At 43.4% G+C, this 57,671-nt stretch carries 55 protein-coding genes (1 of these 55 running past the window's edge); 16 read left to right on the forward strand and 39 right to left on the reverse strand.

The genetic code is table 11. The features are described from left to right. Positions 1-759: 759 nt before the first annotated feature. The 11 genes from IJ23_RS05215 to IJ23_RS25555 all read right to left on the reverse strand — a co-directional run bounded on the left by IJ23_RS05215 (position 760) and on the right by IJ23_RS25555 (position 8,203). Positions 760-1,635 (reverse strand): hypothetical protein, encoded by an 876-nt coding sequence (locus tag IJ23_RS05215; protein WP_033905613.1) that lies wholly within the window; start codon positions 1,633-1,635, stop codon positions 760-762. A 148-nt stretch (positions 1,636-1,783) separates the two neighbouring features. Beyond that, the gene (locus IJ23_RS05220) at positions 1,784-2,062 is read right to left on the reverse strand and encodes a hypothetical protein (RefSeq protein WP_033905615.1); all 279 of its coding nucleotides are present in this window, start codon (positions 2,060-2,062) and stop codon (positions 1,784-1,786) included. 226 nt (positions 2,063-2,288) lie between these two features. After that, complete coding sequence (locus tag IJ23_RS05225) at positions 2,289-2,729, reverse strand: GNAT family N-acetyltransferase (protein ID WP_033905617.1); 441 nt, start codon at positions 2,727-2,729, stop codon at positions 2,289-2,291. Between the two features lie 150 nt (positions 2,730-2,879). Further along, positions 2,880-3,287, reverse strand: coding sequence for a hypothetical protein (locus IJ23_RS25545; protein ID WP_033905618.1), 408 nt, complete (start codon positions 3,285-3,287; stop codon positions 2,880-2,882). Positions 3,288-3,420: 133 nt separating this feature from the next. Beyond that, on the reverse strand, positions 3,421-3,855 hold the full coding sequence (locus IJ23_RS05235) for a hypothetical protein (protein WP_033905620.1): 435 nt from the start codon (positions 3,853-3,855) through the stop codon (positions 3,421-3,423). A 217-nt stretch (positions 3,856-4,072) separates the two neighbouring features. Beyond that, positions 4,073-4,405 (reverse strand): hypothetical protein, encoded by a 333-nt coding sequence (locus IJ23_RS05240; RefSeq protein WP_050550064.1) that lies wholly within the window; start codon positions 4,403-4,405, stop codon positions 4,073-4,075. Between the two features lie 213 nt (positions 4,406-4,618). Then, on the reverse strand, positions 4,619-4,963 hold the full coding sequence (locus tag IJ23_RS05245) for an immunity protein Imm33 domain-containing protein (RefSeq protein WP_033905622.1): 345 nt from the start codon (positions 4,961-4,963) through the stop codon (positions 4,619-4,621). A 71-nt stretch (positions 4,964-5,034) separates the two neighbouring features. After that, positions 5,035-5,670, reverse strand: a complete 636-nt coding sequence (locus IJ23_RS05250) for an HNH endonuclease (RefSeq protein WP_235213032.1) — start codon at positions 5,668-5,670, stop codon at positions 5,035-5,037. A 403-nt stretch (positions 5,671-6,073) separates the two neighbouring features. Then, positions 6,074-6,550, reverse strand: a complete 477-nt coding sequence (locus tag IJ23_RS05255; RefSeq protein ID WP_152560883.1) for a hypothetical protein — start codon at positions 6,548-6,550, stop codon at positions 6,074-6,076. 225 nt (positions 6,551-6,775) lie between these two features. After that, entirely contained in the window at positions 6,776-7,822 is a 1,047-nt protein-coding gene (locus IJ23_RS23730) for an HNH endonuclease (RefSeq protein ID WP_050550066.1), read from the reverse strand. Positions 7,823-7,957: 135 nt separating this feature from the next. After that, on the reverse strand, positions 7,958-8,203 hold the full coding sequence (locus IJ23_RS25555) for a hypothetical protein (protein WP_225478311.1): 246 nt from the start codon (positions 8,201-8,203) through the stop codon (positions 7,958-7,960). Positions 8,204-8,585: 382 nt separating this feature from the next. Between IJ23_RS25555 and IJ23_RS05270 the strand changes: the two genes are divergently transcribed. Then, complete coding sequence (locus IJ23_RS05270; RefSeq protein WP_017636093.1) at positions 8,586-9,548, forward strand: integron integrase; 963 nt, start codon at positions 8,586-8,588, stop codon at positions 9,546-9,548. A gap of 43 nt (positions 9,549-9,591) precedes the next feature. Here IJ23_RS05270 and IJ23_RS05275 read toward each other — a convergent pair whose 3' ends face one another. The 8 genes from IJ23_RS05275 to IJ23_RS05310 all read right to left on the reverse strand — a co-directional run bounded on the left by IJ23_RS05275 (position 9,592) and on the right by IJ23_RS05310 (position 17,480). After that, positions 9,592-10,065: a DUF2947 domain-containing protein gene (locus tag IJ23_RS05275; protein ID WP_033905624.1), complete on the reverse strand. Its 474-nt coding sequence runs from the start codon at positions 10,063-10,065 to the stop codon at positions 9,592-9,594. 13 nt (positions 10,066-10,078) lie between these two features. Next, the gene (locus IJ23_RS05280) at positions 10,079-10,666 is read right to left on the reverse strand and encodes an HD domain-containing protein (protein WP_005376917.1); all 588 of its coding nucleotides are present in this window, start codon (positions 10,664-10,666) and stop codon (positions 10,079-10,081) included. Between the two features lies 1 nt (position 10,667). After that, complete coding sequence (gene rimJ, locus IJ23_RS05285) at positions 10,668-11,252, reverse strand: ribosomal protein S5-alanine N-acetyltransferase (protein ID WP_005376916.1); 585 nt, start codon at positions 11,250-11,252, stop codon at positions 10,668-10,670. Between the two features lie 36 nt (positions 11,253-11,288). Then, positions 11,289-12,833, reverse strand: a complete 1,545-nt coding sequence (gene tyrR, locus IJ23_RS05290) for a transcriptional regulator TyrR (protein ID WP_017820442.1) — start codon at positions 12,831-12,833, stop codon at positions 11,289-11,291. Between the two features lie 100 nt (positions 12,834-12,933). After that, positions 12,934-13,974 carry a YcjF family protein gene (locus IJ23_RS05295; protein ID WP_005388274.1) on the reverse strand — a complete coding sequence of 347 codons (1,041 nt, stop codon included), beginning with the start codon at positions 13,972-13,974 and terminating at the stop codon, positions 12,934-12,936. Beyond that, positions 13,971-15,347: a YcjX family protein gene (locus IJ23_RS05300; RefSeq protein WP_033905625.1), complete on the reverse strand. Its 1,377-nt coding sequence runs from the start codon at positions 15,345-15,347 to the stop codon at positions 13,971-13,973. The genes IJ23_RS05295 and IJ23_RS05300 overlap by 4 nt, the downstream gene beginning before the upstream one ends. Before the next feature lie 255 nt (positions 15,348-15,602). Then, positions 15,603-15,788 (reverse strand): hypothetical protein, encoded by a 186-nt coding sequence (locus tag IJ23_RS05305; protein WP_005376906.1) that lies wholly within the window; start codon positions 15,786-15,788, stop codon positions 15,603-15,605. A gap of 174 nt (positions 15,789-15,962) precedes the next feature. Next, entirely contained in the window at positions 15,963-17,480 is a 1,518-nt protein-coding gene (locus IJ23_RS05310) for a fumarate hydratase (protein ID WP_005376905.1), read from the reverse strand. A 270-nt stretch (positions 17,481-17,750) separates the two neighbouring features. Between IJ23_RS05310 and pabB the strand changes: the two genes are divergently transcribed. Then, positions 17,751-19,115: an aminodeoxychorismate synthase component 1 gene (gene pabB / locus IJ23_RS05315; RefSeq protein WP_033905626.1), complete on the forward strand. Its 1,365-nt coding sequence runs from the start codon at positions 17,751-17,753 to the stop codon at positions 19,113-19,115. Positions 19,116-19,479: 364 nt separating this feature from the next. Here pabB and IJ23_RS05320 read toward each other — a convergent pair whose 3' ends face one another. Both IJ23_RS05320 and IJ23_RS05325 read right to left on the reverse strand, forming a co-directional pair. Next, positions 19,480-21,180: an ATP-binding protein gene (locus IJ23_RS05320; RefSeq protein WP_017820446.1), complete on the reverse strand. Its 1,701-nt coding sequence runs from the start codon at positions 21,178-21,180 to the stop codon at positions 19,480-19,482. 7 nt (positions 21,181-21,187) lie between these two features. Beyond that, complete coding sequence (locus IJ23_RS05325) at positions 21,188-21,727, reverse strand: heme NO-binding domain-containing protein (protein ID WP_005388282.1); 540 nt, start codon at positions 21,725-21,727, stop codon at positions 21,188-21,190. Positions 21,728-21,958: 231 nt separating this feature from the next. Between IJ23_RS05325 and IJ23_RS05330 the strand changes: the two genes are divergently transcribed. From IJ23_RS05330 to IJ23_RS05350, 5 genes are all read left to right on the forward strand, one after another. Beyond that, entirely contained in the window at positions 21,959-22,558 is a 600-nt protein-coding gene (locus tag IJ23_RS05330) for a CoA pyrophosphatase (RefSeq protein ID WP_005376901.1), read from the forward strand. A gap of 345 nt (positions 22,559-22,903) precedes the next feature. Then, positions 22,904-24,157, forward strand: a complete 1,254-nt coding sequence (locus IJ23_RS05335; protein ID WP_005388284.1) for an aromatic amino acid transport family protein — start codon at positions 22,904-22,906, stop codon at positions 24,155-24,157. Between the two features lie 97 nt (positions 24,158-24,254). Continuing rightward, the gene (locus IJ23_RS05340) at positions 24,255-25,616 is read left to right on the forward strand and encodes an L-serine ammonia-lyase (protein ID WP_005376899.1); all 1,362 of its coding nucleotides are present in this window, start codon (positions 24,255-24,257) and stop codon (positions 25,614-25,616) included. A gap of 211 nt (positions 25,617-25,827) precedes the next feature. Next, positions 25,828-27,543, forward strand: a complete 1,716-nt coding sequence (tpdA, locus tag IJ23_RS05345) for a cyclic di-GMP phosphodiesterase TpdA (protein ID WP_033905627.1) — start codon at positions 25,828-25,830, stop codon at positions 27,541-27,543. 94 nt (positions 27,544-27,637) lie between these two features. After that, positions 27,638-28,105 (forward strand): GNAT family N-acetyltransferase, encoded by a 468-nt coding sequence (locus IJ23_RS05350; RefSeq protein WP_033905628.1) that lies wholly within the window; start codon positions 27,638-27,640, stop codon positions 28,103-28,105. Between the two features lie 89 nt (positions 28,106-28,194). Here IJ23_RS05350 and queD read toward each other — a convergent pair whose 3' ends face one another. Beyond that, positions 28,195-28,557: a 6-carboxytetrahydropterin synthase QueD gene (gene queD, locus IJ23_RS05355; RefSeq protein WP_005376896.1), complete on the reverse strand. Its 363-nt coding sequence runs from the start codon at positions 28,555-28,557 to the stop codon at positions 28,195-28,197. A gap of 293 nt (positions 28,558-28,850) precedes the next feature. Between queD and IJ23_RS05360 the strand changes: the two genes are divergently transcribed. Next, positions 28,851-30,476: a methyl-accepting chemotaxis protein gene (locus IJ23_RS05360; RefSeq protein ID WP_033905630.1), complete on the forward strand. Its 1,626-nt coding sequence runs from the start codon at positions 28,851-28,853 to the stop codon at positions 30,474-30,476. Between the two features lie 189 nt (positions 30,477-30,665). Next, positions 30,666-32,066 (forward strand): asparagine--tRNA ligase, encoded by a 1,401-nt coding sequence (gene asnS / locus IJ23_RS05365; protein WP_033905631.1) that lies wholly within the window; start codon positions 30,666-30,668, stop codon positions 32,064-32,066. A 91-nt stretch (positions 32,067-32,157) separates the two neighbouring features. Here the strand turns inward: asnS and IJ23_RS05370 are convergent, their stop codons facing one another. Together IJ23_RS05370 and IJ23_RS05375 are read right to left on the reverse strand one after the other, a co-directional pair. Then, positions 32,158-32,382: a hypothetical protein gene (locus tag IJ23_RS05370; protein WP_033905633.1), complete on the reverse strand. Its 225-nt coding sequence runs from the start codon at positions 32,380-32,382 to the stop codon at positions 32,158-32,160. Between the two features lie 98 nt (positions 32,383-32,480). Further along, positions 32,481-33,872: an aminotransferase-like domain-containing protein gene (locus IJ23_RS05375; RefSeq protein ID WP_033905636.1), complete on the reverse strand. Its 1,392-nt coding sequence runs from the start codon at positions 33,870-33,872 to the stop codon at positions 32,481-32,483. 259 nt (positions 33,873-34,131) lie between these two features. Here IJ23_RS05375 and IJ23_RS05380 point away from each other — a divergent pair, with 259 nt between their 5' ends. The 3 genes from IJ23_RS05380 to IJ23_RS05390 all read left to right on the forward strand — a co-directional run bounded on the left by IJ23_RS05380 (position 34,132) and on the right by IJ23_RS05390 (position 36,431). Then, positions 34,132-34,362, forward strand: a complete 231-nt coding sequence (locus tag IJ23_RS05380) for a hypothetical protein (protein WP_033905637.1) — start codon at positions 34,132-34,134, stop codon at positions 34,360-34,362. A 246-nt stretch (positions 34,363-34,608) separates the two neighbouring features. Then, on the forward strand, positions 34,609-34,908 hold the full coding sequence (locus IJ23_RS05385; protein ID WP_005376885.1) for a hypothetical protein: 300 nt from the start codon (positions 34,609-34,611) through the stop codon (positions 34,906-34,908). Positions 34,909-35,240: 332 nt separating this feature from the next. Beyond that, positions 35,241-36,431: an amino acid aminotransferase gene (locus IJ23_RS05390; protein WP_005376884.1), complete on the forward strand. Its 1,191-nt coding sequence runs from the start codon at positions 35,241-35,243 to the stop codon at positions 36,429-36,431. Positions 36,432-36,524: 93 nt separating this feature from the next. Here the strand turns inward: IJ23_RS05390 and IJ23_RS05395 are convergent, their stop codons facing one another. Then, positions 36,525-37,166, reverse strand: a complete 642-nt coding sequence (locus tag IJ23_RS05395) for an outer membrane beta-barrel protein (protein ID WP_033905638.1) — start codon at positions 37,164-37,166, stop codon at positions 36,525-36,527. 314 nt (positions 37,167-37,480) lie between these two features. Here IJ23_RS05395 and IJ23_RS05400 point away from each other — a divergent pair, with 314 nt between their 5' ends. Together IJ23_RS05400 and IJ23_RS05405 are read left to right on the forward strand one after the other, a co-directional pair. Beyond that, positions 37,481-39,370 carry a DUF294 nucleotidyltransferase-like domain-containing protein gene (locus IJ23_RS05400; RefSeq protein ID WP_033905640.1) on the forward strand — a complete coding sequence of 630 codons (1,890 nt, stop codon included), beginning with the start codon at positions 37,481-37,483 and terminating at the stop codon, positions 39,368-39,370. Between the two features lie 8 nt (positions 39,371-39,378). Then, on the forward strand, positions 39,379-40,098 hold the full coding sequence (locus IJ23_RS05405; RefSeq protein WP_081107483.1) for a 3'-5' exonuclease: 720 nt from the start codon (positions 39,379-39,381) through the stop codon (positions 40,096-40,098). A 72-nt stretch (positions 40,099-40,170) separates the two neighbouring features. Here the strand turns inward: IJ23_RS05405 and IJ23_RS05410 are convergent, their stop codons facing one another. Further along, a complete protein-coding gene (locus tag IJ23_RS05410; protein WP_005376880.1) occupies positions 40,171-42,054 on the reverse strand; it encodes a methyl-accepting chemotaxis protein in 1,884 nt (627 codons plus the stop codon). A gap of 231 nt (positions 42,055-42,285) precedes the next feature. Continuing rightward, positions 42,286-43,857, reverse strand: coding sequence for a BCCT family transporter (locus IJ23_RS05415; RefSeq protein WP_005376879.1), 1,572 nt, complete (start codon positions 43,855-43,857; stop codon positions 42,286-42,288). Positions 43,858-44,244: 387 nt separating this feature from the next. Between IJ23_RS05415 and IJ23_RS05420 the strand changes: the two genes are divergently transcribed. Then, entirely contained in the window at positions 44,245-44,721 is a 477-nt protein-coding gene (locus IJ23_RS05420) for a MarR family winged helix-turn-helix transcriptional regulator (RefSeq protein WP_005376877.1), read from the forward strand. Positions 44,722-44,761: 40 nt separating this feature from the next. Here IJ23_RS05420 and IJ23_RS05425 read toward each other — a convergent pair whose 3' ends face one another. The 6 genes from IJ23_RS05425 to IJ23_RS05450 form a co-directional block, all read right to left on the reverse strand. Continuing rightward, complete coding sequence (locus IJ23_RS05425; RefSeq protein WP_005376875.1) at positions 44,762-45,400, reverse strand: response regulator; 639 nt, start codon at positions 45,398-45,400, stop codon at positions 44,762-44,764. Continuing rightward, positions 45,393-46,748 (reverse strand): cache domain-containing protein, encoded by a 1,356-nt coding sequence (locus IJ23_RS05430; protein WP_005386831.1) that lies wholly within the window; start codon positions 46,746-46,748, stop codon positions 45,393-45,395. The genes IJ23_RS05425 and IJ23_RS05430 overlap by 8 nt, the downstream gene beginning before the upstream one ends. 151 nt (positions 46,749-46,899) lie before the next feature. After that, the gene (locus IJ23_RS05435) at positions 46,900-48,186 is read right to left on the reverse strand and encodes a TRAP transporter large permease (protein ID WP_005376871.1); all 1,287 of its coding nucleotides are present in this window, start codon (positions 48,184-48,186) and stop codon (positions 46,900-46,902) included. A gap of 12 nt (positions 48,187-48,198) precedes the next feature. Further along, positions 48,199-48,738: a TRAP transporter small permease subunit gene (locus IJ23_RS05440; protein ID WP_005376869.1), complete on the reverse strand. Its 540-nt coding sequence runs from the start codon at positions 48,736-48,738 to the stop codon at positions 48,199-48,201. A 115-nt stretch (positions 48,739-48,853) separates the two neighbouring features. After that, the gene (locus IJ23_RS05445; protein ID WP_033905641.1) at positions 48,854-49,945 is read right to left on the reverse strand and encodes a TRAP transporter substrate-binding protein; all 1,092 of its coding nucleotides are present in this window, start codon (positions 49,943-49,945) and stop codon (positions 48,854-48,856) included. A 414-nt stretch (positions 49,946-50,359) separates the two neighbouring features. Continuing rightward, positions 50,360-50,764: a hypothetical protein gene (locus IJ23_RS05450; RefSeq protein WP_005376863.1), complete on the reverse strand. Its 405-nt coding sequence runs from the start codon at positions 50,762-50,764 to the stop codon at positions 50,360-50,362. Between the two features lie 273 nt (positions 50,765-51,037). Between IJ23_RS05450 and IJ23_RS05455 the strand changes: the two genes are divergently transcribed. Beyond that, positions 51,038-51,703, forward strand: coding sequence for a DUF2982 domain-containing protein (locus tag IJ23_RS05455; RefSeq protein ID WP_005386825.1), 666 nt, complete (start codon positions 51,038-51,040; stop codon positions 51,701-51,703). A gap of 18 nt (positions 51,704-51,721) precedes the next feature. Here IJ23_RS05455 and IJ23_RS05460 read toward each other — a convergent pair whose 3' ends face one another. The 6 genes from IJ23_RS05460 to IJ23_RS05485 form a co-directional block, all read right to left on the reverse strand. After that, entirely contained in the window at positions 51,722-52,378 is a 657-nt protein-coding gene (locus tag IJ23_RS05460; RefSeq protein ID WP_005376855.1) for an MBL fold metallo-hydrolase, read from the reverse strand. A gap of 129 nt (positions 52,379-52,507) precedes the next feature. Continuing rightward, positions 52,508-53,056, reverse strand: a complete 549-nt coding sequence (locus tag IJ23_RS05465) for a DUF882 domain-containing protein (protein ID WP_033905642.1) — start codon at positions 53,054-53,056, stop codon at positions 52,508-52,510. 166 nt (positions 53,057-53,222) lie between these two features. Beyond that, the gene (locus IJ23_RS05470) at positions 53,223-54,764 is read right to left on the reverse strand and encodes a L,D-transpeptidase family protein (protein ID WP_033905643.1); all 1,542 of its coding nucleotides are present in this window, start codon (positions 54,762-54,764) and stop codon (positions 53,223-53,225) included. A gap of 153 nt (positions 54,765-54,917) precedes the next feature. Next, a complete protein-coding gene (locus IJ23_RS05475; RefSeq protein WP_033905646.1) occupies positions 54,918-56,000 on the reverse strand; it encodes a DUF1513 domain-containing protein in 1,083 nt (360 codons plus the stop codon). After that, positions 55,981-57,018 carry an imelysin family protein gene (locus IJ23_RS05480; RefSeq protein WP_033905647.1) on the reverse strand — a complete coding sequence of 346 codons (1,038 nt, stop codon included), beginning with the start codon at positions 57,016-57,018 and terminating at the stop codon, positions 55,981-55,983. Before IJ23_RS05480 ends, IJ23_RS05475 begins: the two co-directional genes overlap by 20 nt. Before the next feature lie 10 nt (positions 57,019-57,028). Next, positions 57,029-57,671, reverse strand: the end of a protein-coding gene (locus tag IJ23_RS05485; RefSeq protein WP_033905648.1) for a di-heme oxidoreductase family protein. 740 nt of this gene lie beyond the right edge of the window; only the last 643 of its 1,383 coding nucleotides appear in the window; its start codon lies beyond the right edge, outside the window; the stop codon is at positions 57,029-57,031.

Below are 57,671 nucleotides of genomic sequence, written 5' to 3' on the forward strand. Positions count from 1 at the left end.
TTTCCTCTTGCAAACTAACGCCCTGCTAAGGGGTGAGCAACGCAATACAGAAGCCGCCGCATACCACCTTAATCACTAAAATCAACGCATAGTAAAAATGCCACGCGTTGCGAATCCCTCTTGAGCAGTTTGTTAGTTTGCAAACCCAAAGCATTGATTTTATGTCATTTTAAACTTTGCAAACAATAAGCTTTATGTGTTTTGATGCATTTAAATCAGGCGTAGTCTAAAAGCGGCAAGTCAATGAAACCACGTGGAACAAACAATGCCGCAGAAAACGAACTCACAACAACAAAAAGCACTTTTGGAAAACCAATCTCACAATGCGGACTTTCAACAAAGTCACTGAAACCACATGAATTTACCACACCAAAGAAAACGTCATTTCAGCGAGTAAATCTGCTTTAGTACCAACAAACTTAACGAGCAGAGTTTCAGCAAAAAAGTTCAACTAAGTTAACCCAAAAGTCACCGTACCAAAGAACAAATCAACCATTGAAACCATGTCACTTTTGGATTTTAACCACGTGAGTTAACACTGAAATTGAACGCCGATACGACGATTTCGACTTTGAACTTTTACCACTAGATCTTGCGATATTGCTGCGTTTTTCCTCTTGCAAACTAACGCCCTGTTAAGGGGTGAGCAACGCAACACCGAAGCCGCTGCAAACCATCTTAATCACTAAAATCAACGCATAGTGAAAATGCCATGCGTTGCGAATCCCTCTTGAACAGCTTGTTAAATTGCTAGCTTTGTCACACTGAATACTTCACTTTGAAGTGCTCTTTAATTCTATCTATAATGTCTACACTAAAAATGACTAACCCATGAAATAGTTCATCTATATTTTCGACCTTTAGACGCTTGTATATATCATATAATACAACAATATACATTTCCGCTAGAAATACTAAAAGAGGCACATTATCTTTTGATCTAATTGCAGAGCGCGACATTATATAATTCTCTTCATCTATAAAATCCGACCAAATATTTCTATTATGATGAATAAAATTAGAAAATAGACCATTCAGGTGTCCTGCACTTTCAAATAGTTTCTTCAATTCAGATATGCTAGATTGAGGTTTTAAATTGTCGACACTTTTATCGTCAGATTTACTACATTGATACGAGTAAGATATTTGCTCCAAAATTACTCTAAATAAGCATTTGGTCTCGTAATAAAAGCCATTTTTTATGAGAATCGCAGCTGACTGAAATGTTGAGGTCAAACGTCCCATTGTTATATAGCTAATGTGATTTGCTTTGTTTATTTTTACGTCTTGTATAACCCTCGAAAAATCTTTTGAAGCACCAACCACTAATGAAGTTATAAAGTCACTAATTAGGTACTCTTCTGAAACCTTGTAGTCTTCATCATTAAAGTCGAAATCTAAGCTCTCTAAAAAACACTCTACATCTAAATTTCCATCTTGATCCATTGCGTTAAACATCAAATGGATTACATGTTTAACGTTTTTATTTTCATTTGCTTGTAGAGCATAAAAATAGTTATTTGATTCAAATGCCATGAGAGTATGGATGTGATCATTATCACCGTTTTTTTTATATACAAGGTCTTCAAAATTGAGATTCTTTATGAGCTCTTCAATAAATACATTTTCGTTCATTCTTATCCTCTGTTGACTTTGACAAGTAACTTAACGCCCTGTTAAGGGGTGAGCAACGCAATACAGAAGCCGCCGCATACCACCTTAAACACCAAAACCAACGCATAGTGAAAATGCCACGCGTTGCGAATCCCTCTTGAACAGTTTGTTAGGCGACATTTCTACGTTTAACTTCTTTCTCATACGAAGATTCGTTGTATAGCCAAATAGCCCAAAATGCGAAAAACATCCCGATCGTGTAAATTGAGTAATTAAGAGCATTATCCGATAAGAAAATCGTAATGCTTGGCGCATCAGAAGATGGATAAAGGAAAATAACATTAAAAATCATGTACAAAATGGCTGTGACGAAAGTGGTTCTGAAAAGCCAATTTAAACACCCTTTCTTTCGCGATTTTTGCCAATTATCAAATGCTTTACCATTCATTAACCCGCTCCTTTTCCGTTAACTGAAGCTAGATGCACCTCAAGATACTATCACTACTCTATCGTTTGTCTCATGTCGCCTAACGCCCTGTTAAGGGGTGAGCAACGCAATACCAAAGCCGCCGCATACCACCTTAAACACTAAAACCAACGCATAGTAAAAATGCCACGCGTTGCGAATCCCTCTTGAACAGTTTGTTATGTGCGTGCTAATTGAGGTACTTTTGTCAATGTTGCTGCCCTGTCAAAACTACTCTGTAATCTTCGTAGTCCAATGAGCTGTAGAGCTTTTTAGCTGCAACATTATCATCACCGACCTCTAGTGTGATTTTGAGGTAATCATTATCACGACAATACTGTTCGATACCATTCAGTTGCGCTTTACCCACACCTTTACCACGAAAGTTGTCCGACACCATAAAATCATGGACATTCATCACTCTTTGCGCACGATAAGTTGAGAACGATTCAAAGCAAACCGCAAAACCGGCAGGCTTATTGTCGACAAAACTGATAAATCCGTGGAAATAAGGCAGCGCAAACAGCTGAGCAATAACAGAGGGATCTAGTTCAACCGAGAAGCCCGATAGGTACTCTCTGAACAAAGTCTCGTATATAACTTTATCCTCAACACTTTCTGTTTCGATACGTCTGATTGTGATTTCCATATTCATTTCCACCAAAGCACATAACGCCGCGTTAAGGGGTGCAGGCACGCAATACAAAAGCTACCGCATAGCACCTTAAACACAGAACCCAACGCATACTAAAAATACCACGCGTGCCAAATCCCTCTTAAACGCTTTGTTAGCTGTGTTTTACAACACGAGCTTTGCTCCCAACATACCAAGAGCTGCGATAGCTACCATCGTAAACCAAAGGTAAATCATAAAAGATAGGTATAACGAAAATAAACCTCTCACAGCTTTATCTAAGTTTGCACCTCCATCGTGCTGTAAGAAGTACGCTAGTTCTGCTGTAGGTATTGATCCAGCAAAGCTCTTAAATTTGACCTTTACCATCATCAAGCCCATTGAGACTGGAAGACTAGATACTAATAAAATGATTCCCACCGAAATCCAGACATTCTCAGGGGATTCATTACCTAAAACTACTGCTGCCCCGATCAACACTAAAAGCATTCCCAGAAAGCCCTTAAAAGATGACAACAATGAGTCTCTTGTTTTTATATACAGCCAGAATAGCGGCTTATCGAATTTTCTCATTTTTTCCTCAAACTGCTAACGCCCTGTTAAGGTGTGAGCAACGCAATACCGAAGCCGCCGCATGCCACCTTAACCACTAAAACCAACGCATGGTAAAAATGCCACGCGTTGCGAATCACTCTTAAACAGTTTGTTATGTGCGTACTGTTTGTAGCAATTGCTCTGATAGTTCAGAAAATTGTTCAATGAACCAAGTTGAACCATCATTCATATTGCACTCAAGCACATTTATAAGTGCTAACTCTCGGGAATTTAGGTCTTGCTTAGCTACGTTTTCAATTGGGTAATGCTCTATATGCCAACCCCGTTTTTGAGCATTTGCTAACACAAGGTGAACGTAACGGTATTTCAAATTACCTTGTGATTGAAGAGAGCCATCTCTTTTTAACACTGGTCGTCGAGACTTTCCTTCGAGAATTTTTGCCACATTAGACTTGTACTCATTCAGCCTCGCTTTCTTCGAGGCTTTGCCAATATAGCGAAACTCCTTTTGTTCAGCAGAGATCTTAATGAAATACAGATATGGTTGAGTGAGATCGATTTGCTTAGGGTTTGTCCAATCAAACATTAAATCAGTCCTTGATAGTTGATTATCACTGATACCAAGATTAACAGACATGGTTATCTAAAGTTTAAGACTTTTTCCAAAGCACATAACGCCCTGTTAAGGTGTGAGCAACGCAATACCGAAGCCACTGCATACCACCTTAAACACCAAACACAACGCATAGCAAAAATGCCACGCGTTGCGAATCACTCTTAAACAGATTGTTAGCTTTGTTGGTTTAGAAAATGTCTATATAAAATGGACCTGACGCATTAGCGGTGGAGAGCTCACTCCACTCCTTCACCAAACTGTTGAACATACGTTGTACGTAGTTATTATCACTAGCTGCTTTGGGACCAACATATTCATTTCCGCGCTGGCACGTTTCATAGCGCATAAACATAGAAGGTTGAGATTTTTCGAAGCCAATTGGAGTTAAATTTGATGGAATTGGCGTGACGAATACCTCCCCATTTTTGTCAACCCATAAACAATGGCTTGCCGCGCTGTCATCACAAGATCCGAGTAGTGATGAGAGTTCTGACGCTTGAGGATTATTATTAAGATTCATAATATTACCTTATTTTACTTTAAATAATTATGCATTTTAATACATAAGCAATACATCTCACAGTGATAGTAAGCAAACAAACTCACCTCATAAAGCTAACGCCCTGTTAAGGTGTGAGCAACGCAATACCGATGCTACCGCATACCACCTTAAACACTAAAACCAACGCATAGTAAAAATGCCACACGTTGCGAATCACTCTTAAACAGTTTGTTATGCGTTTCCTTCCAACAAGCTGCTGTCATACCAGATATCTTCGTAGCCATTGTTATCTATTAAGAAGCGATAGCCAGGAGGCAAACCTAGATAAGCTTGCACTTGAGGTAGGTATTTAACTATATGCTCAACATGTAGCGGGTCAAAGAAGTCTGCGTTTGAAGATAACTCTTCACCGCACCAGATATACCAACCATTAGTACCATTTTCGGGAGCGACTCTCATACCATTAATAGGAATCTGACTTAAGGTAGAGAGTGCAATTCCTAGTTTGCTACCGGCTTCCGGATGTTCCTTTGCTAAATCTTTAAACTGATTATCCAACTCTTCCTCCTGACGCATAACGCCGCGTTAAGGGGTGAACAACGCCACCACCTAGCCTAAACCATTGTGCCGTAAACACTAAAGCTGAATCAAACTGAAAATGCCAAGCGTTGAGAATCCCTCTTAAATGCTTTGTTAGCACTTTCTCTTGCTTGGTAGATAAACTCTCGATGGTACTTTAAGTACTCAGCTGTTTCTTTGCTCAAGCTGCGAAGTTTTAAACTGGGCTCAACATTCAATGCCGATAGCGCTGAAGAGTCTAGTGATTCGGAAATTAAAATTTTTCCATACACATCAAAACTAATCATGCCACTATCGAACAAGGTATCCAGATTTGGTGTCAACAATAAGCCATTGTAGGGATCTAAGCGTTCTTTATTTGAAGAGTCACGCCAAGGTTTTATATGTGAAGCTTTTAAAAGCCCAACTTGCTCACACCCAGTTACAGAGCATCTTTTCCAAAGATCGATTAGGCTTTTTCGATACTTACCCTGTCCCCTGCGACTACTAACTAAGCACTCAACTTCTGTTTCCGTAAGTTTATCAAGTTCACCACTTGCTTTAACGTCTGCTATTTCGTCTTCTGGGTTTCTCAAGTAGAGTGGCTTTACTTCTGACAAATGAATCATAAACGAGCGCATAGATTCTTTTGTTTGAAACCCAAATGGGATTCCAAATGGGATAGGCAGCTCCCCTCGGTTGAGTCTTTTAGGAAACTTACGCATGCTAGATTTGTGATTCAAAGAACCTGTAGTCTCTACTCCGTCGAGAAAAGCTAGTTCATTTTTGTAGAACTCTGCACGAGGATGGATCACTAGACCTGAAGGTTTGGCCCCAGCCTGTTTATTAACGTAAACGTATTGCTTTAGCAATGGTAAAAAAACTAAATCGCATATTTAACTTCATGCCTCTCAGTAGCTTTGAACTCACTCAATACTTCTTCTATTTCTTTTAATGTGATCATTTACCAACTCTCGAAAGTGCTAACGCCGCGTTAAGTAGTGAGCAACGCAAACCACCAGACTTAAGGCATTGTTCCGTAAACACTAAATTCAAAGCAAACCGAAAATGCCGAGCGTTGGGAATCTGCCTTAAACGCTTTGTTAGCACACATTTGTAAGGGGATAATTATTCCAATTTCTCGAATCTGCTATTTGCTAGTGCTGACAATTGAACGCTGTCGATTCTCAATGAGAACTTTTCTAACTTTGATGTGTCTAGTAATTGGCATCCCATACTAACTCTCAGCTTGCTATCCTTTGACAACAGCCCATCATCTACTTCCATGAGCTTGCCAAACACTTTCTCTTCTCTTGTTTGAGCAACAAAATTGTACTTTTCAGTTAACGCTTGAGAATAACCTCGATAAAGAGCGAGACACTTTTCACGTGTCAGGCTTGTTCTGTCTGCTAGTACCGAATAAACCAATTGTTCTTCCAGCAAGATCTGCAATCGAACTGTATCAAAGTGCGATTCTTCGTCTGTCGACTGATCGTATTTAATAACTCGAGTGGGATAAGAAAAATCCAGTTTTAGTTCGTTACTATCAACCGTAGATTCGACTAAGGCAAGTAAAGGAATACTATTGACTACATCTGCTTCCATTATCTCGCTTTCATCGCTACAGGATGCACAAAAGAGAACTAGAGAGGCTATTCCTGCATTTCGAAATTTCATCTAATGTCCTTGTTTCCACCGAGTGTGTGCTAACGCCCTGTTAAGGGGTGAGCAACGCAATACCGTTGCCGCCGCATACCACCTTAAACACTTAAACCAACGCATAGTGAAAATGCCACGCGTTGCGAATCCCTCTTAAACAGATTGTTAGAATTATTTTTCACATTTGCTTTGAAATAACGCATTATGATGTTCCATATAACTAGAAAACCTAGCGGCTTCGTCATGAGACATACAATCAATGTTTACGGTAAAACCTGCTAAATCCTTATAATACTTTGGAAGCTTACGCAGAATTGAGTGGGAAAACCTGATTTCAAACTCATTTTTTTTCTTATAAAACAGAGACATTAAATGTGAGTCAAATAGCTTGTCTAACGTAGCTTCCAACAATATGCCATTAGCACCATCGAGTCTTTCGGTAGAATCAGAACAGTCTTTCCATGCCTTTATATGGGAAGCGATTAGGACCTCTCGAACAGAGCTAAGAGTTACAGCACAAGCTTCATTTCCCCAAACGCGAATTACATTTTTTCGATATTTCCCTTGTCCAACTCGAGCTTTCATCAGAGTTTCTCGTTCAGTTTCTGAAACGTCAGAATTCATAATTTCAGTAACATCATCTAGTAACTGATCTTCTGAATCAAAACCAACAAATAGCTGCTTTGAACTGTGCTTATTCTCGTAAAGATTATAGCGAGTTAGTTCGTGGAAAGAATGAAAGTCATCTATAGATATAAACTTAACGTCTTGCGGCTTAAAACGAATGTTAAAACAATTTATTGGTGGTAGCGTCGTCAACGGACTCGTATTGCCTCCGACAACCTCGACATCTTTAACCATTGACTCTATCACAGAGCTTTGATGAAATTTATCGTAAGCCGCTTTAGCCTCTTTTTCAGTCAGGCACTCTACGCTAGCGATTTTTGCAATAGATATATTTTTTGCTTTGAACTTATCATAAACATATAGATGAATAGCGTATCTACACCCTGCATGCGCGTGATTCGTTGTATTTACCGGTTGAAGAAAAGCATACTTATAGCCATCCACTAAGGTTTCGAAGTCAAACAACCATTCTTCAAACCCAAATCCATTGTCAAACTCAAACAGCCCTTCAGTTTGACTTTTACCGCGTGTTCCAGATGGCTTTTTCCAATCATTATCATTCCAGCAAATCCTAGCTATCTTTTCTTCCACGAAATATCCTTTTAATTCTAACGCCCTGTTAAGGTGTGAGCAACGCAATACCGATGCCGCCGCATAACACCTTAATCACCTAAACCAACGCATAGTAAAAATGCCACGTGTTGCGAATCACTCTTAAACAGATTGTTATAACTCGATGCTAAAGTTGTTTTCCTCTGCGATATCCCATGCTTTCGCAAACTGCTCTGGTGTCGGAGGTATTACGTCAAACCAGTCATAATTGAATACCTTTTCTCTAGCTTTGTGTAAGTCCCCGATAGTTTCAAAGCCATCACCAGGCAAGCCTGTTTCGGCGTTAACAACCAAAACACTTAAAGGAGGCAGTTTGTTCTGAGCACAAAAGTGAAGAATATGACCTAATTGTCTATCCATTGTCCCCGCTCCCTTATATCCAAGAATATCAGCGACTTCACCGTAAGTAGTAATTTTGCGTTCGTAAGCGAACCCTATCAAAATTTGCCATATCTGAAGAGCTCGGTTTTCAAGGCTCGTATGATTAGAAAAGTATTTGACCATTTAGCTTTCTCCATAGAGTTATAACGCTTTCTATACGGCGATTTGCCGTTTTTCTGGCAGACTATCGCCTTCTTTCTTATCAAAAGCGCTATCAATCGTAGCACTTATATATATGAAACAAATAGAAAAACAGTATGAATATGTGTGGTAGCGCGCGCAATTAGGCGGCGCACAGCACGCTAATTTCAAAAGTGGTGATACATTAACGGATCTGTATAAATAAACAGGTTAATTTATCATGAAAAGTCAGTTTTTACTTAGTGTAAAAGAGCACATGCTTACTCGTCATTATGCGAATAAAACTATCGAAAGTTATCTATTTTGGATAAAACGCTTTATCACTTTTCACCAGCTTGCACACCCATCAACACTAGCAGAAGATGATGTCATTCAATTTCTGAGTTACTTAGCGGTAGAAGAAAAAGTTGCGGTAAAAACGCAAGCTTTGGCGCTGAACTCAATATCATTTTTATATCGTGATTATTTCAAAACCCCACTATCACTTGATATGAGATTTCAGAAATCCTTGACCGAAAAGAAACTTCCCGTTGTGTTAACCAGGGAGGAGATCCGAAGATTCGTTCAGCATATCGACCCGAGGTATAGACTCCATATTCAGCTGCTTTACGGCTCAGGGCTTCGAGTGATGGAATGTTTACGCTTACGAGTTCAAGACATCGATTATGATTATGGTGCAGTTCGCGTTTGGCAAGGAAAAGGAGGTAAAAATCGTACAGTCACATTAGCCAAAGAACTGCATGAACCACTTAAAGCTCAAGTTAATTTAGCAAGAAACTATTACTTTAAAGATAGACACATGCCTGGTTATGCGGGCGTATACATCTCTGAAGGTTTACGACGTAAATACCCAAAAGCGGAGCTAGATTTTAACTGGCACTTTTTGTTTCCATCAACAAAGTTAAGCGCAGATCGAGATACTGGTGAATTGAGAAGGCATCATATCAATGAAAGCGCAATACAAAGAGCAGTAAAGCGCGCGGCAAGCGACGCAAGCATTGAGAAAACTGTAACTTGCCACACACTAAGACACAGTTTTGCCACGCACTTATTGGAATCTGGCGCAGACATTAGAACTGTTCAGGAACAATTAGGGCATACTGATGTAAAAACCACGCAAATCTATACTCACGTTATCGAGCGCGGGGCTGGCGGTGTGTTGAGTCCATTATCCAGCCTTTAGAAAAACAAAGCCACCTCGAAAGGTGGCTTTGCTTTATAACTCGTTATTGACGAACACCGAGTTTCACATTGCCTTTTGAATCAAACCAAAGTGCTTGTGAACGGCGACGTCCTATTAGTATCGGACCATCGTCATAAAAGAGAAAGTTCTTCCAGTGCTTTTTAAAAATAGACCATTTCGTTTCGATGACATTGTACTTCTCGTAGCAAAAGTAAACGGTCACATCGTCTTGCCAATCGATATGTGCCTCAACTTCCGCTAGCATGTCAGGATCATCCGACTCCCAGGCAGCCATCCAATCCACAGTTTCAGACCAATTCGCCTCATTCATTGGCCAGTCTTGGGAACTAAGTCTATCCATATCAGGGCTTTGAGCACTGATATTTTCTTTCCAAAATTGTGCTGAACGGGCTTGGCTCATCGGCTTAATAAAAGCCAAATCTTCTTCTGGCATAGGCATCGACTGATGCGTAAAAATCCATTTTCTTTGGTATTCATCCAAAGGCAAATAAGACATTCAGTCTCCTTTATTACGATTTCAGCCAACCTTTCTCTGTGGCTTCTTCAATCAACTCTTTCGCTTTGTCCCATAAGGTAACAGAGCCAAATTCAATTCGTTTATTAATGGTAAGTGCTTGTTCGCGTGAGACACCATGTTCCTTCCAACTCTGACCATTATTATGGTAGTTCAAGAGCATTGGAATTAATCGATCGAGTGCTTTTGCATACTTAGCATCATCGGTCTGCGCGGCTTCAAATTCATGCCAAAGCGCCAATAGCTCTTGCTCCTGATCGCTGGGTAACATACCAAACAAGCGCTCTGCAGCTCTAATTTCTTTTTCTGCTTGCTCTTGAGACGCAGCAGTATCATAAACAAAGGTATCGCCCGCGTCGATCTCTACTACGTCATGTATCAATAACATTTTCATCACTCGGCAAATATCAACAGGTGCATTCGCATGCTCTTCCATCAATATTGCCATCAGTGCGACATGCCAACTATGCTCACCACTATTTTCGAGGCGCCCTTCAGCACTTTTAACTCGAGTTCGGCGCAAAATGCTTTTGAGTTTATCGAGCTCGATTACAAGTGCTAACTGCTTTTCCAATCGTTCCATACTATCGCCCTTCTGGCTGCCAATTCGGATTAATAAGCGACGTTAGAACGTGGTCTTGCCACTCACCATTAATCAAAAGGTAATCTTTTGCATACCCTTCTCGGTTGAAACCTACATGCTCTAGCACAGCTTCACTGCGTTTATTGTGAGGCATGTAGCCAGCTTGAATACGATGCAGTTTCTGAACGTTAAACATGTAGTCGCAAGCCATGGTTAATCCACGACGCATATAACCATGCCCTTGCGCTTTTTCAGCGAGAGAATATCCGACGTTACAAGAATAAAAAGGAAAACGACTCAAACTACTAAAGGATATCGTACCTAGCATTTCACCCGAAGAGGCTCTGACTAAAAGGCAATAATACCCCAATCCCATTCGATGCAGCTCATTGAGCTTGATAAGCTTTTGCAACCAACCGTTCACTGAGAAAAAAGCCTCTTCACGTTTCGGTTCAAACGGTTTCAGGTATTCTCGGTTGGCTTGAAAATATTCGGCAATCATATCTGCGTCACCGATTTCAGCGGTACGAAGAAGCAAGTCACCGTCCAACTTATGAACGGCGATAGATGAGCTGTTATCTTCCATTACAAATGATTAATTCCGTCTTTTCGTTCAATTCGATTAATTCTTACGTATACCGTAATCACGCAGTTTATTAGCGATTGAGGTATGCGATACATTCAAGCGCTTAGCAAGCTTGCGGCTTGATGGGAATGACTGATACAAACGTTCCAGAACTTGAGATTCATAATCACGCATGATCTCATCCAAAGAACCGTCGATGTTAAGCGTTGCACTACCAGCGCCGACTGACTGAGGCTGAGGTAAATTGAAGTGATCCGCGTTTAGTATATCACCATCCATTTCCGTGAGCGCTCGAAGAACCATGTTATCCAGCTGGCGCATGTTTCCTGGCCACTGATAATTTGCAAGGGCATCAACTAGACCATCATCAAACTCTGGCTTATCAATCCCAAGCTGTTGAGCATGTTTCGCCACAAACAACTCAAGCAATGGTGCAACGTCGTTTGAGCGCTTACGTAACGGAGGAATGCTGAGCGTAAGTACGTTGAGACGATAATACAAATCTTCACGGAACATTCCTGCTTCAGAAAGCTCGGCAAGGTTATGTTTTGTTGAAGCGATGATACGAACATCGACATGCATCTCATCTTCTGCACCGACACGACGGAAATTACCATCCTGTAGAAAACGTAACAGCTTGATTTGAAGGTGCGAACTCATTTCACCGATTTCATCAAGAAATACCGTGCCGCCATTTGCTTGCTCAAAGATGCCTTTGTGGCCTTGTTCATGATTGAATGAACCCGGCGCATGACCAAAAAGTTCGGTTTCTGCTACATCGTCAGGCATAGAAGCACAACTCAAAACTAGGAATGGCTTGCTCGCGCGGCTAGAACGGCTGTGGCAAGCTTTAGCAAGCATTTCTTTACCAGTCCCCGTTTCGCCCTCAATCAACAATGGTTGGTCAAGCACAGACAGCTTCTTAGCTTGGTTCATTAGTGCTTTATGACGGTTCGATATACCAACAAAGTGCTCAAAACCCAGAGGATTATGCAGCGGTAGTGCTTCTTCAATTCTGGCAACTTGCTGACTAGAGCGAATCGTCATTAGAGTACTCGCTAGAGTCGAGTTTTGCGCTTCGTCTCGGATATAAACGGGCATCAACTCTAGAACATAGTCCAAGCCATCAATCACAAGGTTTTCCCGCGTTCGACCATTAACACCTTCAGACCAACGAGAGAAACGAACACTTGGTAACAAAGCACCGATTTGAGTACCAATCACTTCTTGCTTGTGAAGGCCAAGCAATGAAAGTGCAGACATGTTTGCCATGTCTACGGCACCTTTAAGATCAATGGCAAAAACCGGATCGGGCAAGTTATCAACTAACGAGAGCAGCTCCGTATTGTGGCGCTCCATCGGCATAAACTGGATTTTACGTACGTCTTTCACCCCCGGAATACGGCGGATTTCAGCCATCAGCTCACTAAACGTATCAAAATCAATATCCGGGCAATTCAAATAGATAATACCGCTAATATCGATTTCGATACCACGCAAGTCGATGCTTTTAGACGCTAAAATATCGAGCAGTTCTCGGGTCAAGCCGAGTCGATCTTCACATAAGACTTCAAGACGCACTTAAAATATCCCAATTCACAACTGTCAGGAAAAGTTGACAGTAGTTTCTATCATGCTTGGAATGGCGTCAAGCAATCCTATCCATCAAAGTTGATATTCGTTACGGTTTCATCGTAATTGATGCAACTTTCGCCGCCACTGCCTTGCGTATGGTGCCCAACTTAACCTGACGGTCAGGATACCAGGGTAGTGGACGCAATAAGGTCATCGCTTTCAAGCCCAAACGTGCCGTTAGAATACCAACACCTAGTCCCTGCCCTGCACGAGCAGAAACTTTGCCAGCAAGATCCATCGACATCAAATCCATACTGGCATCAATAGCGAGCTCACTGGCTCCAGCCGCCGCCATATTGACAAATACCGCTCTTAGTAACTTGATGCGAGAGGCATAACCTAGCTCTACCCCATATACTTTGGAGAGGTTGTCGATCATTTTGAAATTTCGCCAAGCCACCAGCAACATATCAGCGGCAGCCAGAGGGCTCACGGCGACTAGGGCCGCACACTCGGTTGCGTGCTGTGATACGATTTTCGTTGCCAACTTGTCTTGTTGGCTCACCACCATCGAGTCATACATATCAAGAATTTCAGCGTCACTATGAGCAGGGTTAATACTGTTCTGCCAACGATCAAAGCCCGGATTCTCTGCCATCACACCACTTTGTTCTGCTACGGTTTCGCAAAAGGCTTTCCCTTTCCCAACGCTCTCACTATTAACAAGTGCTTCTGCTTCTTCTTGAACACTAAAATGATTTCGTAGTTTTCGCAGTTTCCAAAGCTCTTTACCCATAGCTCCTAAACCAAGCGAAGCGATCGCAGCAATAAACCCCGTCCAGCTTAAGGCTAGCCAATCAGAAGCCTGAATTGCGGTTATAACCGAGTCCACCGCTTGCCAGCCAACCAGACCAGCAAAAGTTGCAAATGCGCCAGTCGCGAGCCATTTTCTGCCCGATTTTGGACGAATGACATGCTCGAGTTGCAATTCCTGTTCGGTCTCCTGGTGCGCTTCTTTAACTTCAACAGGTACAAATGTTTCTTTTTCGCCGAATGTTTGCTGCGCCGTCAATTCCGGTTGATTCGATTGCTGCTCTTTTTCCATTACCTTTTCAGAGAAAACTTGTTTTTGCTTCAACTCACTCATTTCAATTTATCTCCAATCAGGTAATCCAATGCTTTGTCTAAGCGTATGTGCTTCACTGGCTCATCATTCGGTAAGGGCATCGGACGAAACGACGTAAAATCAAACCCGTTGTTTTGCCAATACGCTGCATTTGGTAGCTTTTTCGGCACCTCTCCGGGAAACATAGTCATCGGCTCACCACCCAATGTTGTTCCTTGTAACGCCGGGATGGTCTTATCTCCAGAGGAAATAAACCCCGTCGTGGTTGCTTGGATGGAAGCGATACTCATGCAGCTCATCTCAATATTCTCGTAGGCTGCCGTTTGCCATGCTGGATGCACCATTTGTTGGAGCAGAGACACCAAATTTGGGTGCTGATCGGGCGTGATATGATCCGCTTTTGTAGCAGCAAACAACACTTTGTCGATTTTTGGTGAGAACAAACGACGCAAAAAGCTACTACGACCATAGCGGAAGCTATGCATGATCTGTTCTAGCGCTTGGCGCATGTCGTAAAACGCTTCATCACCGGCATTGAGAGGCTGCAAACAATCCACCAGTACAATCTGGCGATCGAAGGTCGCAAAATGATGCTTATAAAACGCTTTCACGACTTTCTGTTGGTATTCCTGAAAACGGGCTTCTAACATCGCTAAGTTACTGCCCTTGGACGCTTTGCTTTCCGAATCAACACGACACGGAAAAAACTGTAGCACCGGCGCGCCTGCTAGCTCACCAGGTAATACAAAGCGGCCAGGCTGAACCCAATGAAGGCCAGCGTCTTTACAGGCATGAAGGTACTCGGTGTATGTGTGTGCAACTTTCTCAAGTAGTTTCTCATTCACTTCTGCAAAGAGATCCACTTTCTCCAGTTCAGAAAGCCAAGCTTTGGCTAAATCGCCACGCTGGCCTTTAAGTGCATCAAACTGAGTTTGCGACCACGTTGCAAAGTCCATGTCCAATAAAGGCAGGTCGAGCAACCACTCTCCTGGATAGTCGATAATATCAACATTTAAAATTGCGGTTTTACTCAACAGCTTTTTCGTAGTTTTATTTGGTTTGTACTTGAGCGCTAAGCGAATCTCACTCACATCACGTGTCGGTACTGGCCACTGAGGTGGAGTGGCATGAATTTGGCTCATCGCCTCATCGTAAGCAAAGCGTGGCACCATCATATTCGATTGAGGCTCACGCTTCGCCCCAATAAGGCGCTTATCTCTAGCCGCAGTCAAAAGAGGCAAATTGTCATGGGTTGCAGTATGAAGAAGCTGATTCACTAATGACGTGATGAATGCCGTCTTACCGGCACGAGAAAGTCCGGTGACAGCAATTCGAACATTAGAGTCCATACCTCTGTTGATAAAGTCATTAACTTCTTTCTTTATTCTCTTCATTACGCTTCTTTATCTTACTCCACTTTAAAACAACGTTGTCAGCGACTTCGAATTTCGATCTATGAATACTGTTCTATCCCGAATTCTATGAGTTTAACTTTATATACCTTAATAAAAGATGAACAAAACATCCGGCTTAATGCTGTGTTAAAAAAGAAAAGCCCCTGAGTGGTTCAGAGGCTTACTTAATCTACAGCATTAGTAACTCTATATGCGCTGATTACTATGTTAAACAGGAACCCGCTTTCTTTAAGCCTAGTCGTCTTCGATTAACTTATAGATAACAAATAGAGCGATTTCCAAAATCAACCACAACACACATGTGATGGTCACGTACTTTTCATCAAAGATGCTGATACCGTGAAGAATCAAGTCATAGCCAACAAAGCCACCTATCACTACAGCAAGAATAATTTGTAGAATCTGAATAAAACGAGGCATGCCGTCTCCTAATTATTGTTCGCATAACGTTTGATTGCTATGCCTAAAGGTTTATATCCTTAATTATATAGACAAAAAGTGCAGGTTTCGCTGCACTTTTGTCAATTGTTTGCTAGGTAAATCAGCACCTTGTCACATTCTCTCTACTGAGACGCAGCAAGATTGCCCTTTGCCTTATGCTTCCATCTCTTGAATTTTCACTTTCCAAGTGTCTGGACCAATTTGGTGCGCGTTAACACCATTTGAGTCGACGGCCACTGTTACTGGCATATCTTCAACTTCAAATTCGTAAATCGCTTCCATACCTAAATCTTCAAATGCGACAACGCGAGCTTTCTTGATTGCTTTCGCCACCAAGTACGCAGCGCCACCTACAGCCATTAGGTAAACCGCTTTGTGATTCTTGATAGATTCAACCGTTGCAGGGCCACGCTCAGCTTTACCGATCATGCCCATGATGCCGGTCTTTTCTAGCATCATGTCGGTGAATTTATCCATACGCGTTGATGTTGTTGGGCCAGCAGGACCAACGACTTCATCACCAACTGCATCGACAGGGCCTACGTAGTAAATGAACTTACCGTTTAGATCTACGCCTTCAGGTAGACCTTCACCGTTATCTAGCATGCCTTGAATACGTTTATGCGCAGCATCACGACCAGTCAGAATTTTACCTGATAGAAGAACCGTTTCGCCTGTCTTCCACTCTTGTACTTCTTCTTTAGTAATTGTGTCTAAGTTTACGCGACGCGTATTTTCGCCCGCTTCCCAAGTGATATCTGGCCAATCTTCTAGTTTAGGTGGTGTTAGCTCTGCTGGGCCGCTACCATCAAGCGTGAAGTGTACGTGACGAGTCGCCGCACAGTTCGGGATCAAACAAACAGGCTTAGAAGCCGCGTGCGTTGGCGCAGTTTTGATTTTAACGTCGACAACAGTCGTCAAACCGCCAAGACCTTGCGCACCGATACCAAGTTTGTTCACGCGATTGAAGATATCCAAACGAAGCTCTTCTTCTGCGTTTTGTGGGCCACGGTCAATAAGCTCTTGAATATCGATGTGTTCCATTAGAGATTCTTTTGCCAATACCGCTGCTTTTTCAGCCGTACCGCCGATACCAATGCCAAGCATGCCAGGAGGACACCAGCCCGCCCCCATTGTTGGTAGCGTTTTTTCTACCCACTCAGCAATATCGTCAGATGGGTTTAGCATCACCATCTTAGTTTTGTTTTCGCTACCGCCGCCCTTCGCAGCGATCTGAATTTCAACTTTATCGCCCGGAACCATGTTGATATGTACGACGGCAGGCGTGTTGTCTTTGGTATTAATACGTTTACCAGCAGGGTCCATAAGTACTGACGCACGCAACGGGTTATCAGGGTTCGTGTACGCTTGTCGAACACCTTCATCTACCATCTGCTGAACCGTCATGTCGGTCGAATCCCATTGCACGCCCATACCGATGTTGACGAAACACGTCACAATACCAGTATCCTGACAAATTGGACGGTGACCTTCTGCGGACATTCGGGAGTTAATTAGGATCTGAGCAATCGCGTCTTTCGCGGCTTGACTCTCTTCGCGGTGATAGGCTTTTTCAAGAGCTTGAACAAAGTCTAGCGGGTGGTAGTAAGAAATATACTGTAGCGCATCAGCGACACTGCTGATCACATCCTGCTTGCGTATTACCGTCATTACATGCCTCGTTATAGTTATGCTTCCATTATTGGCTTGGCTTCAATCGTGTTTGTTGAGCTTATTGCTCTTTTGAGCTTCGTTTTTTATAAACAATTGTCGAACGGCTGATATCGACACACGAAACGCTGAAGTTGCCTACTTGTAAACCATCTCAAAACCCTATGAATAGAGGGAGTTTGGCTATACAGAGGAATATGATACTCTTGCTGCCCATGACATGCCATGCAGTGAACGATCTCTTTGTCACAAATTACACAAATGAACAACATGGACAATCAATTCATTGATTTTAAAGCGCTGGAATACGCACCAGAGTTTGCTCTTCACCTTTTTTCTCGCATTCAACACCTACCTTGGGCGATGTTGCTGCGTTCTGCATCAAAAACGCATATCGATAGCCGCTTCGATGTATTGGTTGCCAACCCAATTGCAACGTTAGAAACCACTGCCGACAACACACAAGTTGAAACACCATCGAATGCCTATTCAACTCAAGATGACCCATTTGCGCTGCTTCATCAGTTGCAAGAACAGTGGCTTCCTCACGTAGAGTTAAATAAAGAATTGGATTTGCCTTTTGTCGGCGGTGCGCTCGGTTACTTCAGTTACGATTTAGGTCGCCGCGTAGAAACGATGCCAGAAGTGGCAGAAAAGGACCTCAACACGCCGGATATGGCGGTAGGTCTGTATGAATGGGCCGTTGTTGTTGACCACCAGCTAAAAAAAGCATGCTTAGTCGGTCAGAACATCGAGCAAGCTTGGCAATGGTTAAACGAGCAAAAAGCAGAACAAACCGTTGACTTCGCTTTGTCTGGTGATTGGCAGTCAAACATGACGAAAGAGAGCTACGCCACTCGCTTTGACCAGGTGCAAGAATACTTGTTGAGCGGTGACTGTTATCAGATCAATTTGGCGCAGCGCTTTAACGCACCGTATCAAGGCAGTGAGTGGCAAGCGTATCTGAAATTGGAGTCCGCAAACCAAGCGCCATTCTCAGCGTTTATCCGTATGCCTGAGTCTTCGATTTTGAGTATCTCTCCAGAGCGCTTTTTAGAGCTCAAAGATCGCGTCATTGAAACGAAACCAATCAAAGGTACTCGACCACGCAGCGAAGATCCAACGAAAGATAACGCTAATGCCTATGACTTGCAGACAGCGGAAAAAGATCAGGCAGAAAACCTGATGATTGTCGATTTGCTGCGTAATGATATTGGTCGAGTTGCATCACCGGGTAGCGTTCACGTTCCAAAGCTGTTCGATATTGAAAGCTTCCCTGCCGTGCATCATTTGGTGAGCACCATTCGTGCAAATTTGGATGAACAATACGCTCCTGCGGATTTGCTGCGAGCGTGTTTTCCAGGCGGTTCAATTACGGGCGCACCTAAAGTTCGCGCAATGCAGATCATTGAAGAACTGGAGCCGCATCGACGCAGCGCGTATTGCGGCAGTATTGGCTACATTTCACGCCATGGTCGTATGGACACCAGCATTACTATCCGAACTCTTGTAGCGGAACAAAACAAACTTTACGCTTGGGCTGGCGGCGGCGTCGTGGCAGATAGCGATTGCGCCTCTGAGTATCAAGAAACGTTGGACAAGCTTTCAAAGATTTTACCAGCGCTGCAATCGTAGATTTCAACCGTGGACAACGTCGCTTTAATGCTATTGACGAAAACAATCTAAAACGCCTCCAGAACGGTAATGCCGCTCATTTAACAGCGAGTGGCATATTTCTGTATCTCATCACCCTGCACAGCGACGAAGGAGCGTGATACAGGTTCTTCTATTCAAGCACTTTGTGGTCAAATTTGTTTCATTACCCGCTCGGCGTGCTGCTACTAGATTCTTAGTCTCGCCAAGGCTCGATAGAATGACCCAAAAAACATCGTTAAATGATCGGCATTATCCAGTGTGGTGCGTTTTTTTGTGTATTTTATTTGCATGTACTTTAGCTTTTAGCCGTTGGCCAACAAACATACTTTTTAAGAGGCAGCGTCTACTGCTCAAGCCACTTACACATAATCTGTTCAATATCGGTTGCGGTGTACGGCTTAGTGAGGATGTCGTCCATGCCTGAATCAATACACTTTTGACGCTCTTCGATGGTAGTGCCAGCGGTTAATGCAATAATAGGATGAGTAAAGCCACGCTCTCTCAGATACATCGTCGCCTCATAACCATCCATTTCAGGCATTCGGCAGTCCATGAATATCAGTTCGTAGTCTTTACTTTTCACCGCTTCTAATGCTTCTTTGCCGTTGGCTTTTAAATCAGGTGTAATGTCGAGTTTTTTCAGCATTTGAGTAACAATGACTTGATTCATTCTGATGTCATCAACCACTAATATTGAGCGTCCTGCTAAATCGCTTCGCTCTATGGTGACCAATTCCCCCTCTGCTGTGCCTTGTGCTTGCCCTTCCTCAAGAGGAATAGCAACTTTAAAAGTTGTCCCTTTGCGCTCTTCACTCTCAAAGCTAATTTGACCTTGCATCAAATCCACGAGGTTTTTACAAATCGCGAGACCTAAACCTGAGCCTTCAAAGCTGCGTTTCGCCGAGCGATCAACTTGGACAAATGGATCAAAGAGTGACGGCTGTGCTTTTATTGGGATGCCAATACCAGTGTCTTCAACCTCAAAATAAGCCGTGCCGTTAAGCCATTCCACCCGTAACACGACGCCACCCAAGTGAGTAAACTTAATCGCGTTTCCCACTAAGTTAACCAAAATTTGTGTAATGCGCTCTAAGTCACCGACTAAAAATTCTGGAATCCCCAGCTTTTTGTCGATAGAGAAATGGATGCGCTTTTCCGCAGCCTTAGCTGCAAATACACCCATGATGGCTTTTTCAAGCTCCTCCCAGGCAAAAACTTTATGTATGATTTCCATCATACCGGCATTCATCTTACTGAAATCAAGAAGATCATTAATGATAACTCTCAATAAGTCCCCTGATTGAGTCAGATTGCTCAAGTATTGACGCTGCTCTTCTTCTAATTGGGTTCGACTCAATAACTCCGCACTACCCAATACGCCATTGAGAGGAGTTCGCAGCTCATGGTTAATCATGGCGACAAACTCCTTCGTCGCTTTCTCTGATTCCTCAGCCCGCTTTCTCAGCTCGACCTCTCGCTCTAAACTTAAGTGTCGACCAATAACACCATGAACTAAGTCAGACACGAGCTCCATCTGTTTGGAAATAAAAGACTGATCGATTTGATCTTGCAACACAGAGAAAATCAACTCCCCAACCGTTTCCCCATCAATGATAACTGGCAAATGCAAATTCTCTCCCTGCCAATTAGGAGTGGTGAAAATCTCGTTGTTATGACGAAGCTGTATGTGACCAAAGTGATGACGACGCAATGAGCTCAGCTTTGTAGCGTCAAGAAACAAGTAAGCCGCAGAAATGATCGAGTTAGAAGTGAGCTGCTCAATAAAGCTCGCTATCATTGCTTCATCGAACGTGCTCGATAAAAAAGTACGACCGAACTTAATCAACGTCGCATCAATTTGCTCTTCAAACTCAAACTTACGAAGATCCTTTTTAGATTTCAGCTCCAGCTTTTTCAATGCAACACTGAGTTGCTGGTTGGATTCATATAACTCTAAGCTTTTCTGTTCCAACAGCTGCTCAGCTGCTTTTCTTGATGCAACTTCTCGTTTGAGTTTCCTTTCTAATGAGGAACTTCCCGTCATATCGTTCTTATTGAGCCTCTAACCAAAAACGTACTTTGCTGCCATCCTCTGACTGGTTTTGATGTTTGATATGAACTACCTCACCAAAATGCGCAGCACAGCCTTTTATCAATCCTAAGCATACGTGAGACATACATCTTGCGCTGTGGTAGTCAAATACCAATTGGGATTGGTTTTCACTAATGAAATCAAATTGCGGAGGGTTAGCATCAGGATAGAGCTTCTTAACTTCGACATGAATAAAGTCTTCAACATGGCGAACAAATTGAAACGTCGTTTCACACTGTTGCAAACTGGCGTGACTAGGAATGGAGCGAAGTAAATTCAAAAAGACGCACTCTCCAAACACTTCTTGCAGTTGCTCGGGGGGAACACCAGATACTTTACTGAGATTCACGATCAACTTAACCAAGTCTTTGTGATCGTAACTACCAACAGCGGTGTAAACACCTTCATCGTTAGAAAGATCGAGAACTTGGTCTAACACATCAAGGCCGAATTTCTCTTCTACTAACTCCATGAACTCGGTGAAAATAATCCCTTTCATTGGCCAATACTTGCCCTATAGTGACGTCCTAAAATAAAGAATGGTGTATAACCTTATAAGTTTCAAATTAATATGTTCAAGCAGAGTGAGACACACAACACAAAGAGGGAAAGTGCTGGCGAGTGCTTTAATGCGAATGTTTTATTTGGTAACCAGTAACGATAACGCCATACGCTTTGCCGTCTTTGAGTATAATAAATAATGGTTAGGCACGATAAATAAGGACTCAGTTTGGTTATCGACAAAACTCATTTACTACAGAACTTTCAATTTCGGCTTCCAACGGGCTACCACAAAGAGTCCCTTGCACGACTGAAATGGATGAAAGAAAAGTCCCTGAGAGATGCGGCAGTCTTAATCGGTTTTGTGGAACGCGATGACGGGTTACAAGTCATTCTGACTAAGCGTGCAGCCCACTTACGCCATCATCCGGGACAAATCAGCTTTCCCGGTGGCAAATATGAGCAGGAAGATATTCAGCTCGTGAATACAGCTTTAAGGGAAACCAAAGAAGAAGTTGGGATAGAAGATGAGCATATTCATGTGTTTGGTCAACTGCCTACACTACCAACGATTAGTCAATTTAATGTGACACCTTTTTTGGCTTTTGTTTCTCCGGAATATAAAACGCATATTGACCCAAATGAAGTAGAGTCAGTTTTTGAGGTTCCTGCCAACCATATTCTGAACCCCAAAAAATTGTATAGCACCAAATTTGACCTAAAAAGAAGCAGTCATCGTGTATTTGCTATCCCATATAGACAGCATTTCATCTGGGGCATGACGGCACAAATTATCGAATCAATGCAAAAACATATTATTTCACATTAAACAGTTGTTGATATCGGTGCTTTTATAGGCGCGATCATTATGCGCATCAATATTAATAAAACGTTGCTTCATAAACATTCATTCACATTAGATTAATTTTCCATTTTCACCGCAAACGCTTGCGGTGAAATAAATTTATACAAACAGCCCTATTGATAAGTTTTTCTAATTTTACTCATTAGCAGAAATCACGAGTAGCACATCATTTTCGTGATAAAAAGCAGGTTTTTGACATATCATTCAATAAGCGTAAGCAATAAATGATTTAGATCTAATTTTCCTAGTGTAAAATCTTGCAAAATTACTCCCGACTTATTTCCTGTTCCCAAAATGAGTAACTAAAAAATGAATACAACTACTTCTGCGGTTTCTACCGCACAATCGTCTAGTAAGTTTTCTTACAAAGACTTTACCTGGTGTCTGTCCCTTTTTGGTACGGCAGTAGGTGCAGGTGTACTGTTTCTTCCTATTAAAGCAGGTGCAGGTGGCTTTTGGCCATTAGTAATCCTAGCCCTAATTGCAGCACCAATGACTTGGTTCGCACACAAATCTTTAGCTCGTTTCGTTCTTTCTGCGAAAAACCCTGAAGCGGACATCACCGACACAGTAGAAGAGCACTTTGGTAAGACTGGCGCAAACCTTATTACGTTCGCTTACTTCTTCGCTATCTACCCAATCGTACTTATCTACGGTGTTGGTATCACAAACACAGTTGACTCTTTCCTAGTTAACCAAATGGGCATGGAATCTATTCCTCGCTGGCTACTTTCTGGTGCACTTATTGCTGCAATGACAGCAGGCGTAGTATTCGGTAAAGAGCTTATGCTGAAAGCAACTTCAGCAATGGTTTACCCTCTCGTGTTCATCCTACTAGCTCTGTCTGTATACCTGATTCCTGGTTGGAACACTTCAATGATGGAAGTGTCGCCTGACTGGGGTGCAATGCCAGCTATCGTATGGCTAGCAATCCCTGTTATTGTGTTCTCTTTCAACCACAGCCCAATCATTTCTCAGTTCTCTAAAGAGCAACGTCGTGTATACGGTGATGACGCAGTTAAGAAAACTGACGCTATCACTGGTGGCGCAGCAATGATGCTGATGGGCTTTGTTATGTTCTTCGTTTTCTCTGTTGTACTTTCTCTGTCTCCAGAGCAACTAGCAACGGCGCAAGAGCAAAACATCTCTGTTCTTTCTTACCTAGCAAACGTGCATGAATCTCCACTGATCTCTTACATGGGTCCATTGGTTGCTTTCGCAGCGATCACCTCTAGCTACTTTGGCCACTTCTTAGGTGCGCACGAAGGTCTAGTTGGTCTAGTGAAATCTCGTTCAAAATCACCAGTAAGCAAGATCGAGAAGATGTCTCTAATCTTCATTGTAATCACAACTTGGATCGTTGCTATCGTTAATCCAAGCATCCTAGGTATGATTGAAACAATGGGTGCACCGATGATTGCGGCAATCCTATTCTTGATGCCAATCTTCGCAATGCAAAAAGTTCCTGCGATGGCTAAGTACAAAACTTCAGCACCTGTGCAAATTTTCACAGCAATCTGTGGTCTTGCTGCAATTAGTTCTGTAATCTACGGCGCTCTTTAATCATCTCTGCCCAGTGCAGTATGATTAATCCAAAAATATAACGATAAAATTAAGCCTCCCAACTCCCCTTGGGAGGCTTTCTTCTGAGGTAATCGATATGATTAGTGTTTTTGATATCTATAAAATCGGTGTTGGACCTTCAAGCTCACACACTGTAGGCCCAATGAAAGCGGGTAAAGAGTTTATTGATGATCTTCGTGCAATGGGAAAACTGCGCGACATCACTAAAATCACCGTTGACGTTTATGGATCACTATCACTGACAGGGAAAGGTCACCACACAGATATTGCTATCATCATGGGTCTTGCAGGCAACACTCCTGAGAAAGTTGATATCGATTCTATCCCGGGCTTTATCGCTCGTGTAGAAGAAACTGAACGCCTTCCTGTTGGCATGCACTGTCACACAGTATCGTTCCCACGTGAAGGTGGAATGAACTTCCACAAAACAAACCTAGAGCTACACGAAAACGGCATGCAGATCCACGCTTGGATTGATGACGAAAAGGCGTACTCAAAAACTTACTACTCTATCGGCGGTGGTTTCATCGTTGATGAAGAAAATTTCGGTAAAGAAGCTGAAAACCCAGTAAAAGTACCTTACCCGTTTACAACGGCAGAGGAACTGGTTAACCAATGCCACGAAAGTGGATTGTCCATCAGCGCACTAACCATGAAGAATGAGCATGCGCTTCATTCAGATGAAGAAACTCGTACTTATTTCGCAAACATCTGGCGCACAATGCGCGAGTGTATGGATCGCGGTATGAATGAAGAAGGTATTTTGCCTGGTCCACTGCGTGTGCCTCGCCGTGCAGCAGCACTTCGCCAGCAGCTACTTACTTCAGAAAAGACAACAAACGACCCAATGTCTGTTGTTGATTGGGTAAACATGTTTGCTTTCGCAGTAAACGAAGAGAACGCAGCAGGTGGCCGCGTTGTTACAGCACCAACTAACGGTGCGTGTGGCATCATCCCTGCGGTACTGGCTTACTACGATAAGTTCATCCAAACTGTGACTGAAAAAGATTACATCCGTTACTTTGCGGCTTCTGGCGCAATCGGTGGTCTTTACAAGCGCAACGCGTCTATCTCTGGTGCTGAGGTTGGCTGTCAGGGTGAAGTTGGCGTGGCATGTTCTATGGCAGCAGCAGGCCTTGCTGAGCTTATGGGTGGTAGCCCAGAGCAAGTGTGTATGGCAGCAGAAATCGCGATGGAGCACAACTTAGGTCTAACGTGTGACCCAGTTGCAGGTCAGGTTCAGGTTCCATGTATTGAGCGTAACGGTATTGCGGCAGTAAAAGCAATCAACTCTACTCGCATGGCACTACGTCGCTCTTCAGCTCCAACTGTTTCTCTAGATAAGGTTATCGAAACCATGCTAGAAACAGGTAAAGACATGAACGCGAAATACCGCGAAACATCTCAAGGTGGTCTAGCAATCAAAGTGATTTGCTAACACGCCTTTCTGAATACCAATCAAAACCCGAGTCTGTGCTCGGGTTTTTTTATACCTAAAAAACCCAGGAAAATGCGTTATCAGGACAAGTAAAAAAAACCTAAAACGTTGAATATATCCAAATATTATGGATATCTCAGTAAAAAATCACATCTCTTCCCTAGCTTTATTGATAACGTAGCCAAAAATTAAACTTGGAGCACATCAACACATGATTAGGTTTGAAATTGGAAACCAAATCTGCGTTTGCTTGTCCGAAAACGAAATATCTCTAGAGCTCAATCAGTCACTCCACCACTCCATTCCTGTCAACCCAAATGAGTACGCCATTCTGTCAACTATCGCCACATACGGCAGTTTAAATACGCCGATTAGTCAGCGGTTAATAGAAAGCAAAATCACTCAACAATACAAAATGACACTGCCTGAAAATGGCTTTAAAAACGCGGTGGCCGCTCTAAGAAAGAAATTTCGCAAGCTCACGGAAGAACACTTAACCACTAACAAAAACATTATCGAAAACATTCACCGGACCGGATACTTCATCCCTTTTACTATGCAAAACAACCATCAGAATGGCATCGAACATCAACAGAAGATCAATCAATACACAACCAATAGTCTTCGAAAAGCACTTCGTATTTGCCTGCGTAATAAAAAGATCTATTCAGAAGCGATGTGGGTTGTGTTGATCACTGCGATCATTTTCTTTGCTATCTGTTACTACACGATAAACAGCATCGTTAAACATAATTATCTGGATAACGCCTTCGAAATTGCAGAGAGCCTTTCCCGCAGGAGTTGCTTTGCTAATGAAAGCGAACTGAAGTCGCTATTTGATAATGTGAAGTTGGTGGAATCGAGCATGATGCTAGATCGTTTCAATATTCGATGCTTAGTCACTCCAGAAACCGTTGTCCCTGTCAGCAAAAAAGCCTTTGAAGAGTGGAGTAACAATAACAATTACACGACCCAATCATTTGACTTAAATAACGCAACTGTTTTGGTTCGTGTTAAAAACATTAACTTATCCGACAATGTTGAAAATCATATTTCACGTTTTTTTCTTTCCGGTATGAAGCTATCAACGAATACCGGAACGTCGTTAGAGATTGGTAACACCAATGAACGCTTTTTCAATTATCACGTAAAGAATAGTGGCTATAAAGAGGTGTATTACATCTCTGGACCGTTTCAAAGTATCATTCTACTGAGCTTACTTTTTCTCATTATACTGCGTCACCGCTCCCTACAAGCCTTTATGGCTTACTTGTGCGCAATTCGACAATTCAAAATAAAACTGGAGCCGATTTATAACACTTCGGCACAAAAGATTGTGCACTACGAAGCCCTCTCCCGGTTTAAGGTAAAAAATACGCAACGGTTTATTGAAACACTGATCCGCAATGGATTGCTGCTAACTCATACCTTACTGGTGATTGATTCCATCTACACCAAACAAAAAGCGTTGCCCATCCCTATCAGCATTAACGTTTGTCCTTCTTTGCTGCGAGGGCGTAACTTTTCAATCCTATATAGAGAGCTATCTAATCGGGATTGCCGTTTGCTGACAATCGAAATCACAGAAAATGCATCGATGTACTATACCTCTGAGATTTATGGCAATGTCGCGAAACTAAAAGCTCTGGATTGTAAAATCAGTATTGATGACTTTGGCACCGGTAATAATAATGTGGCGCTTATCAGCAAGCTGAATCCGGACTATCTCAAAATCGACCGAGAATTTGTTATTGGCCTAAAATCTGATGATAAAAAGATAGAAACCTTGCGTCAGTTAATTGCTATGGGCAATACGTATCGCTGCACGGTCATTGTTGAAGGCGTAGAAACGGCAGACAGTGCTCACTTACTCACAACATTGGGCGCATACATTCACCAAGGTTATTATTACCCTCTTCATTGCTAGCTTTTCTTCACTCGGTTAGTTACTTAAAATAGATTTAATACTCTATAAAAACTCGTGGTGGCATAACGGTATGCCGCCAATTTGTGATTGAGCGATGATTGCGATTAAACCCACCAAACTGAAAGATTTTTCAAGTTTGATGCAATTGGGTGTGCAAGAAGAGCAAAAAGGATTTTTTACACCGTTTGAAATGGCTTATCAAAAACGTAGTAAGTCAGAGGCGTTCTTTACGATTTATTCTGATGACCTATTAGTAGGCTATCTTGTTATCGATAAAGGTTTCTCCCAACATGCGCCGTTTGCTAAACGATACGAACTGGAGCTTAAATACTTGATGATTGATCAACGTTTCCAACGTCAAGGGGTTGGGAGTGAGGCATTGCGTAAACTGTTCCTTTATGCGTATACCATTAACCCTAAAAGCACCTCTCTTTGCTCCACTGTTCCACAAAGTCAGCAATACGCTATGAGTTTTCTTGATGCGTGCGGATTCATTAATACAGAGGAAACAACATTGGGTGATAATGAAAAAGAATGGATTCTACGACACCCATTAAGCTAGCAGGCGAAGCATAATCAAAATTGGGGCATTCAGATACAACAAAGGCAAGCTTCTCGCTTGCCTTTGTTTAATGCTCAATGGAAAGTGACTTATTCACCTTTGTAAATACAACCCGCTGTGCACGTTTCTTTGATTTCTACTTTACTTAGCAGTGGTAAGCTTGGCTTAAGCTGCTGCCAAATCCATTTTGCTAATACTTCGCTAGTCGGGTTCTCTAACCCTTCAATGTCGTTTAGGTAGTAATGGTCTAAGCGATTGTAAATTGGTTTAAATGCAGCTTTGATCTCTGCAAAATCCACTACCCAACCTGTATGTGGATCAACTTCACCTTCTACATAAAGACGAACAAGGAAAGAGTGTCCGTGCAAACGACCACACTTGTGACCTTCTGGTACGTGTGGCAAATGGTGTGCTGCTTCGAACATAAACTCTTTGTATAATTCTGTTTTCATCTTGATTCTCAGGCTTTAAAAAGACAGGCAATACTAAGGAATTCGCTGCCAAGAGACAAGCGTTACCCCATACAAGCGTAGCAAAAACTTCCGCTGGTTCCTGGCCTCTTTGCTATCACTCACACCAGAGCGCCGTATTTCTGTCACGCGCCAAACATTTGATTACACAGCACTCACATCACAATTACATATCCCCAACATGTGTGGGGTCACAATCATTCATTTCGTTGTTCGCAGTGCGCATTTGTGCACATTAATATTGTGCAGTTCGTTCCAATTACACTTATAAATTTATGCGCTCAACTATCACTTTTAAGCTCTTACTGGCGTTAATTGCTGTCTTCAGCTGCGTTCTAGCTGCCTCTACGGCTTACCAATACCATCAACAAAAAACCTTAATCAATGATGTTCTTAGTGAACAACTCCATGATAAGGCTAGTAATTATTTCGATAGCCTAAATATGATGATGCTTACGGGCACCATGTCGCAAAAAGAAACCTTACGTCAAAAGGCCCTGGCCCAAGAAGGCATTGAAGCAGTTCGCGTGTTGCGAGCTGATACTGTGACCAAACTTTACGGACCTGGGCAACAAAACCAGCAGCCTGTCGATGATATTGATCAACGAGCGTTGAATGGTGAACTGGTGATTGAACCAATCTCAGCCGATTGGGGCAAAGGGTTAGTAGTCGCACTACCAATGAAATCGAGCGAAAATTACCGTGGCACCAACTGCGTTTCTTGCCACGTTGCACCAGCAGGAGAAGTGTTGGGCGCGATTCGCTTGGAATACAACATGAATCATGTCAATTCAATGATCAGTAAACAGGCAATGTTTGCGATGGGAATAATGGCCGTAATCGCATTTGTGGGCTTCATCATAACGATGAGTTTGATTCAGAAAATCATTGTACGACCAATTCAAAGAACGTCGAAATTCATGTCGAATGTGAGCCATAGCAAAGATCTATCTCAACGACTTATGCATCACCAACAGGATGAAGTGGGCCAACTTTCTACTGCAATCAATTCATTCATGGATACGGTCTCCGAAAGCTTAGAAAGTGTGCAAGACACCTCTCACTCACTTGCCGACTCCGCGAGCAAACTAACTGCTGTCGCGCAGTCCACAGATAAAGCGGCCAATAACCAACAGCTAGAGACCAACGAAGTACAAAGTAATATCACCGATATGTTGCAGCAACAAACTGCGGTTGAGGACTCGACTAACAACGCTACTGTTTTGGTCAATCACACCGTTGATGTCGCCACTCATAGTGCAAGCCAAGCACACAATGTAAGTGAAGACATCAAACAACTAGTGAGTAACATTGATACTGTACGGGAAAAAATCAGCTCTCTAAACCAAAGAACCGAAGAAGTGTCGTCCATTCTTGTGGTTATTAAGGGTATTGCAGAACAAACCAATCTGCTCGCGTTGAATGCTGCTATTGAAGCCGCCCGTGCCGGAGAGCAAGGACGCGGTTTTGCGGTCGTCGCGGAAGAAGTGCGTAACCTGGCTTCTAGGACGGCTGAAGCCACTGGTAATATTGAACATATCATTTCTCAATTCCAGCAAGGAAGTGAAGAGTCATTAACTTCTGTTGATACCGTCTGCCAGTTTGCTCATCAACGCTCTGTCGATGTCGAGGCACTATCAGCCACAATGCATAACGTTGTTGACGAGATGCGCCAAGTTCTCAAACATGCAGAAGATATCCAAAACCAGACGCAAACCACATCTGATGTAAGTCAGCATATTCAATCTAAAATAGATGTGATTACACTGCATGCTAACGACACATCGCAATCAGCATCGCACACGCGTGATATTAGTGTTGATTTAGAGCATCTATCCGAACGTTTAGAGCAATTACTAAACCAATTCACACTTTCAGAGCACAAAAGAGTGAATAAATAGAGAGATTCTCCCCATCAAAACGAATATAAAGGTTGATGCGAGCGAATTGACAGGTAATATGTCTCGTTGAATCTGTAAAATGCTACCCAACTCAGCGCTTAGCTTGTTTTTTGAACAAAAATGTTATCAGACAAGTACTTTAAGTAAGCGTTGAGTTGAATTTTTACCTCAATGGAGAATATTGAAAACATGACTTACGCGCCTGTATCAGACGTATTGAAAGGTCAGCTAGCAGTAGACAGCGAAGTGACTGTTCGTGGCTGGATCCGTTCACGTCGTGATTCCAAAGCTGGAATCTCTTTCCTTGCCATATATGACGGCTCTTGTTTCGACCCGATTCAGGCCGTGGTCCCAAATAATCTTAATAATTACGAAGACGAAGTATTAAAGCTAACGACTGGCTGCTCTGTTGAAGTAACTGGTAAGATTGTTGAATCTCCTGCAAAGGGTCAAGACTTCGAACTTGCTGCCACTGACGTTAAAGTGGTTGGTTGGGTTGAAGATGCTGAAACTTACCCAATGGCAAAAACTCGTCACTCTATCGAGTACCTACGTGAAGTTGCGCACCTACGTCCGCGCACAAACGTAATCGGTGCAGTAGCACGTGTACGTAACTGCCTATCTCAAGCAATCCACCGCTTCTACCACGAGCAAGGTTACTTCTGGGTATCTGCGCCGTTGATCACGGCTTCAGATGCTGAAGGCGCTGGTGAAATGTTCCGTGTATCTACGCTAGACATGGAAAACCTTCCTCGCACTGACGCTGGTAAAGTGGACTACAACGAAGACTTCTTCGGTAAAGAGACGTTCCTAACCGTATCTGGTCAGCTAAACGCAGAAGCTTACGCTTGTGCGCTAAGCAAAGTTTACACTTTCGGCCCTACTTTCCGTGCTGAAAACTCAAATACAAGCCGCCACCTAGCAGAGTTCTGGATGGTTGAGCCTGAAGTTGCGTTCGCAGAACTGGATGATGTAGCGAAACTGGCTGAAGACATGCTCAAGTACGTGTTTAAAGCAGTGCTTGCAGAGTGTCGCGATGACCTTGAGTTCTTCGCTCAACGCATCGACAAAGAAGCAATCACTCGTCTAGAGCAGTTCGTTTCTTCTGACTTCGCGCAGGTTGACTACACTGACGCAATCCAGATCCTTCTTGATTCAGGTCGTGAGTTCGAATTCCCAGTTGAATGGGGTATCGATATGTCTTCTGAGCACGAGCGTTTCCTTGCTGAAGAACACTTCAAAGCACCTGTAATCGTTAAGAACTACCCGAAAGACATCAAAGCATTCTACATGCGTGCTAACGATGACGGTAAAACAGTTGCAGCGATGGACGTTCTAGCACCGGGCATCGGCGAAATCATCGGTGGTTCTCAGCGTGAAGAGCGCCTAGACATTCTAGATGCACGTATGCGTGAAGTGGGTATCGATCCTGAACATATGAACTGGTACCGCGACCTACGTAAATACGGTACAGTGCCACACGCAGGCTTCGGTCTAGGCTTCGAGCGCCTAGTATCTTACGTAACTGGTATGGGCAACGTTCGTGACGTGATCCCATTCCCACGTACTCCTCGCTCTGCGAACTTCTAATCACTTTTTAGTGATATTGAATTAAAAAGACCTCCCATGTGGAGGTCTTTTATTTTGTACGAATGATTTTCTAGCAACCGGTGTATGCACTCTAGTTGTTATCTTCGTCGTCATCCTCATCTGCTCGCGCTGCGTATTTTACTCCAACCACACACAAGCCAAACATCACAAATGGGATAACGGCAGCAGTGTATTCCGTCCAAACCATATGAGAGAAAGATTTCGCCAATATCAAGTGTGCAAACACCAACAAAAATGCGCTAAAAATAGCAACACCCATCAACCTAAGTTCATGCTTTACCAACTGCTTTTTCATTACGGCTCCTAACCTAAATGGTTGTCTGCCCATGATTGAAACACAGCTTCGGTATCGTCCACTGATACAGTTTGAGCAAAAAACAGGTAAACAGTTGGCTAATGAAGTAATTCTCCGACCGTCTTCACGGCTTGTTCTAATTCATCATTTACAGGTAACGATGTATTAAGCCTCAGGTAGTTCTCATAATTTGGAGCGACAGAAAACAACTGACCAAATGCTACAGTGATGTTCGCTTCCAATAACTTTTGATAAATCGCTTTTCCGCACTTTGTTTTCGGCAGTTCTATCCAAAGAAAATAGCCGCCTTCCGGTTGCGTGTAACGAATCGATTGGGGAAAGTACTTATCAACCAGTTCAATAAACGCCAATTGCCGCTGCTCAAGATTCTTTCGCAGTTTTCTAAGATGGCTATCATAACTATCGTTTTGTAAGTAATGCGCGATACCCTGCTGGATTGGTGCACTGCCTGACAACGTCGAGATAAGTTGCAGCTTTTGAAGTTGCTCATTGAAGCGTTTGTTTACCACCCAGCCCAGCCTATAGCCAGGGCAAAGGCTTTTTGAAAATGATCCACAATGCAACACGCGTTCTTGTGTATCAAAAGCTTTAAGTGAGCTTGGCTTTTTTTCAGAAAAATAAAGCTCTGAATACACATCATCTTCGATCAAGTACACATCGTATTTATCAGCCAGTTCGACGATACGTTGCTTCTGCCCGTCACTTAATAAGGTTCCTGTTGGATTGTGAAAGTTAGTCATTAACCAACATGCGCGAACATCATTGTCGGCAAAAGTCGCTTCAATTTGATCCACTGAATGTCCAGTTAACGGATCCACCGTTATTTCTATCGCCTTTAGACCTAAACGTTCAATCGCTTGAAGTGCGCCATAAAACGTCGGTGATTCAACTACAACAGTATCTCCAGGCTGGGTCACGGCCTGAAGGCTCAAATTCAACGCTTCTAATGCGCCAGAAGTAACGACAACATCATCATGGGTAAACACCATACCTTGTTGGATGTACCGTTGAGCAATCAAACGGCGTAGAGACTCACAGCCCGGCGGCAAGTTATCCAATAACGTCTCTGCCCCCATCTTCCTGCCTGAGCTGGCTAGGTTGCGGTTTAGCGCTTCTAATGGGAACAATGCTGGGTCTGGAAACGCGGAGCCAAACTTCACCGCATTCGATGAGGCCTGATTTTTGAGGTAGTCGTAAAGTTCATCGTTGATGCTGGAGCGATAAACGGAAGTGGCTGGAGAACTCGGTTCGAAGCGGTCCAACTCCGCAGTCACAAAGTATCCAGACTGAGGTTTCGCTGCGACCCAACCTTGTGCTTCGAGCAGCTGATAAGCTTGTAATACCGTACCTGCGCTGACAGAATGGTTTCGGCTTGTTACACGCACTGATGGCAGCTTTTCCCCTGCTCTCCAAGTATTTTGCTGAATCTGCGTTTTGAACAGCTCAGCCAGTTGACGGTATCGGTTCATGTTTCCCTCATTTCACTTACAGCCGCACCATAGCATACTTCGCGCCAGCATTCTGATACGGGAGTATTCAATTTAGCAACGTAATTTATCAAGCTTATCAATAGATATTTCAGCTACGAAGTGAGCGTTTATATCCCATACTTTGACTGTTACACACATATTGCCTCACATCTTTGCAATACCTAAAAGCCAAGGTTTTACGTTGGACTGAGTTCGTTAAACTCACTTCGAGCTACGGTCTTTAAATCAGGAGGAAGCGATGAAAGTTTTTACAATGGACGATCTCTCGTATCGCGGAAAACATAAAGGTGTACATAGTTGGGACCATCCTGGCAGTACCACCCCTTATTATTGGCATCCTGATTGGCTGCATATCGCTGAAGATGCTTTGGGTGAACACAAAAAGGCTGACCTTGAAGTCCCTGATGGAGAAACAGCGACAGAAGAGCATGCAAAAGCGGCGATTCTCAAACACTTGAATGACAAGTAGTTTAGGCTCTATCACCGTTCAAGAATAGCATTAGGTAGGCGAATCCATCGTCGTATGCTTTTAAACACAAATAAAGCTAAAACCTGCCAAATAGTAAATTCTTCTGAATGAGAAGTAAGCACCTTCTATGGCGAGCAAAGGGCAAAATAAGTCGATTGTTATCACATTAATTTTCATTACATCTGTTACATTTAAATAGTAATGGTGATGCACACCTCAACTCATGGATTGTGAGAGAAAACAATAATGGCGAAATACAACGAAGAAGATATTAAATACAAAGGTGAATCCAACGGCGTACATTCTTGGAGCTCTCCTTCCGGCCAACCTTATTACTGGCATCCAGATTGGTTACACGTTGCAGAAGATGCGACGGGTACGCATCCGAAGCAAAAACTTGAAGTTGAAAAGACAGAAGTACCAACCGAAAAACACGCATTAAAAGCGATCTTAAAGCATATGAACGACTGGGCGACTGAAAAACTTTCTTCTAACCCTGACATCGAAACCAATGCGGTTGAGTCGGAAATCAATCTGAAGAAGTAACCCCAACCGATATCCATACTTCTAACAGTAAACGCTCCGCCTTTGGTGGGGCGTTTTTGTCTCAACAAATCCTCACTAGACAACTATAAACGCGTTAACGCAAAGCACTGAATTGAAACGATTGGGATGTGTGCAAAACTTCTCCAACCATGGCATAAATGCCCTTCAAACTCTGTGCCTACCAAACGTTTTCATGGCAAAAACTTTAGTTATGTTAGAATTCTGTTTCAAATCGCAACTTTTTTAGGTTTTCTTTTCAGTAACGGTTGTAACCAATATTGCTGAAAGGTATAAATGTTAGCACACCCCTTCGATTAACATGGATGAAGATTATGTTTGAAAAAGTAGTTGCCGCTCCGGCTGACCCTATTCTTGGCCTTACTGAAGAGTTTAAAAAAGATGCTCGCGCAGAAAAAATTAACCTTGGCGTAGGTATTTACAAAAACGAGCAAGGCGAAACTCCCGTTCTTGCGACAGTAAAGAAAGCTGAAGCAGCACTTGTTGAAACTGAAAAAACCAAATCTTACCTAACCATCGAAGGCACAGCAGAGTACGGCATTGCAGTGCAAAAACTGCTTTTCGGCTCTGATGCAGAAATTGTAAACGAAAAACGCGCTAAAACAGCTCAAGCTCCGGGTGGTACTGGTGCACTACGTGTTGCCGGCGAGTTTATTAAACGTCAACTAGGCGATGTAAAGATCTGGATCAGCAACCCAACATGGGCGAACCACAACGGCGTATTTACTGCTGCTGGTATCGAAACGGCACAATACAGCTACTACAATGCTGAAACAAAAGACAAAGACTTCGATGCGATGCTAAATGATCTTCAATCTGCATCTGAAGGCGACATCGTGCTTCTACACGGCTGCTGTCACAACCCTACAGGGATCGATCCTACAGCTGAAGAATGGGAAACATTGGCGAAACTTGTCGCAGAGAAGAAATTGCTTCCTCTGTTCGACTTCGCCTACCAAGGCTTTGCTAAAGGTGTGGAAGAAGATGCTGCAGGTCTTCGTACTTTTGCTAAGTACAACAAAGAAATCCTAGTCGCGAGCTCTTTCTCGAAAAACTTTGGCCTATACAATGAACGCGTAGGTGCCTTCACGTTAGTAGCTGAGTCAGAAGAAGTCGCAACAACCGCATTTTCTCAAGTTAAAGCCATTATTCGCTCTATCTACTCTAACCCACCTGCACACGGCAGCGCTGTCGTGACTCACATTCTTGGCAACGCCGAAATGCGTGCGGAATGGGAAGCTGAAGTAGCAGAAATGCGTGACCGTATTCAAGAAATGCGTGAACTGTTTGTAGCGACACTAAAAGCAGAGGGTGTGGACGCAGACTTTAGTTTCATCGAACGTCAAAATGGTATGTTCTCTTTCTCTGGTCTTTCTAAAGAGCAAGTTAACCGCCTTAAAGAAGAGTTCGGTATTTACATTGTCGGTTCTGGCCGAATCAGTGTTGCTGGTATGACGAAGTCAAATATGGGCCCTCTGTGTAAAGGCATTGCAGCGGTTTTATAATCGACTGTCGCATACTTTATTAAAAGGAAAGGTCAGCATAAGCTGACCTTTTTTGTTTGTTTTAACTTAACGCCAAAAACGAACCCGTCCGATCTAGTAGACAAACTTCAAACTCAGCCCAACTTCATTGACGTAATCTGAGCTTTCACCGCTGTAATCAGTATCTCTAAACTGATAAAAAAGACCAGTGCCGATGACTTTATGCCATTGGTAGTTAAAACCGATCTTAAAATTGTTCTCATCAACGATATCACTACGGTTCAACTCCACTTCAGCTGTCGCAATAAGCTTTTCACTGAGCAAGTAATTCACCCCAACAGTTACAGCTTGAATCAATTCGCTATCGGAAGACAACGTATTATCCGTTTTGTCGTCCGTCGCTTTCGCTTTGATTGCGCCTATTCCATATATCCCGTAGATATCGAATTGCTCTGTAACTCCGTAACGGTAACCACCACCAAACAAAAGGCGGTCAATACGAAGAGTAAAATCATCCGGATGGAAAAACTGCGCTGAGTAATCAACATTAAACAACCAGTTCTCAGTAAACAAATAGTTACCACCGAGTCCAACTGTGGTCGCATTAGAGTTATCTAACCATTCTTCGTTTGTCGTTCCGGCACCAACATCCAAATTAATGTGTTCGTACCCAAATTTTTCTGCTTGGTCCATGACCGCTGCGCTTGATATCGCCGGCAAAGCAGCTAAAGAAACAAGCAATAAATTTCTCATCATTCGACTTCCTTTCATGAGAATTATCTAAACACTGTATTCCATCGCCTGAGCTACTTGGCTCAAGAAGAATAGCTTAATCTAAAGACGTGATAACGATCTGAAACAGCCAAAGATCTAATCAGTCATCACGAAGAAAACATATCGACGACGTCTTTTTCAATTGAGGTGACCATATAGTAGTAAAAATGAAGCTCCCTTATCGTGCGATATGTCAGAATCTTATGACTGAGCACGAAAATCGCGGTTCAGATAAGACTCTGTTTTAAAACTAAGTTAAGATTACTTTATTATTTGCGAACTAAAAGGCGCCTTCGATGGATGCAGAACTTCTCGAGATTTACAACTTTCTCGCCAAGTATCCCCCGTTCAATGAACTCCCTGAAGAAACACTAAACAAGGTGACAGAGAGTGTCGAAATCTCGTACTACCGAGAAGATACCCCCATCATCCATTTTGGAGACTATATCCAAGATTTATACGTGGTGCGAAGCGGTGTTGTTGAAGTTTATCGACGCAAAGGTGAGCTGTATAATCGCCTTGACGAAGGTGACCTATTTGGCCAGATGGGCATGCTCACCAATAACAAAGTCCGCTTTCCGGTAAAAGCCATTGAGGATACCCTGCTCTACTGTATTCCTGGTGACATTTTCCAAGAAATTTACGATAACTTTGATTCCTTTGCGGATTTTGTTGAAGTTGAAAATAGCGCTCGTTTACGCCAAGCCATTTCAGAAAACAAAGACGCCAATGACCTGACGACGTCGAAAGTGAAAACCTTGCTGACTGGCGATGCTCATACGATTGATCGTGGTCAGACAATCCAGCAAGCCGCGCAGCAAATGGCGAATGACAACGTATCGGCTTTACTTATCGTCGACCCAGACTTCGTTCGTGACGAAGACGATCCACAGTCCCCAGTACTTGGTATCATTACTGACCGTGACTTGTGTACCCGTGTGTTAGCTGAAGGTTTGTCCCCACAGGACGATGTGTCTAGTGTGATGACCACGGAGGTCATGTCTCTTGACCACAACGCTTACATCTATGAAGCAATGTTAACGATGCTGCGTTACAACGTACATCACCTACCAGTGGTAAAAAACCAATTACCAATCGGTATTATCGAAACCACCGACATTGTTCGTTATGAATCTCAGAATTCGTTGTTGTTGGTGAGTAGTATTTTCCAACAACAGACTATCGAAGATTTAGCCGTTGTTGCCGAAGAAGTAAAAAGCAGCTTCGTGCGTTTGGTCAATGAAGATGCCAACTCTCACATGGTGGGTAGCGCGATGTCGGTCATTGGCCGAAGCTTCAAACAGCGTCTGCTAGAAATGGCAGAAGAAGAGCTTGGCCCACCGCCAATTCCTTATTGTTTCCTTGCACTTGGCTCAATGGGGCGAGATGAGCAACTGTTGGTAACTGACCAAGATAACGCCATCATTCTAGATGAGACTTATCAAGAAGAGAAACATGGTAAATACTTCGAAGCCCTAGCAAAATACGTCAGCGATGGGTTAGATGCCTGTGGCTACAAATATTGCACAGGCGATATTATGGCAACCAACCCACTATGGCGCATGACTCGTTCAGAGTGGGAAGAGTGTTTTGCTGACTGGATTGATAACCCGAACCCGAAAGCACTACTCAACGCCTCCATCTTTTTCGACTTGGATGGCGTCTATGGCCGCTTAAAATGGGCAGAACAGTTAACTAGCTTTATTGTTCGTCGCGCTCGAAAGAACAACCGCTTCTTAGCGTGTTTGGCTCGTAACGCACTAAACAGAACACCACCTCTGGGCTTCTTTAAAGACTTCGTGATGGAAAAAGATGGCAGACACAACAACTCCATCAACCTCAAACGTCGCGGTACTGCTCCTCTGGTCGACTTAATTCGCGTTCACTCTCTGGCGGTTGGTTCACGTGCACAGAACTCGTTTGAGCGTCTTGACGACATTATTGATGCTGGCATTTTGCCAAAAGGTCGAGCACAAGACTTAAAAGACGCGTTAGAATTTATTTCCATGGTACGTATTCGTCACCAAGCGACGGATGTGGAACTAGGCATTGAGCCTGATAACAATATCGAACCGGAAAACCTCTCTGAGTTTGAACGTCGCAACCTAAAGGATGCATTCCAGATCCTAAGCAATGGTCAAAATTTCCTTAAGTTCCGCTACCAAGCGAACAAGAGCTTTAAGTGAGGTTTAGCATGATTAAAAAGCTCTTTCAGAAGCCAACCATTCAGTGGCCAACGAAGTTTGAACAAAAGCTGGAGATGGCGAAGGATGAGAATTTAATTGCGTTTTATAGCAACAAGCCGCCTGCTCCAGAAACACCGTTATCTGAGGTGGAGTTCGTGGCGTTAGATTTCGAAACGACGGGTTTGAATCCTGAAAAACATGACATCATTACTATTGGTTTGGTGCCGTTTAACCTGAAGCGAATTTTCCTACGTAACTCGCGTCATTGGAAGGTACGTCCACAGCGTGCACTCGATGAAGATTCAGTCATTATACACGGTATTACTCACAGCGAATTGATCGATGCACCTGACTTAGGCGATATCTTAAGCGAGCTGCTACCATCCTTAAGCGGGAAAATCATTGTTGTTCATTACCGTCGTATCGAGAGAGAGTTTCTGGATAAAGCGCTCAAAAGCCGTTTAGGGGAAGGTATTGAGTTTCCTGTTTTAGATACGCTGCACCTTGAAGAAACGATTCAACAGAAACGTTCAGGCTCTCTCTGGGAGCGTTTAAAAGGGAAAAAACCAGAATCGGTTCGGCTAGCGCAATCTCGACGCCGTTATGGGCTGCCAGACTATACGCCTCACCATGCATTAACCGATGCAATTGCTACCGCAGAGCTACTGCAAGCGCAAATCGCCCATCATTACAGTGAAGAGCAACCCATCAGTGAGTTCTGGCTGTAATATACTTCACGCTTAATAGCGATCAAAAAAGGAGCCAGATGGCTCCTTTTTTTTGCTTAGCTTGAGACAAGATTACAGCTTAAAGCGTTGAATCTCTTGTTCAAGTTCGTGTGATAGCTCAGACAGGTGAGCAGCTTGTTCTGCTGCTTGATGAGCTTCGACTGACAACTCGTTAGACACGTCACGAATACCTTCAGTGTTACGAGTGATCTCAGTGGTTACCGATGCTTGCTCTTCTGCTGCTGAAGCAATCTGCGTTGCCATATCACTGATACGCTCAACAGCAGTGTGGATTTGCGTCAAGCTCGCTGCAGCCGCATTGGCATCATCAACACTGGTATCAGCTAGACGACGACTGTCACCCATAATACCGACCGCTTTGGCTGTTGTGCCTTGTAGCATCTCGATAGTTTCTTGAATCTCTTGCGTTGAAGCATGAGTACGTTGGCTCAATACGCGGACTTCATCTGCAACCACAGCAAAACCACGGCCTTGCTCACCTGCACGTGCCGCTTCGATCGCCGCGTTAAGTGCAAGTAGGTTCGTTTGCTCTGCAATGCCTTGAATCGTTGATAGAATCGTATTGATGCTATTTCCGTGTGCTTCTAGCTCTTGAATCACATCAGTAGCAACTTGAACTTCTTGCGCTAAGTTCTGAATAGAACCTTGCGTTTGAGTTACTTGGCTTGAACCGTGTGAACAAGCTTGAACCGCTTCTTCTGAGTTACTTGCCGTGCTATCAGCATTACCTGCAATTTCTTGTGTCGCTGCTGCCATTTCATTCACAGCCGTCGCCACCATGTTGATTTCATCTTGCTGGTAAGAGATACGCTGACTACGCTCCTCAGCTTGCTGTGCTGTCGTGCGTGCTTGCTCTGAAAGCGCAGAAGATACGTGGCTAAGCTTAGTAACCATTGTGTGCATGTTGCCAACAAAACGGTTGAAGTTTTCCGCCAGTTTACCTACTTCATCATCACTGCGTGGTTCTAGGCGTTGCGTTAAATCACCTTCGCCAGATGCAATTTCTTCCAGTGCATTTGATACGCGGTTCAAGTCACGGAACAAGAAACCAACTAGCCAAGAAACTGCAAGAATAACCACAATCGTGATCGCCACAGCAGTGAACAATAGATCTCGTAGCAATACCGCATGACCTGCTTCTTCTGTTGCGCGATCCATTTCAATCGCAAACATCCAATGCGTACCAGGAACTTTATTGAAGTAGTAAAGCTTCTCTTTTCCTTTGATTACCGTATCTTCGATACGACCTTCATCGGCGGCGCGCTCAATTGCCTCTTCTGAAAAATCTTTTAGAACACTGGTGATAGGCTTAAGCGTCAAGCTTTTATCTGGATGCGCTAAGAAGGTGCCTTCATTCATGTCGATTAGCATCGCATGCGCGTTTTCACCTGCATCTAAGTTAATCACATCGCTGATAAGCTGATCGATCAGTACGTCCGCACCAACAACACCAACAAACTGACCATTTTTCATTACTGGCTCAGCAATGGTCACAAGTAGTGCATTCGTGATTGCGTCTTGATATGCGGCGGTGATGATTTGCTTACCCGCTGCATCAGCATCCTTGTACCAAGGACGTGTGCGAGGGTCGTAATCAGCACGGTTACGCTCCGGATGAGAGCGGTACATATCACCGTTTGGTGTACCAAGGAAGATGTCATCGAAGCCACCAGCCTTGCGAGCTTGTTGTAGGAAAGGAACAACGTCTTGCTCGGTCGAGTAATCGTTGAACGCAGTGGCAATATCTTTACGGATATTGACCCAATCAGAAATTCCCTCTGACGCAGTAGTACTAAGACTTTGCGCACGTGAATAGACACCTGAACGAGTCTGATCAAATAATTGACCAGCCGACAACCAAGTAAGTGCTGTTGCCATCACAACAACAGCAGAAAGGCTTGCGCCTATAAGCTTTTGTTTTAATGATAATTTCATATTTATAGTTTTTTGAGTTGGGAGAACAGTTAAGGTGCATGAATATTACACACTTTTTTACGACTATTCACTAATTTTTAAAAAACAAAATAGCACATTAACTCTTTGTAAAATATGAACTTTCATGTGTCATTTTTTTGTCTCGAGCGTCATAAAAACCGCACAAAAAAAGCCAGCAAATTGCTGGCCTTTTGATTAATTGTTAGTCAGACGGTTTTATAAAATGCCGAATTACTGACGCTCAGTTCGCATACCCATCAATAAGCTCACACACATTGCAAGCAGAATGAAGGTAAATGGCAGTGCTGTAGAAATGGCACCGGCCTGAAGAGCTTGAACCGCCTCGGAGCCACCAATCCATAGCAGAGCAACCGCAATTGCACCTTCCATGAATGCCCAGAAGACACGTTGAAGTACAGGTGCATCGACTTTACCACCTGCCGTGATACTGTCGATAACAAGTGAACCAGAGTCAGAAGACGTAATGAAGAACACAAGTACCAGCACAACAGCGATGATAGAAAGCATGCTACCAAATGGAAGAACATCAAACATTTGGAACATAGCAAGTGATACGTCAGTCAAGCCATTTGTGCCCAGCTCACCTACTTTATCAACAACTTGCTCGATCGCCAGGCCACCAAATACAGACATCCAAACAACGGTAACCGCAGTTGGAACCAGTAGAACTGCTGTGATGAACTCGCGAACGGTACGACCACGAGAAACACGCGCGATGAACATGCCTACGAATGGCGACCATGAAATCCACCAAGCCCAGTAGAACACTGTCCAGCCTTGGAACCAAGCTTCGTCCGTACGACCAAACGGGTTACTTAGTGGGATGATATTCTCTACATATGCCATAAGTGTGGTTGGAATCGAACCTAGGCTCGCCGCCCAACCGATAAGACCAACAAGGAGAAGTAGCAAGAACGCCACAACCATGTTGATGTTACTAATGACTTTAACACCACCATCGATGCCGCGTACGACTGAAACAACAGCAAGTAAAGTCACCACGGTAATAACGACGATTTGCAGACCTAGGCCTGGCTCAACACCAAATACGTGATGAATACCACTTGCTGCTTGCTGCGCACCTAGACCTAGGGATGTAGCAAGACCAAATAAAGTCGCAAGCACAGCCAGAATGTCCACAATGTGGCCAGCCCAACCCCATGCACGATCACCCAGAAGTGGGTAGAAGATCGAACGCATAGATAGCGGTAAACCTTTGTTGTAGGCAAAGAATGCTAAAGAAAGTGCTACAACACCGTAAATTGCCCATGGGTGAAGGCCCCAGTGGAACATAGTTGCACCCAGTGCCAATCTCGCGGCTTCTGGTGTATTTGCCTCAACACCAAGTGGCGTTTCATACCAACCGGTGAAGTAAGCGACAGGTTCTGCAACACTCCAGAACATTAAACCGATACCCATACCAGCTGCAAATAGCATTGCAAGCCATGACATAAACGAGTAATCGGCAACAGCGTCTTTACCACCTAGTCGGATCTTACCCATTGGTGAGACGATAAGCGCCAAACAGAAAATAACGAAAATGTTACCTGCAATAATGAACAACCAATCGAATGAACCAATAATTTTCCACTTCAGCCCATCAAGTGCCGTCTTTGCGGTATGTGCATCTAGAACTAATGCAGCGACAAGAAACAGCGCAATTAAACCTGCACTAATACCAAAAACTGGGTTATGAACATCAAAACCCCATTTTTGAACGTTGTCCTGACCTACCGTATAGTCGGTACTATCGATACTGTACTTATCTATACCCTTTGTCATCGTTCCTCTCTATTTTTGTAGTGTTTTTACGTACCAAACAAAAAAATCTTTCGAACACGATACGTTTTGCATTCCGTGAAGGCGCAAGATCCTATCATTTGACACGTTTTTGTCTATCTTTTTGCTATTAAAAAATCCAATAACTTACTTTTCACTGTGTGATTACGGCCTTTGATAGAACAAATCACTACTACAATAGTTAGACCACAAACATTTATTGCTATAATAATTTTAGCTCTTCTTATTTTGTCGAAAAGGCGCGACAAAATGGTATTGAGGACACGGCGTAAAATTGTAGAGGTAATTTTTGATTTCCCCCCTTTAAATAAGGGCGCATTTAAGTTAGTGTCGCCTCGATAAATGTTCCCTACAGACTGGATGAATAAATTGGAAAAGTACGAAGAAGTATTGGTCTCGATTCGTCAGATCATCCGCGCTATTGATTTACATTCTAAAAAGCTGAGCAAAGAGTCTGGATTGACTGCTCCACAGTTGATTTTGATGCGCGCTATCAATGACTTAGATAACGTGACGATTAAACAGTTGTCTAGCCACACTAACATGAGCCAAGCGACCGCAACGACCATTCTAGATAGACTAGAACGAGGCCAGTTTGTTGAGCGTCAGCGCAGTGTTCAAGACAAGCGTAAAGTGCATGCTGTACTTACGAGCAAGGGTCAAGAAGCCTTAAAACAAGCACCAACGCCGCTGCAAGAGCACTTCATTAATCGATTCCAAAAATTGGAAGAATGGGAGCAATCCCTTCTACTATCTTCCGTTCAACGCATCTCGACGATGATGAATGCAGAGGACATCGATGTTGCTCCAATGCTAGAGCTTGGTAGCATTACCAAAGCCGATTAGTTTCGCTCCCACGTGCTCGCTTTTTGCGGGCACTACTCTCCTACTCAGTCAACCCAGTTTCAAACGCATATTTTGCTAACTCTGCCGTCGAATGTAAGTCTAACTTGTGCTTAATGTTATGGCGATGCGTCTCTACCGTTCGATAACTAATATTGAGTAAAGTGGCGATTTTCTTGCTGCTGTTTCCTTGAGCAACTAATTTAAGTACCGCTTCTTCCCTGCGGCTGAGAGGATTCGTTTTTTGCGTGGCAGGCACCACTTCTTGGGTAAAGAGTGTTTGTGTGACTGATTCACAGAAATACGTCGAGCCTTGGTTCACCGTTTTTATTGCTTGCACCATTTTCTCGGCCGAGATTTCCTTGAGCATATATCCTACGGCACCAGCTTGCATGACCTTCATGATGTATTCGCGATTATCGTGCATGGTCAACATAAGTATTTTGCTCTCTGGGCGCGCTTCTTTAATTACACCAGTCGCTTCAATACCGTTCATTATAGGCATGCTGATATCCATCAATATGACATCCGGTTGCAAGTGCTTTGCGACCTCTATCGCTTCCAAACCATTACTTGCTGTACCCACCACTTCGATGTCAGGCTCTAACTCCAAACGAGCCATGAAGCCATCCAACACCACTTGATGATCATCGACAATCACTACACTAATCGGTTTATCCATAAACTATTTCATCCAAATTAAGCAGCACGGTAATCTCTGTTCCCAAGCCAAGCTCACTCATTAGCTCAAATTCACCACCGATGAACTCTACACGCTCTTGCATGTTCCTTAACCCAATCCCTTGTTGGTGCACTGCTTGGTTAACCACAAATCCAACCCCATCGTCACGTATGAGTAATTGCAGCATATTGCCCATTTTTTGCAAAGTAACCGTTACTTTTTTCGCTCGCGCATGTTTTTCAATGTTATTCAAAGACTCCTGAGCGACGCGATATAGCGTCGTTGCGACTTCCGAAGTCAGTTTGTGCTGCTGAGTATCGAAATTGCTCTCGATATCAATCCCAGAATGGGAATGAAAATCCTGTAGCAAGGTCGTCAGTGCTGCTTCTAAACCGATATCATCGAGGGCGCTTGGACGGAGCTGATGAGAAATATGCCGCACCTCATTTATCGCGGTGACGAGCGATCGTTGTGATTTATCTAAGTGGGATTTGAGTTTTTCGTCTTCAAGTCTATGACTCATTAAGTCTAAATGACATTTACTGGAGACTAACAACTGATTGATTCCATCGTGCAGTTCTCGCGCTAAATGCTTTTTCTCATCTTCTTGGAACATCACGGTTTTATGTGCCAATTCTTTCAGGTTCTTATCAGCGAGGCGATGCTCGTGCAGATTGATCGCCAAAGTGAGAACAATGATTACAGCAACGGTCACCGCTAAGATCACGACGACTGAGAAAAATGTCGTTTCGATATTTTTGTTCACTGCCGCGCGCATATTGGCGACTTCTCGGCTGACATCCTCAATATACAGCCCAGTCCCTATCATCCATTCCCACTTATCGAGCCATGCAGCGTAACTAAGCTTAGGGACAACTTCACCTGTAGATGGCTTTTGCCACAGGTACTGATGAAATCCACCACCTGATTGCGCTTGATACAATAAAGCTTCGATTAAGCGATCGCCATTTTCGTCTTCAAGATAGAGTAAGTTTTCCCCGACAAGCTCCGGAAGAACTGGGTGTACAAGGTTGGTACCATATTTATCATAAGCAAAAAAATAGCCGTCCGACCCATAACTCAAACGATTTAAAATCGCTTTCACACGCGTTTTGGCAACACTCTCTTCTAAAGTCGGATCGTTGTAGATGTAAGAAATGGAGTCAAAAGCGACGTCGACCGTATCTTTCAGCGCCGCTTCTTTTGATTGGATCAAGTTTTGATGAAAGATCTCCACCTCCCTTTTGCCAAGGGTCTTGGTTTGATAGATAGAGATCCAGCTGATACTCGCTGACACCAATACCACGGGTATCAGTGTCAGCAGAATTAACTTTGCTTTGAGAGGCATCCCTTCCCTCCATGAAACGCTGCCTTTACAGCTTACTATCTTAGCAGTACAAACGAATCGATTGTGTCTGCATAGACATAATTAACAGCTTAACAACTTGTCTCAAAAGGTAAAAACTCTCAGTTCACAAAATCTCTTTATTATCGAGTGATTAACTCATACCGTAAAAACCTGGGAAAAACAGCAAAGACGCCAACACAACAATCTGAATCGCGATGAATGGCATCACACCTTTGTAGATATCTCGCGTAGTAACCCCTGCTGGAGCGACACCTTTTAGATAGAACAAACTAAAGCCAAATGGCGGTGTGAGGAACGACGTCTGTAAGTTCATCGCAATAAGAATCGCAAACCACGTCATATTAATGCCCATCAATTCAGCGACTGGCGCAATAATTGGCACGATGATAAAACAGATTTCAACGAAGTCGATAAAGAAACCTAAAATCAGAATCACCACCATGGTAATAATAAGGAATCCCCACTTTTCACCCGGCAGTTCTAACATCCACTCTTCAACTAAATAATCACCACCAGTGTAGGTAAATGCCATTGAAAAGGCGGTCGCACCAAGTAAGATCGCAAAGACCATTGCGGTTACTTTAACTGTCTCTTTTGATGCATCATAAATCATCGACCAACTAAACTGTTTATACAATAGTGATAAAATTATCGCACCTGCACCGCCCAGTGCCGCTGACTCTGTTGGTGTTGCAATCCCTGCAAAGATGGAGCCCAATACCACGATGATCAATGCTAAAGGTGGCAATACAGCTTTCAGTGCGGTGAGCACTTCTTGTTTACGACTGATCGACTCATCGCGCTCTATCGCCTGTGCGGCTTGAGGGTTCAACTTCGCGTAGATGAGAATATAGATCACATAGGCGCCAACAAGTGTAATACCGGGCCAGATCGCAGCTTGAAATAGGTCCCCTACCGGTACGCCAAGTACATCACCCAACAAGATCAACACGATAGAAGGTGGGATAATTTGGCCCAACGTGCCAGACGCACAAATAGTCCCACACGCTAAACCTTTGTCGTAATTGTACTTGAGCATCACAGGAAGAGATATTAAGCCCATCGCAACAACTGATGCGCCTACCACACCCGTTGAAGCCGCAAGCAATGCGCCAACTAACACGGTAGAAATAGCGATACCACCGCGAACGCCACCGAACAAACGCCCCATTGATTCTAGTAGCTGTTCAGCAAGCTTCGTTTTCTGTAGCACTAGCCCCATAAAAACGAACAGCGGTACGGCCATTAGCACCGTATTTTCCATAATGGACTGAATTCGATATGGCATAAAAGCAAACATCTCGATGCCTTCAGCCCAAACACCAAAAATCAGCGCGATACCACCAAAAGTAAAGGCAACGGGAAATCCCAATAGAAGCGCAAAGAGCGCAACAAAAAACATCACTATACCGATCATAATGACTTCCTTTTACGACTTACCGTTATTACCGGCATAGATGAGATGAGGGTTGACAATTTTGTTGATTGAATGAAGTAACAATCCAATACCACTCACCGCCATAAAGAAAAATGACAGCGGAATCATCGCTTTGATAATCCAACGATATGGTAAGCCACCTGGGTCACCAGACGTCTCGCCTAACGCGTAACTTTCCTTGGCGAAATCAATACCAAACCAAGCTACCAGTAGGCAAAAAGGGAATAAGAAAAATAGTGTGCCTATGATGTCGATGATGGATTGTGCTTTGTAAGATAAGCGTTCATAAAAAATGTCGACGCGAACATGGCCACCGGACTTAATTGCGTAAGGCACACCAAGCAAGAACACGGCAGAGAATAGATGCCATTCCATTTCTTGGAATGCGATAGACACATCATTAAACACGTAACGCATGACAACGTCGTACACAACGTTTGCTAACAACAAAATAAACAGGATGCTGGATAACCATCCGAGAAAATCGCTAAAGCGGTTAAATAATCGCTCAATATAAATAAGACTTCTCATTCCGAACTCCGTGGAACGTTTAGATGCGCTCCGCTATGGTGCGGAGCATTCATTATGAAGTTTTCTTGGGCTTCGATAGCAGGCTAAACCTCTCGGCATCGCCTGCTTCATAACGTTATTGTTGAGCTTGACTGTTTAAGTACGCTCGGTGCGAAATATCTGACCATGGTCGAACTTGATTCATATAGTTCGCTTGCGACTCTTGAATCTCTTTCGCCAAAGCATCTTTTTCTGCATGTTCTTTCAACAAACGATCGTTTGCTTCTCGCAACGCAACTACGACTTCAGGTGGGAAATCTTTTACTTCAACATTTGGGTATTCAGACTTAATAGATGCCCAGTTTTTGCCGCTTTCGTGTTTCGATTGCGTGTACATATCGTAAGCCGCCGTTTTCATGGCTACTTGCAAAATCGCTTTTAGATCATCAGGTAGACGATTCCAGGTACGCTTGTTAACGAGGAACTGAAGCTCAGTCGCTGGCTCATGCCAACCTGTGTAGTAGTAAGGCGCGATTTTGTGGAAGCCCATACGTAGATCCAGCGATGGACCAACCCATTCCAAGGCATCAATTGTGCGACGCTCTAGAGAAGTATATAGCTCACCAGGGGCGATATTCGTTGGCTTGGCACCTAACTCAGCCAAAATCTCACCAGCAAACCCTGGGATACGCATTTTCAAACCCTGTAAGTCCTCGACGGACTTGATCTCTTTTTGGAACCACCCGCCCATCTGAGTATCGGTATTACCGCCAGGGAAAGACATCAAGTTATGTGGAGAGTACACTTTTTCCATCAGCTCCATACCACCGCCGTAGTAAAACCATGCATACTGCTCAGTTGGCAACATACCGAAGGGCATAGAAGTGAAGTAAAGTGTGTTTGGAACCTTACCCTTCCAGTAATAAGACGCTGAGTGACCCATGTCATACTGACCCGACTTAACCATATCAAACACCCCAAAAGGCGCTTTATGCTTGTTTGCGGAATCAATGCGGATTTGCAAACGTCCGTTGGACATCTCTTCCGCCATTTTGGCCATGTTTTTTGTGGTATCACCAAAAATTGGGAAATTAGGCCCCCAAGTTTCAGCAAGCTTTAAACGATAGACTTTTTCAGCAGCGTTTACAGAAGTCGCTGCGAGTGCCATCGCGGCAGCGACAGCGGTTGTTTTGAGCACTCGTTTTAAAGATTTTTGGATTAGACTCATCGTTCACGTCCTTTATCACCAAGGTTATTGTTGTCATCCATTTCATTAGGATTGGCTGTATTCGGTATAAAAGATGTAACAATGTTGTCTAATGCGAAATGGGCATGAACACGGAAGCGAGTAATTCATCAATAAGGCATTAGCCTAAGGTATTACGTACAAGTACGTAGGACAACCGTCATGACAAAAGACTGTTAATAGCAAAATCAATAAATTATATTTTTATCTATGAATAAAAATAAAAGACAATACGTACGTATTTTTCTGCCAAAAAATTTACATAGTATTTAAGAAAATGTGACAAACCACTTATTGGCAGTGTTAAAGTCAGTACTTAATGCATTATTTCCAATACCAAGATAAAAAAATACCTCGGCATCGGCCGAGGTATTCAATCTAGAACGGTAGCGGTAATTAAACTGCTTTGTAGATAACTTTGTTACCTGCTAACTGCTCTTTTTGAACTAGGTTTTCTTCAAGAAGCTTCTTTAGTGCGCCAGTAGCCCATGATGCCGCTTTAGTATCTTCTTGACCTGCAGCTAGACCGATGCCTTTAGGGTTAATACCTTCAGCATTCGCCATAACGATGTCTAATACTTGTTGTTGCTTAGGAGTAAGGGCAACATCAACTGTTTTCACTGCAGCTACTTTTTTATCAGCTACTACTTTCTCCGCAACAGCTTTTTCAGCAACAGAAGGTGCTACTGCTTTTTCCGCAACAGGCTTCACTGCTTTAGGTGCTGCAGCTAAGTTTGCTACTGTCGCTTTAATGCGTTTTTGCAGTTTCATCTGCACTTTACGCTTATGAGCAAGTCTCATTGAATATTTCTCCAGTTCACTGCATCTCAGCAGGGATGAAAATTTGAAGCGCGTTTTATACCAAAATTCACAAGCAATTTGTAGGTTTTAGCGGCGAAACGCGATGAAAAATGCGCTCAAAGCATAGAACGTCTACTATTTAATCAGATATTTTATGAACGGATTTATTGAATACTGGGTATAAAAACAGAGGTTTGTTTTATTTTAAATGCAAATCAATGCACATAAAGCTACCCACTTATTTTTGGACAAGTATTCGATGAGGTTATAAGCATGGAAACGCTGCACCTAACAAATTCACATTTCAAACCCGACTCCCCTATCAACAGAATACTTTTGTTGCTTGTTGCACTCATCACTTTGTTTTTGGTTGCCATTTCTCCGGGATGGAAGCAAGCCATGTTGTCGGTCATTTTGATGTCTGCAATCGTTGGTTTCGCCATCTTGATGATTAAGAAAAGCCAAGTCACTTTTACGCTGACAGCTTCTCACTTTCAGCAACACCTTTTTAAAGGAGGTTGGGTCGTCCGATGGCGAAATATTGAGTCAATCGGTATTTGTAGCTACCAACAGGAAGGGTGGCACCAACCGCTACCTTGGATCGGTATTCGTCTAAAACACTACTCGCCCTACTTAAATTCAATCTGCCCTCGTATAGCGACAGAAATTCTCCTCAGCCAGCGAGCACTGCTTTACTTAGGCGCGAAACAAAATCAGTGTGAAGATAAGTTTGAGGATATAGTGCTTGACCCTAAACCGTATATAAACAGAGATGGGATTGAGTACAAAGGTTTGTTAGCGATGCTCGCCAACCGGATGAAGTATCAGAGAGGCTTTTATGGCTACGATCTATTTATATCAGCAAGTGATCTAGATCGTGAGGCTGAGGATTTTGTGGGACTGACTCGGCGATACTTAGCTGCCGCCGAGCCAGAATAATGCTTAGTACACGCACTTTTAGTAAAGCGGCATCTCGTCAGCAACGAACGGGTTAGTTTTACGCTCATGACCGAAAGTCGATTGAGGGCCGTGACCAGGGACAAACGTGACATCATTGCCTAAAGGCCACAATTTCTCTTTGATAGAACTAATCAACGTATTGAAATCACCTTGTGGGAAGTCAGTTCGACCAATGCTACCGTTAAACAAAACGTCACCCACAAACGCTAAACGCGCTTCTTCACTGTAAAGCACAACGTGACCTGGTGTATGACCAGGTGTGTGGAATACGTTCAGCACTTGATTACCAAAAGTGACAGTGTCACCCTCATTTAGCCATTGGTGCGGTTCAAACGCTTCTGTCAGCGGGAAACCAAACATTTGGCTCTGACCTTCCAAACCTTGCAACCAGAAGTTATCTGCCTTGTGAGGACCAACAATCTCTGTACCGCCAAGCAGTGCAGACAGCGGTTCCGTGCCACCTACGTGGTCCAAGTGACCGTGTGTTAGCACTAGGTTTACCACGTCAACACCCAGCTCTTTGATAAGCATAGCGAGCTGCTTTTCATCGCCGCCTGGGTCAACCACAATGCCTTTCATGGTTTCGTCACACCAGACAATAGAACAGTTTTGAGAGAAAGATGTTACTGGAACAACTTGGTATTTCAGAGCCATAGATAACCTATACCGAATAAATTTGCGTGAAAACTGCCGCAACTATGACACTAAGGCCTATCGACTTCAAGCTTTGAACTGTGGGTAATCGACGACGTTCTGAGACTAGAAACCTTGTCTCAACTGGCACTACCAGGAACGAACAGCACCCGTATCGATATGAACAAAGTTACTGCCTGGATAATAACCCACGCCACCGGCTTTTAGGCTTAAGGCAGCATCACGAACTGTTGAAAGCTTCACACCGTCTAAACGGAAATCAATGGCCTTTCCTTCCATGTGCATGCTCTTTTTCGCTACACGAGAAGACCCGTTGCGCAGCGAGGCATTAGTGGCAGGAGAACGGTAACCTGAAATGACGATCACCTCTGCTTCTGTACCAATTAACTTTTGAATTTGACTTATTTGATCGAACAAGCGTCTATCCATGGGATGAACCTCATTTCGTCGATGGTCTCGACAAAACTCATTCAGCCTTTGCAGTTCATCATTAATGTATCGTTTTCCATCGAAATAGCATGTTTCGAGGATCTCTCCAGTATTAAGGTTGTTCATCGCCAGCGCACGTGGCTCGTCAAGGAGTGAAGCCCAAGAAAATGATGGCAGGGCAGACGCCAACACCACACCACCAGCGGTCATTTTAAGGAAATCTCGGCGGGAAAAGTTACGACTTACCATTTCAAAATACAGTGCTCAACAACTAGACAAGTCGTGGACATTAACCAAACACATTTGTCACGTCAAATGCATAAAATGCTCCATCTTGATTTTCAGATGCAGTAATTATTGATTAATTATTGAACGAAAAGAGAATTCTTCGTTTTGTAAATTTTCCTTAAAGATTTCAACTGCGGTGATCGTACTTATAGATATCATCACGGTAGTAAAGCGTTCCCTCTTCCAACCATGCTGTTTGATAAATGATGTGTACTTGAATGCGCTCTCCCAAAGGAACTGACGTGTTAGACCGACGAGAACTTTCTCGCTTTTTCGCTAAACGTTCTTCCAGCCCCTGAGTTTTGAACAGAAGTTCTGCTAACTGGTCTGCATGTTCTACACGAACACATCCTGAGCTGAATGCGCGTCTGTCCTGTTCAAACAAGTTCTTACTTGGCGTGTCATGCAAATAAATAGCTTGTGGGTTAGGCATATTGAACTTGTACAATCCCAGTGCATTTTGTAAGCCCGACGCCTGTCGCATACGATAAGGAAATGTTCTCGGATTCACCGTTGCCCAATTGATGGTTGTAGGGTCAATAATTTCGTTCGAAGTCCAAGACCGAATGATTTGAATGTTATGGTTAATCAAATACATCGGATTAAGTTTTACTTTAGGAATAATGTCTTTAACCATGATAGTCCAAGGCACGTTCCAAGTTGGGTTGAGAATAACTGAATCCAATGCCACCGACATGATGGGTGTTTTTCTTGATGCTCTCCCTACCACAACTTTAGACTCAAACAAGGGTTGACCGTCATGCCAATACGTGACTTCGTATCCAGGCACGTTAACAAAGACAACATTATCCCTTTCTTTCGACCAAATTCTTGAACGCTCAGAATTCAACGCCAGCAGATGCAATCGCTCTTGAGGAGAAAAGTTGATCCATCGAATGGTATTCGGGCCGATAACGCCATCTTCTTTCAAACCATGAATACGCTGGAACTCTTTTATCGCAAGCTCTAATTGTTCGTCATATTCTTCAGTGACTAAATCCAAGTAAGAAACATCTACGCCTACGATCTCCATTCGCTCAATCAATAGGGGTCTGTTTTCTAATATATCGCCAACACGTGCTAGCCCAGTTTGTTGATAGGCAGGATATTGGTACTGAGAATGTTCCGATAGCGAAGAATAGGCGGAGTAGAAAGCATCATCTGTTTGTAATGGAGACCGGAGACTTGCCAAAAACTGACCAAGTTTGCCAACCGTAATCTCATTACTCAGAACCGATAAAGTATCGATGCTAGGAGCGGGTAACGTAACATGGGCTTTGTCTGTAAATAGCCAATTAATCCCTTCTTCGGGGAGTTGCTCAAGATAACTAAGGTACATCAAGAGTGAATCTGTCATCACTAAATCGAAGTCGAGATTATCTCCCTGCCACCTTACTTGGTTTATCCGGTGAAGTTGATTTTCGAATTCATCGGTGACATCCGCAAGTGCAACCAGGTTTACTTGAAAAAGAAACTGCTCAATATCACTTTCATTTTCCCAGTTCAAACGGTAATTGGTGCTTTGATACAGTTGATCAATCACCTCTGGATAATGGATCATTTTTTCTACAGACAGCTTTTGTACCGCTCCCTCTTGCTCGACTTGCGCTGAAGCTTCGAGAGAAACGACGGTGGAAAAGCTGCAAAACGGCACCAGAAGTGCCGTCATGATTAAAACCCTAGCAAACACTGAAATGATCCTTGCGCTACTTGCCATAATAAAAAGTATGGCAAATATCTCACAGCTTGCAGGTTTAAAATTAAGAATCTGATGCCGAAAACGACAACAAAACTCTCTATAAGTAATTACTCAATGATCTTTCTAGATAATTCTCGACCAATGGTTATCCCATTGCACACCGCTTGCGAAGGTATTTTTTGACTCTTCAGGCCTTTGCTCTACCACTTTTCCCGCCCCAGAGCTGACTCGGAACTCATCGCCATAGACCACAACACCAGAGGCATCTGGTAACGCACTTAGCTCGACCAATTTGCCCGTAGATTTAGACCATATACCATAACAACTGCCCGGAGGCGAAGTGGCTAAGATCCATTCATCGGTTGCTGCAATACTCGCAACGTAGTGATTGAAACGCGCCCACTCTTCAGGCTCAGCTTGAAGATCTTGCATTTCACCACCACGCGTGTGCATGGCGATCAAGGCTGGATACTCGTCCGGCTCACCACGATATTGCTGACCACAAAGCACGGTTTCCGCACCATCATGAGCTAAATGGCGAATACTCAACTTATGTTCCGGTAAAGACACTTGATCCAGTAGCTCACCCTTCTGTGAAAGGTAACTCAGGCTGGGTTTCATGCTATCAAGATTGAGAGGTTCACGACCGTTAGTGTTTACGCCACCGACGCCAATCGCTAGTGCGCCATCAGGCATCATGATCACTTCATGAGGACCAAGGCCAAAACCCGTTAACTCATCAATCTTTTGATATTGCTTCTGCACATCATAAACACCAATGATCCCGCGGCTTGTCCCCCTCTCCCCTTCTGTGGCAAATAGCAACGTGCCGTCATGGGAGTAAACACCATGTCCGTAAAAATGACGATTTGGCGTTGCTAGTTGCAGTTTGATCATCTGCTCTGAGCGATAATCAAACACCATGAAGAAAGTACCAGGTCGACGACCAAAAACTACGGCGTGGCCTTGTTGGTTGGTTGCTACACCGTGACCACGCTCAGGAATCGGCAATGAAGATAGCGGCATACCATGCTCATCCGCCACCACCGCTGCGAATTTATCTCGACCAATGATAGAACAGCCGATCAACGCAGGTTCACGTGAGCTTGTTGAAGCACAACCAAATGGCATCATAGGTATAGCCGCCCCGAATAGAGCGGCTTTCAGCAAGGTTCGGCGGGTTTGATCAGTCACCATCGGTTGCATTAAATCCTATAACTACGCCAAGCTCGATCGCCACTTCTTCGTGAATCAGGTACTTCAATTGCTCTAGCTTGTTGTATTGAGCGAGCACCATGCGATAACCTTCTTTTGTTTGTAGTGCAGCAAACAAGCTCTTATCCTCTGGCCAAGTTTCTAACGCCATTTCAAACTGATGAACGACACGGTCTGCGAGATCTGCATGGCCTTGCTCTCTAAGTAGCGCATCTAGACCATTCCCGTTAGCAAAGTACAACGCTTCCATCCCTTGAAGGTTGGCTTTTAAGTTTGAAAGCGAGGTCTCTGAACGCCACGATTCTGAGAAATACGGGCGAGGCTTACCAATCTTCGCTAGCGGTCGGCTCAACTTCTTCATGCTGTATTCAAGCTGATTCGAGAGCAGTGAAATGTACTCAGACTCCCATTCCGTCATCTCTAGCGATTTCCAAGGGTTCTCTGCCCAAGAATCCGCGATGATCTGCGCTTTGTTATCGAGGTTTTCTGCAATCGCTACGCCTGTCACACAAGTATTGCTGTTGCTAGATAAGGTCGACGCTTTATCGTAAAGCAGCCATTCCAGAGCCCCTAAACCTTGCACGGTGACACTTTGGGTGGAGATATCTTCTGCACTCCAAGCTTGATCAGATTTCGTCAATACAGACATTTTACGACCAGTAGTGTTCTTTTTATCTGGCCAAAACTGAACATTCCAGCTTTGCTCCAGCGCCGTAGCAGGGCCACGTTCTTGACCTTGTAATGCCATCCACGCAAGCATAGTTTGATGCCATTGCTGTTTTACTTGTGCATCATCTTTCGACTCTGATGCGCAGTAATCTGCGAAGCGTTGTTCAAGTTCTGTGGTTTGCGCTAAAAACGTCTGAGCTGATTGAAACTCCACCTCGTACACGCTTTGAGAAATATGACTTGTACTCTCAGGCTTGGCAGAGCTCGAACCGATAGTCGATTGGCAACCAACCAAACTTAACGTTGCGGCAATCGCACTCACTAACAGTGTCTTTTTCATGGTTAGGTCCTTATAGAGAGTTCAGAAACGCAATGAGAGCATCACGTTCTTTTTTGTTCAGAGCTAAAACATTTTGTTTCGCCGTTTCAGCTTCGCCGCCGTGCCACAACACCGCTTCCATCAGGTTACGAGCTCGACCATCATGTAAGAAGTAAGTATGTCCGTTTACTTCTTCGGTATAACCAATACCCCATAGAGGTGCCGTTCGCCATTCACGGCCGTTTGCTAAGTATTCCGGACGGTTATCGGCTAAGCCTTCACCCATGTCATGCAAAAGCATGTCGGTGTATGGGTGGATAAGCTGCTCAGAAAGCGCTGGTAACTCTGGTCGTTTCGCCGTTTTGACACTGGTTTTATGGCAGCTTTCACAACCAGACGTAGCAAAGATTTGCTGACCAAGTTTCACGTTAGGGTCATTGACATTACGGCGAATAGGTACAGCTAAGTGCTGGCTGTAAAACTCAACGAAATCGAGAATATTTTCACTCACTTCTGGTTTGCCGCCATTTGGCATGTCGTCACAAATGCTTTGTTTCGAGGTACAGTTTTCATATGGGAATAAATGGCTCGTAAGACCCACATCACCATTAAATGCTGCTGCATTTTGCTGCATTAGCGTCGGTTGTCCTGCTTTCCAGCCAAAACGACCAATC

The sequence above is a fragment of the Vibrio sp. OY15 genome (genome assembly GCF_000742455.1).
In the GTDB taxonomy this organism is placed as follows: Bacteria; Pseudomonadota; Gammaproteobacteria; order Enterobacterales; family Vibrionaceae; genus Vibrio; species Vibrio alginolyticus.

Coding starts and splice junctions, on each gene's coding strand:
- IJ23_RS05215 (WP_033905613.1), bottom strand. CDS start 1,635: ATGAACGAAAATGTATTTATTGAAGAGCTCATAAAGAATCTCAATTTT.
- IJ23_RS05220 (WP_033905615.1), bottom strand. CDS start 2,062: ATGAATGGTAAAGCATTTGATAATTGGCAAAAATCGCGAAAGAAAGGG.
- IJ23_RS05225 (WP_033905617.1), bottom strand. CDS start 2,729: ATGGAAATCACAATCAGACGTATCGAAACAGAAAGTGTTGAGGATAAA.
- IJ23_RS25545 (WP_033905618.1), bottom strand. CDS start 3,287: ATGAGAAAATTCGATAAGCCGCTATTCTGGCTGTATATAAAAACAAGA.
- IJ23_RS05235 (WP_033905620.1), bottom strand. CDS start 3,855: ATGTTTGATTGGACAAACCCTAAGCAAATCGATCTCACTCAACCATAT.
- IJ23_RS05240 (WP_050550064.1), bottom strand. CDS start 4,405: ATGAATCTTAATAATAATCCTCAAGCGTCAGAACTCTCATCACTACTC.
- IJ23_RS05245 (WP_033905622.1), bottom strand. CDS start 4,963: ATGCGTCAGGAGGAAGAGTTGGATAATCAGTTTAAAGATTTAGCAAAG.
- IJ23_RS05250 (WP_235213032.1), bottom strand. CDS start 5,670: ATGCGTAAGTTTCCTAAAAGACTCAACCGAGGGGAGCTGCCTATCCCA.
- IJ23_RS05255 (WP_152560883.1), bottom strand. CDS start 6,550: ATGGAAGCAGATGTAGTCAATAGTATTCCTTTACTTGCCTTAGTCGAA.
- IJ23_RS25555 (WP_225478311.1), bottom strand. CDS start 8,203: ATGGATAGACAATTAGGTCATATTCTTCACTTTTGTGCTCAGAACAAA.
- IJ23_RS05270 (WP_017636093.1), top strand. CDS start 8,586: ATGAAAAGTCAGTTTTTACTTAGTGTAAAAGAGCACATGCTTACTCGT.
- IJ23_RS05275 (WP_033905624.1), bottom strand. CDS start 10,065: ATGTCTTATTTGCCTTTGGATGAATACCAAAGAAAATGGATTTTTACG.
- IJ23_RS05280 (WP_005376917.1), bottom strand. CDS start 10,666: ATGGAACGATTGGAAAAGCAGTTAGCACTTGTAATCGAGCTCGATAAA.
- rimJ (WP_005376916.1), bottom strand. CDS start 11,252: ATGGAAGATAACAGCTCATCTATCGCCGTTCATAAGTTGGACGGTGAC.
- IJ23_RS05295 (WP_005388274.1), bottom strand. CDS start 13,974: ATGAGTGAGTTGAAGCAAAAACAAGTTTTCTCTGAAAAGGTAATGGAA.
- IJ23_RS05300 (WP_033905625.1), bottom strand. CDS start 15,347: ATGAAGAGAATAAAGAAAGAAGTTAATGACTTTATCAACAGAGGTATG.
- IJ23_RS05305 (WP_005376906.1), bottom strand. CDS start 15,788: ATGCCTCGTTTTATTCAGATTCTACAAATTATTCTTGCTGTAGTGATA.
- IJ23_RS05310 (WP_005376905.1), bottom strand. CDS start 17,480: ATGACGGTAATACGCAAGCAGGATGTGATCAGCAGTGTCGCTGATGCG.
- pabB (WP_033905626.1), top strand. CDS start 17,751: ATGGACAATCAATTCATTGATTTTAAAGCGCTGGAATACGCACCAGAG.
- IJ23_RS05320 (WP_017820446.1), bottom strand. CDS start 21,180: ATGACGGGAAGTTCCTCATTAGAAAGGAAACTCAAACGAGAAGTTGCA.
- IJ23_RS05325 (WP_005388282.1), bottom strand. CDS start 21,727: ATGAAAGGGATTATTTTCACCGAGTTCATGGAGTTAGTAGAAGAGAAA.
- IJ23_RS05335 (WP_005388284.1), top strand. CDS start 22,904: ATGAATACAACTACTTCTGCGGTTTCTACCGCACAATCGTCTAGTAAG.
- IJ23_RS05340 (WP_005376899.1), top strand. CDS start 24,255: ATGATTAGTGTTTTTGATATCTATAAAATCGGTGTTGGACCTTCAAGC.
- tpdA (WP_033905627.1), top strand. CDS start 25,828: ATGATTAGGTTTGAAATTGGAAACCAAATCTGCGTTTGCTTGTCCGAA.
- IJ23_RS05350 (WP_033905628.1), top strand. CDS start 27,638: ATGATTGCGATTAAACCCACCAAACTGAAAGATTTTTCAAGTTTGATG.
- queD (WP_005376896.1), bottom strand. CDS start 28,557: ATGAAAACAGAATTATACAAAGAGTTTATGTTCGAAGCAGCACACCAT.
- IJ23_RS05360 (WP_033905630.1), top strand. CDS start 28,851: ATGCGCTCAACTATCACTTTTAAGCTCTTACTGGCGTTAATTGCTGTC.
- asnS (WP_033905631.1), top strand. CDS start 30,666: ATGACTTACGCGCCTGTATCAGACGTATTGAAAGGTCAGCTAGCAGTA.
- IJ23_RS05370 (WP_033905633.1), bottom strand. CDS start 32,382: ATGAAAAAGCAGTTGGTAAAGCATGAACTTAGGTTGATGGGTGTTGCT.
- IJ23_RS05375 (WP_033905636.1), bottom strand. CDS start 33,872: ATGAACCGATACCGTCAACTGGCTGAGCTGTTCAAAACGCAGATTCAG.
- IJ23_RS05380 (WP_033905637.1), top strand. CDS start 34,132: ATGAAAGTTTTTACAATGGACGATCTCTCGTATCGCGGAAAACATAAA.
- IJ23_RS05385 (WP_005376885.1), top strand. CDS start 34,609: ATGGCGAAATACAACGAAGAAGATATTAAATACAAAGGTGAATCCAAC.
- IJ23_RS05390 (WP_005376884.1), top strand. CDS start 35,241: ATGTTTGAAAAAGTAGTTGCCGCTCCGGCTGACCCTATTCTTGGCCTT.
- IJ23_RS05395 (WP_033905638.1), bottom strand. CDS start 37,166: ATGATGAGAAATTTATTGCTTGTTTCTTTAGCTGCTTTGCCGGCGATA.
- IJ23_RS05400 (WP_033905640.1), top strand. CDS start 37,481: ATGGATGCAGAACTTCTCGAGATTTACAACTTTCTCGCCAAGTATCCC.
- IJ23_RS05405 (WP_081107483.1), top strand. CDS start 39,379: ATGATTAAAAAGCTCTTTCAGAAGCCAACCATTCAGTGGCCAACGAAG.
- IJ23_RS05410 (WP_005376880.1), bottom strand. CDS start 42,054: ATGAAATTATCATTAAAACAAAAGCTTATAGGCGCAAGCCTTTCTGCT.
- IJ23_RS05415 (WP_005376879.1), bottom strand. CDS start 43,857: ATGACAAAGGGTATAGATAAGTACAGTATCGATAGTACCGACTATACG.
- IJ23_RS05425 (WP_005376875.1), bottom strand. CDS start 45,400: ATGGATAAACCGATTAGTGTAGTGATTGTCGATGATCATCAAGTGGTG.
- IJ23_RS05430 (WP_005386831.1), bottom strand. CDS start 46,748: ATGCCTCTCAAAGCAAAGTTAATTCTGCTGACACTGATACCCGTGGTA.
- IJ23_RS05435 (WP_005376871.1), bottom strand. CDS start 48,186: ATGATCGGTATAGTGATGTTTTTTGTTGCGCTCTTTGCGCTTCTATTG.
- IJ23_RS05440 (WP_005376869.1), bottom strand. CDS start 48,738: ATGAGAAGTCTTATTTATATTGAGCGATTATTTAACCGCTTTAGCGAT.
- IJ23_RS05445 (WP_033905641.1), bottom strand. CDS start 49,945: ATGAGTCTAATCCAAAAATCTTTAAAACGAGTGCTCAAAACAACCGCT.
- IJ23_RS05450 (WP_005376863.1), bottom strand. CDS start 50,764: ATGAGACTTGCTCATAAGCGTAAAGTGCAGATGAAACTGCAAAAACGC.
- IJ23_RS05455 (WP_005386825.1), top strand. CDS start 51,038: ATGGAAACGCTGCACCTAACAAATTCACATTTCAAACCCGACTCCCCT.
- IJ23_RS05460 (WP_005376855.1), bottom strand. CDS start 52,378: ATGGCTCTGAAATACCAAGTTGTTCCAGTAACATCTTTCTCTCAAAAC.
- IJ23_RS05465 (WP_033905642.1), bottom strand. CDS start 53,056: ATGGTAAGTCGTAACTTTTCCCGCCGAGATTTCCTTAAAATGACCGCT.
- IJ23_RS05470 (WP_033905643.1), bottom strand. CDS start 54,764: ATGACGGCACTTCTGGTGCCGTTTTGCAGCTTTTCCACCGTCGTTTCT.
- IJ23_RS05475 (WP_033905646.1), bottom strand. CDS start 56,000: ATGCAACCGATGGTGACTGATCAAACCCGCCGAACCTTGCTGAAAGCC.
- IJ23_RS05480 (WP_033905647.1), bottom strand. CDS start 57,018: ATGAAAAAGACACTGTTAGTGAGTGCGATTGCCGCAACGTTAAGTTTG.